We start from the raw sequence: 57671 nt of genomic DNA, 5'->3' as shown, positions 1-57671 counted from the left end.
AGATCCATCCTGTTGGATGTGCGCGACGTTATCCCTGAAGGAGGCGCACCGAACGACGAAGGGTGGGATCGCCAAGCCCTCGAAAAGATTCTGGAAGCAGACACCTGTCTCGAAGTGGCCGAGCACCACGATGAGAATGACAATGCGACTTACAACTTCGAGTTCGGCGGCCACATTGTCCAGATCGAATACGCTTACCGTGCCTCCGTGCCTCCGGCCGGCCGGTACATCTTAAGGTCGGATGATTTGAACACCGCCCTCGTGGCCAAGGATGGCAACGAAGACAACGATGGCCCCGATGCCGGTGTCGAGATCGGCGCCTTCGGGCGACGGCTGTCTCCTCCCTGACCCGGCTGATCAATGCCGACCAAGCATTCCAGATCGTCACGAGCAAGGAAGAAGTCGTCTATTCGCATGGACACTTCTACAGGCCGGACCTCGACGAGTCGCTCCTCAATGTGCTTGAGGGCGATGAATCCGTACGCGTCGCAATCAGCGAGAAGGGCGATACGCGAGTTACGGACGCCGACAAATGGAGTTCGCAGACCCTATTTGGTTTGGTCGAAGCATGGGCCGGGGGAACCGCGGGAGGCATTCTGGCAAGTGAGCTGGCGGCTTGCGATACGCTCGTCTGCGACGACAGCAAGGTCGAGACTGCGGACTTTTACGCTATCAATGATGTGGCCCGTCGGATTCTCGTGATCCACGCCAAGGCCGACAACACAAAAAACCCAACGGCGTCGGCGCGCAAGCTTCAGGAGGTCGCGCGTCAGGCCCAGTCCAGTCTCGGCCTTGCTGGTTCCTCGCGCCATGCTCTGCCCTTGCCCGATGAGTGGAACCAGAGCTGGAAGGTCGTCATGAAAGACACCGAGGAAAAAATCGAGATCACCCGATCTCGGCTTTGGAAGTCTCCGACGCCTGACGTGAAAGCGGCTCATACCCGGCTTCAAGACGCACTTGCCGATCCCTTGTACCGAACAGAAATCGTCGTCTTGTCGGCTGGCCTCCTTGGTCGCGGCGAAGCGGTTAAGAGTTCCGCCCGTAGGGACGTGGGAGACCTCCAGTTCCTCTACTATCTCGCGAGCTTGCGTTCGACGTTCGACCGAGCCGGCGTCCGCCTGCGAATTGTCTGCAATCCTTGAGTTGTCTCACTACATTGCAGTTGATCCAGCGTGTTATTCACGATGCGGACGCTTCGGTGTGTTCTTTCATGCGTCGCTCGGGGGTCTGTCCACAAGGCGGAATGATCAAAGGGGGTTATGTTGAACAGGCTCGGAAAAAACATCGTCGTCTGCTGTGATGGGACGGGAAACCAGATCGAGCGCAACCTCTCAAATGTGCTGAAGCTGTTCCGTATCCTGAAGAAGAACGAGGAGCAGCGCGTCTACTACGACGCTGGCATAGGCACGATCGGCGCCAGCGACGCCTGGACTCGCTGGCGACAAAACACCAAATCTGTGTTTGAGCTTTCGACGGGATATGGACTCGACGCTGAAATTGCCGACGCTTACGAATTTATCTGCAGACATTATTCGGAAGGGGACGCAATTTTCCTCTTTGGTTTTAGCCGCGGCGCCTACACAGCGCGAGCCGTTGCAGGCCTGATCCACATGATCGGCCTGCTGCAGCCGGATCAGCTCAACATCGTTCGATATGCTGTAAGCTCCTATAAGCAGGCCGGCGCCGAGAACGACCTAAGCGTCGCCTGGCACTTCTCCAAAGTCTCTGGAGCCCGAGACGCTCGTATCAAATTTCTTGGTACCTGGGATACGGTTGCGTCGGTCATTGTGCCGCGAAGAGACCGACTTCTGCCGCAGCTCCAGACACTGCCGCATACAAGGACCAACCCGAGCGTCGAGGTCTTTCGCCACGCGATTGCGATCGATGAGCATCGTCGCATGTTCAGGCTGAACCGGTGGGTCGAACCGCAGCCGTTTGTCGAAAATCCTTTTGACAAAACCGCGCCGGTAAAAGAGCAAGATATCAGGCAAGTCTGGTTCGCCGGGTGTCATTCGGATGTCGGTGGGGGCTATCCTGAAGAGGACAGCGCGATCTCTAAGTTTCCGCTCGACTGGATGATTGATGAAGCTACGGCGTTTGGATTGCAGATCAATTCTCGGATGCGGGAGCGCCTCGTCTTTGGAACTGGGGAGGGCGAGGGGAAGATGAATTTCGTTGCCCCGAATCCACTTGGGACCGTGCACGATTCCGTGACGTGGGGCTGGAAGCCGCTCGAGTGGATTCCAAAATCGGTCAAATGGCGTGAATGGAAGCGAAAATCGACCCTCGGTTTCTACCTGCCGCAGGCCGAGCCTCGCATGATTGAGCGGCACGGGCCGCAGCCGTTTGTTCATCAGTCGGTTCTGGATCGGAAGGCGACCATCTCGGCATATAAGCCTGAGAATTTTCCAATGGCATTCGACGTGGAGCCTTATGGCGCCCTCATGAAAGATCACCTGGTTAAAAAATCTACCTAGCAAACTTAGACACGGGGGTGGATCAGCCAGGTTCTGAAAGACGGTCGAGAAAACTTTTCTTGTAGGCGCGGTTCGTTCGTGTTGATTGTGACATGCCGTTGGGGATGTATTGGTGAGCTGATAACGATGCATTTGCGGCGGCTCAGTGTACAATCGGGCAGCAAGGTAAGTCGCGGTGGTTCGGATAATCTGATTCGCAAAAGCTAAGACCGGATAGCCGTGATATCTCCAAATTCACGATAGCAAGGCCAGTTCGCGGTCATCCGAGGGGGATGCAGATGGCGAAAAAGAGCAGTCCCGTTAAGAACGGTGAAAAGGCTGTGGCGGTGGCCCTGTCACCTGCTGAGATGCGAGACGTCTACGCTTCTCGGCGGTTTCTAGATGGGGCGACGCAGAAGAAGCTTGGCCTCAAGATCCGCTTCGACACATATTACAAGGATCCTCTTGTCGCGAAGCAGAATCCAGGTCTGGAAATCGACGGCGATTTTTATGTGCCTTGGGAGCCGCGGATTGGCGATGGCCCTACCAGTGCGAGGTTCGCTATTGTCGACTACGACAGCACCACGAATACGTTGGAAGAACCGGCCAAATGGAGTGTCGGCGAGAAATTTTTTCTCGATCCTCAGGGGCGCAGAGTTGATAAAGCGCTGAAAGAGACGGCTCACTTCCGCCAGGTCAGTACCTGGGCAATCCTGCAAAGCACACTCGATTTCTTCGAGAGCCCAAGCGGCCTCGGCCGGCGCATCTCCTGGTCGTTCGAAGGCAATCGGCTTCTGGTCACGCCGAATGCCGGCTACGGCGCAAATGCCTATTATGACCGCCAGAGCAAGTCGCTGCAGTTCTACTATTTCGACGACGACACTGGTCAGCGCATTCACACCTGCTTGTCCAGCGACATCGTCAATCACGAGTTCGGTCATGCATTGCTGGATGGGATCCGCCCATACTACCTGGAGGCTGTTTCGCCGCAGACGGGTGCCTTTCACGAATTCCTTGGTGACCTGACCGCAATCTTGATGACACTGCGAAACAGTTCATTCCGCAAGGAGCTTGGACTCAAGACCAAGGGCCACTTGAAGACGAAATCCGGCGATGCACTCATCGCATCAGTCGCCACGGAGTTCGGCAACGCCGTGTCAGCGCAACCATACCTGCGTAGCGCTGCTAACGAGCATTTGCTGGGCGAATACAAGGGTGAGATCGAACCTCACGCACTCTCGGAGGTGATGACCGGAGCCATGTTCGACATCTTCGTTGCGTTGACCGAGCAATATCTCAAACGAGAGCGCAGCGACGGGGAGACACACACTCCAGCTCAATCGCTACAATATGCGGTCGCGCAGATGCAGATAATTGCCATCCAGGCGCTCGATCTTTTGCCGCCAGTCGAAGTTACATTCAACGACTATGCGCGCGCTGTCTTGCGCAACCTCGCGATCGCAGATCCAACCGATCCCAAAAATTATCGCAAGATGATCGCGGACATTTTCGTTCACCGCGAGATCATGACCGCAGCGGAGAGGACCGATCTGCTGGCGCGCGCGCCCTTGTACGATCGGATGCCAGGAACAATTACGCACGATCCGGAGCTCATCGCGAGTTCGCGCGCCGCAGCCTACCGATATCTCGATGACAACCGCGACAAGCTCTTCATTCCCGACCATGTCGACATTGTCGTCAATGAGGTCTTCACCTCCGAAAAGATGGTCGGTCCAGGTCTCTTCCAGCCCAAACAGATCATCCTTCAATATCTGTGGCGCGAGGATTTGGCATTAACGGGCACGCAATTTGGCTCCTTCAGCGGCAAGACGACCAGTCTCCTCTGCGGCGCGACGATGGTGTTCGACGTCAATGGTAGCCTGCTCTATTGGGTGCGCAAGCCGGGCAGTGAACCCTTTGCCACTGCAGGCGTGGCGATGGAGAAGATGAAATCACGCAAGAAACTCTTTGGCACCGAACAGGTAGCCTTAGCTGAACTCGAAGCTGGCAAGCAACGCAGGCAGGAGTATCTCGACGCACTTTCCAGACGCATCGATGAGGGGATGGTTGGTGAGGAACTCGCCGGCCCCGAAGGTCTTGTTGGAGGCCTTACACCGCCGCTGATCGCGCGCGAAGTTGACGGCTCGGTTCGGTTTGAGCTCTCGCCGCACTTTCATGTTCATGATGACGATGATTCCAGCCTGGGAGCGCTTAGATGGCAAATGAGCTCCTGATCCGCCTTTATGACGTCGGTTTGGGCGACTGCATCTATGTTCGCATCCCCGGCAAAACCGACAAGAAGGAAGATGCATTCCATATGCTGATCGACTGCGGCACCTGGAGCGAAGGGAAGCTTCTTGTCGCGGCGATGAAACAGCTCGAGAGCGAGTTGCCAGACGCACAGGATGGGAAAAAGCGGCTCGATCTTGTTGTTGTCACGCATGAGCACAAGGATCACATAGCGGGCTTCGATCCCAAGCTGTTCGAGAATATGAAGGTCGGCGCGGTTTGGATGAACTGCGCAATGAATCCGAAACATCCGCAGGCCGGAAAGACCCGTAAGATTAGAGGAGTCGCTGAGCAAGCCATGCGTGGGCTTGCCGCGTTCGGCCCCAGTCTGAGCCCTCGCGCAACCGAGCTCTTGTCGGTTTTCCAGATTGACAATAAAGGCGCCATGCAGACGTTGCGCAAAACGTTGCTCGATGGCGAAGAGCCGACCTACGTGCAAGCAGGCGAGACCAATGAAACGCATGGCATTGCACTCAATAAAGCGAAGATCAACATCCTGGGGCCGGAGGCTGATTTCGATCGTTTTTATCTCGGCGCAACCGCTCAGCGAACATTGAAGGGCGTGCTGGGAGCGGCCGCGTTCGATGCAGAAAAAGAGTTCGACGTTACAGCAAAAGCGCAAGAGCCGCCTTTGCCCCGCAATATCAGCCCGGCCTCTTTTCGCGCCCTTCGCGCTCGCATGCAGTCGAACGCTTTGGCATTCGCAGAACTGGACGGCACGCTGAAAAACAACTCCAGCGCAGTTTTGCTGATCGAATGGAACAAGAAGCGCCTGTTGTTTGTCGGCGATGCCGAATGGCACGGCGACTTCAAAGAAGGCAAGATGAATGGCTCGTGGAACGTCATGTGGAACGAGCGTCGCGATCTGCTCGGCAAGGCCGTGGACTTCCTCAAGGTCGGCCATCATGGCAGTGAAAACAGCACACCCTGGGACATGGGCAAAGGAAAGCCCAGTGAAGCGACTGCAATCCTGGATGCAATCCTGCCGGTACCCGCCGCTGGCCAGCAATCAAACGCAGTAGCGGTTGTGTCGACCGAGCGAGGGAAATATCGTACCATTCCGCGTGGCCTGTTGATGACGGAAATCGCGCGACGCGTTGGTGATACCCGGATTTACAAGCCAGATCTCAAAAATTTCAAGCCGAAAGATCCTCTGGATTTTGAAGCCTATGAGCGGGAATGGCTCGATAGAGCACAGCCCTTACGCACTGACTTCGAACGGATTAGGGAAGGAAAAGGCTTTATCGACGTGGTTTTGAGTTGACTGCCGGTCGGCATGCGGATGCGACTTTTATCGAGTCGACAATGTAGGGTATTTGCAGATGATGGGGGTTGCTCGACTGGTCCAGTTATTAACAAAATGCCGGTCCTTGGACGCCGCTTGCCCGCGGGGCCTCCACGCCGAAACGCTGGAATACATTTTGCCGAACATAAGCAAGAATTCCTTTTGGGCATTTCCACGAAGATGGCGACGCGCATTGGACGGTAGGGCTTGAACGGGGCTTACTAGATGGATGCGAACCAATTCCAAAAAGCATTACACGACCTTGCGTTCGATTTAGGCGCTGAGTCGCATCGCCTATTTTCCGAATCCTTTGCGGACGATTGGCCGGATGAGGAGTCAACCACTGGCGTTCTTTTTGGCGCTTTAGTCACTTCGGCTATGGCTCTCCCTCGAACAGGCCTCGCGAAAAGCAGGCACGGGATCGAGCTAAGGGCTCAGCTTACGAAAAAGCTTGATGAAGCAGAGCATGGAGCCGATGTCTTTATAAGATTTAGTTGCGATGAACCGCAGTGGCAGATCAGAACCACCACTGTCATACAGGCTAAGAAGCTTGAACCCATACGGTCGATGACTTCTGGTGATCACGCGCGACTTACGACACAGCTGGACAAAATGCTGGCCCATACAACAGAATCCTTCCTGCTCATTTATTCGGGCACCAATGGCATTCAAGTTGTGCCAGCGGTGGCTGTTCAATCATTGGGGACCAGAAGGCCATTCGATCTGGATATGATGAGCTGGCAATGGTTTCTATCGGCGATCTTCCGGGGTCGGTTAGGCGAACCCAACTCCGACAGGCTTCCCGGTAAGCCGAAGATCGAAGTCACCATTATCGCCGAGGCTGCAAGAGACGAGCCGATGTCCGGTGAGATGGCTGCTGGATACTACTAGGACAAAGCCGCAAGGTAACGTCGCGCAGGTAACTGATGAGTTCGATGTTCACGATCTGTGCGTTTTTAGTTGCATAAAAGGGCAGTGTGGAACGTCCTGCGCCGCCACGAATCTGCGATCATCCTGTGCCCACGATATAGAACGTTGTCACAAACCGACCGATTTGGCGGGCCAGCTGGCTAAGCGGAGTGTCAGTGGAACACGCTGTGGTCGAACGGCCCGATCATGTAGCCGATATCGATCTCGTCATGGGCCGGCGCCAGCTTCTGTCCTTGTGTGCGGATGTAGCGCAGATTCACGTCGACATAAGGATAGGCCCGGCGGAACCGCGATACTGCATCGGGCATCAGCTCTGTCGCGGCGAAAGCCATATAGCCGATACGAAGGACACCGGTGTTTCCATCGGCGATGCGCCTCGCCGATTCCACCGATTGCCCGTAATTCTGCAGCAGCCTGACGTTCTCCTCGTAGAAAGTCCGTCCTGCAGAGGTTAATGAAACCTCGCGAGTCGTTCGTTCGAATAGAGGAAACTTGACAATGTGCTCGAGTTTCTGGATGCGTCTGGTCAATGCCGACTGATCAATATTCAGCCGTTCGGCGCTACGCCGGAAATTCAATTCCTCCGCCACTACAATGAAGGAATGAACAAGTTCAAGGCCCGCCTCCTGATCCATCTCCACCCCCTCAGCGCAAATTCTACAACCTAGTCATTGATGCGTTTCGTGCAAGGATAGTTGGTAAATTACCAATTCAGTCCACGTTGGCTTTGCGTCATCCTTGTTCCAGATAACCGGACGTCTCGTGAAATTGCCGGTCATCGGAACGCATATACAAGCGCTGGTCGATGCCGGCATCGAAGATGAAATGTCATGAGCCAAGTAGACGACAAGGAACTCAACCGCATGCTTCAGCAAGCTTTCGACGCCTCGACGAAGCTTTATCAGGAGCGGGGTTTTCAGCGCCGCGTGGGGTTCGGTAAGCGTCCAGCCCTGATCAGCGTCGATCTGGCCAACGCCTGGACGCGTCCGGGCAATCCGTTCACCTGCGACCAGGAGGCGATGGACAACGAAATCATTCCGGGGATGCAGCGATTGCTCAAGGCTTGTCGTGCAAACGGCCATCCGGTGATCCATGTCACGACGGCCTACGAGATTGTCAATGACCATGGAAACGGGACCCTGTATTTTCACCAAAAGGGACCCCGGATTTTCTGGATGAAAGACACGCCGGTTAGCGCTCGATCAGGCGAGGCTGGTCAGGTTTGCACAGCCTGATCGGGCGCGGCTTATTGGCTTATCGGCTTTAGCTTTGAGATCGGCTTTTGAAACGCCAGGAATCGTTTCCAGTCTCGAGGATCTCGCAGTGGTGTGTGAGGCGATCGAGTAGCGCGGTGGTCATCTTGGCATCACCAAAGACGCTCGGCCATTCGCCAAAGGCCAGGTTGGTGGTTATGATGATCGAGGTACGCTCGTAGAGCTTCGAGATCAGGTGGAAGAGTAACTGCCCACCTGCTTGGGCTAATGGCAGGTATCCGAGTTCGTCCAGCGCAACGAAGTCGAGACGGGTGAGGTGATCGGCAATGCGGCCCTGCCGACCGGCACGGGTTTCGGTCTCAAGCCTGTTGACCAGGTCGACGACATTGAAGAAGCGGCCGCGCGCTCCATTGCGGATCAGCGCCCGGGCAATGGCGATGGCCAGATGCGATTTGCCGGTGCCTGTCCCTCCGACCAGCACGACATTGCGCTGATCGGAGATGAAAGCGCCACCGGCAAGGTCGCGGATCAGAGGTTCGTTGACCGGCGTGCCGGAGAAGTCGAATTCCTCGATGTCCTTGGCCAGCGGCAACTTGGCGACGGTGAGTTGGTATTTAATGGAGCGCGCCTGCTTCTCCGATATCTCGGCCTGCAACAGATCGCCGATGATCCTCGGCGAGACCGGTAACCTCTCTGGGGTTGACGACGGTTTGTTTGCACCGGGCGGTCCATCATCATCGTTTTTGTTCAAGGAGGCGACGGTGGCGGTGGAATGGACGATCACGATTGAGGGCAGGAACGAATTTGGCGACACGTGCCGGAAGGAGGTCCGCATCAACAAAAGCTGGGAGTGTCTGTTCGACGGCGAAATCGGGCTGTCGATCGACGACGGCAAGAAGATCATGGCGACGCTGCAGAGTGCGGTGGTGAGCCATGAAGCGGAGACCTATGCCCTCTTTCGCCGGGTTTGCCCGGATTGCCACATGTTCCGGCCGGTCAAAGACTATACGACGCGCCGGATCCGAACTGTCTTCGGCACAGTGGAGGTTCGCAATCCCCGCTGGATGCTGTGCCGGGATTGCTACCCTAGCATGGATGGCGCTTTCGCGCCGCTGAAGGAAATCTGTCCCGATCGAGCGACGCCGGAGATGATGGAACTGACGGCGCGGCTGGGGAGCATGATGCCCTATCGACAGGCGGCGAAGGTGTTGGCCGAATTCCTGCCCATTGAACCTACCGAGACGCACGCGACCGTGCGCAAGCGCACGATCAGGATCGGCAAGCGACTCAACGACCAGATCATGCGGGAAACTTGTCGAGCGAGGTCTCAAATGGATGACCGATGCCAGCTTGAGATGCAGCTTCCCGGCGATCGGCGCAAAGAGTTCGTTATCAGCATCGATACAGCGCATGTTCGCAGCGCCGAGCCCAATGCAGCGCGAAACTTCGAACTCGTCGTGGCCCGATGCGGTCGCGGGGGACGGGGCGAACCGGGTGGCCGCTATTTCGTCACCGGTAGGACCGAGCAGCATGCAATCCGCGATCGTGCTCTTCACGCTCTTGAGGAAGTCGGATATCGCGGCTTCGGCGATGTGACGGTGATCTCGGACGGTGCCGAAATCTTGAAGCGGCTGCCCCGCGCCATGCCGAAGCCGACGACCCACATCATCGACTGGTTCCACATTGCCATGAAGATCCAGCCGATGCAGCAGATCGCCAATCACATGGCGCAATCCCGCTTCGATCTCCCCGAAGCCCTTTCATCCATCGACAGGGAGGTCAAGGCCGTGAAGTCGCGCCTGTGGCATGGCCAAGTCGATCGCGCGATCCGCGACCTAGAGGGTCTCCTGACGAGATTGAAGCAGCCGCAGGGAGAAGGCGAATTCTCGATCGTACGGCTTCATAGCCTCGGCTTGCAACTCCTGACCTATATCCGTACGAACCGTAGGGCGATCGTCAACTATGGAAAGCGCTATCGGGCTGGCCTTCGTGTCGCTAGCACGCTCGCGGAGTCAGCCGTGAATTCGCTTGTCGGCAAGCGGATGGTCTAGAAGCAACAGATGCGCTGGTCTCTTCATGGCGCCCATATGCTTATGCAGGTCCGCACCGCCGAACTGAACGGTGATCTTCGTGACAGGTTGCGGGCGCCGTTCCGTCAGCCAGAGCCGAACGTGCCTCCATTATTCAAGCCCAAACCGCCCCTCCTGCGCGCAGCCTGACCCCAGAGAAGTTACCGGTCTCCTTTCGTACGCCTGCCGGCGCCCGAAACTCTTCACGTAAGCCGTCGTTCCGCTGACGAGCGCAACCCGTCGAAACGGACATCTATGTGAGCCACGAGCACCGCTGCTTAGGCCCATTTCTGGACTTTTGTTTCTCCGGCCAGCACCGCTGTGCAACATTCAGCATATACGCCGCTGGCTGCGAGTTAGGTATTGGGTTTTGGTGGATGCTGATTTGCGCGAAACCGTTCCACCGGAGATCAATTCTTCCGCAAGTCAGGTTCGCGGGAACCGAACTGCGCTGAAAAATCTTCGGGATCAGTTTTGGCTGGTCAGGGAAATGTATGTTTCTGAGATCGCGCGGGAGGCATTCTGGAGATCGGCAAGATATCTCGCGGTCACTTCCTGACGGGAAAGGATGGATCTGATCCAGATGATGTTGACGCATCCCAACACCGCGTTTTCCTCGAGAATGGGCACAGCGATGGCATCGAGCCCATCGTCATAGGACCTCCGCAGATTGACGGAACGTCCGCCCCAGCGAATGTCGCGATGGCCGAATGTCTTTTCCCGGACCTCCGCGAGGATCCGATCCAACTCTCCGCTCTTGAAAAGCAGCTGGTATTCGGGGCGAGACCGCAGCTTGGCGAGAATCTGCTTCCTTTCCTTTTCCGGACAGAAGGCAAGGTAGGCGCGCCCCGGCGCCGACAACAGGAAATCGATCTCAAAGCCCACCGACAATTTGTTGAAAAACAATGTCGTGTGCGGGCGGCTTGTCTCGACAAGCACCATCTTGAGACCGGAGCGAACCGACAGGTCGGATGGCCAGATGACTTTTTGCAAAGCTTCGTCAGTTCCGGAATGGCGGACTGAACAAGAAGATTGTGCGCAGCGCTGGTTGCATCTGCAGGACCGATCCCGGGACCCGCGACCCATTTTCCATCGGCGATTCTCTGCGAAGCCAGATGTTCGGACTGAAGGGTGACGAGGATCCGGCTGATGGTGGTCTTCGAAATGCCAAGCGATCTGTGCAATTCGTCCAGGGATCTTGCGCCCCCGCCTCCAGCGCGCGGAGCACCGATATCCCCCGTTTCAGCGCTCTGATTTCACCAACGGATTTGATAGCCATGACGATTATATGCATTTCGCGTGGCGAAATCCAAGCCTTTTCGTCCGTACAGAACAGGGTCCGGCTGCTATCTAGGCCGAGTAGGATTTCCAGGGAGGAATTCATGTCGAACCACCGTTTCGTGGCCGTCATAGGCACCTGCGACACCAAACATAACGAGCTCGCCTATGTTCGTGATTTGATCAGGACAGCAGGCGTGTGCGCGCAGCTCGTTGATGTCTCGCCGCGAGGATCGGACCATGGCGATGTTACCTCGGACGATGTGAAGGCGGCTCTCGAAGGCGCCGCCGAGCGGATTACGAGTGCAGAAACCCGCGGCGAGGCCGTCACCGGCATGTCTGACGCGCTGGTCTCCTGGACCAAGGCGAATGCCGATCAGATCAGCGGCATGATCGGCATCGGCGGATCGGGTAACACCGCGCTGATCGCCCCTGCCATGCGCACGCTTCCCATCGGCGTGCCGAAGGTTATGGTGTCGACTGTCGCTTCGGGCGATGTCGCGCCCTATGTCGGTCCCAACGATATCGCCATGATGTATTCCGTGGTCGATGTTGCGGGGCTGAACTCGATCTCGCGAAAGGTGCTCGGCAATGCGGCCGCCATGATTGCCGGCGCGGCGAAAACCGAAATCGAGACCGCAACCTCCGATAAACCGGCCCTCGGCCTGACCATGTTCGGCGTGACGACGCTCTGCGTCGAGCAGGTCGTCTCCAAGTTGGACAGCCGCTTCGAATGCTTCGTGTTCCACGCCACCGGCACCGGCGGCCAGACGATGGAAAAGCTCGCCGATAGCGGCACGCTCGCAGGCATGCTCGACATCACGACGACGGAGGTCGCTGACCTGCTGATGGGCGGGGTGATGAGCGCCGGCGAGGATCGAATGGGTGCCGCCATCCGGACCCGCATCCCCTATGTCGGTTCCTGCGGTGCGCTTGACATGGTCAATTTCGGCGGGAAGGCCACGGTTCCTGACCGCTACAAGGATCGCCAACTTCTGGTTCACAACGAACAGGTCACGCTTATGCGCACCACAGCCGAGGAAAACGTCCGTATGGGCGAGTGGATCGGTAAAAAGCTGAACCAGATGGAAGGCCCTGTGTGCTTCCTGATCCCCGAAAAAGGCGTTTCGATCATCGATGTCGAAGGGGCTCCCTTCCACGATCCGGACGCCGACAAGGCGCTGTTCGAGGCCCTCGAACGGACCGTCAAACAGACCGAAAATCGCAAGCTTGTCCGTTTGCCGAGTGCGATCAACGATCCGGAATTCGCCGATGCGCTTGTCGCCAACTTTATGGACATCGCGGAGGCCTGACCCATGGTGCGTTTCACCCGATCCGAACTGATGGCGAAATTCAGAAAGATGGTCGATGACGGCACTCCGATTATCGGCGGCGGGGCCGGAACCGGCCTTTCCGCGAAATGCGAAGAACAGGGCGGTATCGACCTGATCGTCATCTACAATTCCGGCCGCTACCGCATGGCCGGCCGCGGGTCGCTCTCCGGCCTGCTGGCCTATGGCAACGCCAACGAGATCGTTGTCGAGATGGCGCGCGAGGTGCTGCCCGTCGTCGAGCACACGCCGGTTCTGGCCGGCGTGAACGGCACCGATCCGTTCTGCATTTTCGATCGCTATCTCGACGAGCTGAAGGCACTGGGCTTTGCCGGCATCCAAAACTTTCCGACCGTCGGCCTCATCGATGGCGTCTTCCGGCAGAATCTGGAAGAGACCGGGATGTCCTACAGCCAGGAAGTCGATATCATTCGCATGGCCCATGAAAAGGACATGCTGACCACGCCCTACATTTTTTCAACGGAGGATGCGGTCGCCATGACTGAGGCCGGTGCGGATATCGTGGTAGTGCATCTCGGATTGACAACCGGCGGTTCGATTGGCGCGTCCACGGCCTTGAAACTGGAGGACAGCCCCGCGATCGTCGACGGATGGGCCGCGGCGGCGAAATCAATCCGCGACGACGTGATCGTTCTTGTCCATGGCGGGCCGGTTTCCATGCCCGATGACGCCAACTTTATTCTCAAGAACACGAAGCATTGCCACGGCTTTTATGGCGCCAGTTCGATGGAGCGCCTGCCGACCGAGATCGCGCTTACCGAGCAGACAAGGGAATTCAAGAAGATTTCCTGGTGAGTATAAACTTCAATTTAATGAGGGAGGAAAACATGAAGTTCAAGAGTCTTATTGGCGGGGCGATGCTTTTCGCTTCACTGTCCTCACAGGTTTGGGCCGAATATCCGGAAAAGCCGATCGAGATGATCCTGCCATGGCCGGCTTTGGCGACAAGCACGGACATAATCGCGCGTAAGGTAGCCGAGCAAATGGACCTCGGCCAGACGCTCAAGGTGGTCAACAAACCGGGTGGCGCCGCAGTTGTCGGCACCGCGGAATTGGTCCATTCTCGCCCTGACGGGTACACGATTGGCGGGCTGACGATCGGCCCGGCTGTAAGTCAAGTGGCTGCGGGAAACACGCCCTACGGTATCGATGATCTTCAGCCGATCGGTATGTTCGCTACGCTGCCTTTCCTCATTGCCGCGCGCGCCGATGCGCCGTTCGATGACATCAAGTCTTTGGCCGAATGGGCGAAATCCTCCGGCAAACAGCCAGTGCTCGCCCACTGGGGCAAGGCAACGGTTCCGACACTTTCCACCTACCGCATCGCCGAACAGGCCGGTTTTGTCTTCAACGAGGTTGCCTATTCGAAAGTGGATTCCAGTCAGCTTCTCAATAATGAAGCTGATCTCGCGATCGTTCCGCTCACCTCGGTGATCGGAGGCATCAAGGACGGCTCACTCAAGGGCATCGTTGCGCTCACCTCGGGACGCATGTCGGCGCTGCCAGAACTGCAGACCGTGCGTGAGCAGGGGATGGATTCTGATGTGGCGATCTGGACCGGACTGTTTGCCCCCAAGGGTACGCCTGACGATGTCATCCAGAAACTATTTTTGGCAATGAAGAAAGCCGTGGATTCCAAAGAGGTGCAGGATTTCTCGGCCGAGTCGGGCATATTGGTCTATGCGCTTGGCCCGGCAGAGACCGAGGCACAGATGATTTCGGAATACGAAGCGTTCCGCTCGGTCATGGGTAAACTCGGCCTGATCAAGCAGTAGGTCGGTTAAGGGGGCGTGCCGTGCGCGTAATCTCGATCGCTTTCATTCTGTGCATCGTCCTGATCGATGGCGCATTTCTGCTGTTTGTGCCGCTTCTGATCCCGTATTCGGGGTCAGATCCCTATTTCCGCCAGCCGAACTTCTTTCCGATACTAACGCTTGTGGCGCTGATCGGCATTGGCGGGGCGCTCGCGGCAAAGTATGTGCTCGGCGGAACACTACCGGTTGACGAGGAATTAGGCGGTTCTGTTCCACAGTTCAGGGTCCTTGTGCCGCTGGCGCTTGTATTCGTTGGTTACATTCTGTTGGTTCCCTGGATCGGGTATCTGCTTTCCACGCTGCTATTCGGATGTGCCGCGCTGCTGGCCGGCCAGCATTTGAACCGGAGATCGGCCTTGGCCCTCAGCTTGCTCGCGCTGGCAATCTTCCTGATCTTCGTCAAATATCTCGAAGTCTGGTTTCCCGAAGCACCGGTCTCGATTGAAAGGCTAATTCGATGACCCTGCTGGAATCCATTGTTACCGGGCTTTCAGCAATCGCTGACCCGTCGGTACTGCTGGTACTCGCAATCGGAGCCATGTCCGGCATCATTGTTGGCGCACTTCCGGGCGTGGGACCTGCCGTTGCTATCTCCGTCGTTCTGCCGGTGACTTTCTCTTTGTCGCCGCTAGCGGGCGTTTCACTCCTTCTCGGCATCTATTGCGGTTCCTGGTACGGCGGCGCCATTCCCGCGATCCTCATCAACACCCCGGGAACGCCTTCAGCCGCGATCACAACGTTCGATGGCGCGCCGATGGCAAGAAAGGGTCAGGCGCAACGGGCGCTCGCCCTCGCGTTCACCTCCTCTTTCACCGGCGGGATGATCAGTGCCGTGGTACTGGTGTTCATGACGCCGACCCTGGCAAAGCTTGCGACGAATTTCGGCGCGCCCGAATTCCTGATGGCACTGACATTCTCGTTGATCCTGGTGTGCCTCGCACTTCGTGAACGAATGCTCGAAGGCATATGCATGGTCGTTCTGGGACTTTTCGTTTCAACGATGGGAATCGAGCTCAATACGCTGACGGAGCGTTTCACCTTCGGCGTGACCGCTCTTTACAACGGCCTTCCGCTGGTGCCGATGGTTGTGGGGCTGTTCGGAATTGCCCAGGGGTTTGTGCTGATCGACCGGCATTTCGCCGACGCCGAGCAAGTGAAGGTCGAGGCCGGCAGAATTCGCCTTCGTCAGTACCTCGAAGCGTTTCGCTATTGGGTCACCATGCTCAAAAGCACGGCGATCGGAATCATAGTCGGCGCGCTTCCCGGCATCGGTGTGGAGACGTCCGGGCTTTTCTCCTACATAGAGGCGCGGCGATCGTCGAAGAATCCTTCTGAATTCGGAAAAGGCGCCCCGGAAGGAGTCGTCGCTTCTGAATCAGCCAACAACGCGGTAACAGGCGCTGCGCTGGTGCCGGTGCTGGCGCTTGGCATTCCCGGCGATGCGATCACCGCGCTGATGATGGGCGTCTTTCTGGTTCACAACATCTTCCCCGGTCCGCAACTGATCTCCGAACAGCCGGAACTGGTTAGCGGGATCTACATGTCGATGTTCGTGCTCAACATTATGATTTTCACGTTCCTTGTCCTGTTCACACGTCAGATAGCGCGGCTGGCGGAAATCCATGCAGTAGTGCTCGGTGGTTCCATCTTGATGCTGAGCTTCATTGGTGCCTATTCCGTCAGCAATTCCATGACCGACGTATGGATTGCGTTCGGCGCCGGCGTGTTCGGCTACTTCGCCCGTCGGCTGGGCTTCCCGATTATCGGGTTGATGCTCGGCATCATCCTTGGCCCGATGATTGAGGAACGCCTTCGCCAAACGATGAGCATTGGAAGGGGCAACATAGCGATTCTATTTGAGCGGCCGATCAGCCTTGGTATCCTGATCGCAATCGTGGTGATCATCGCCGTGTCGGTATTCGCTGCGAGAAAGAAAGCCAGTTAAGGATGGCTGACAGACCTTCCTTCATCCTCTTCATTACGGATCAGCAGCAGGCCAGAATGCTCGGCTGCGCAGGCGACCTTCTCGTGCGGACGCCAAGCATCGATGCGATCGCCGCCGATGGCGTGCGATTCGACCGGTTTTATGTGGCTATGCCCAGTTGCATGCCCAACCGCGCGAGCATCATGACCGGGTTATATCCTTCGGTGAACGGCGTACGCTTCAATGGGATTCCGCTGCCTCGAAGCAGCGTCACCTTCCCGGAACTTCTCCGCCAGGATGGCTACCGGACAGGACTAATGGGCAAAGGCCATCTGCAGCCGATCCTTGAGCCCTATTCAGATCGTCAAAGAGGAAAAGACGACTGGTGGCGACGCGAAGTAGAGAATCGGGGCTCAAACCTTGAGCCGCCTTATTACGGCTACGACCGGGTATCAATTGTCACCGGTCATGGCGATAGTTGTGGTGGTCACTACGAAGCGTGGTTGAGGCAGAATCTGCCCGATTACCTAGAGTATGTGGGCAAGGAAAACCAGTTGCCGCATAACTATTCGTGTCCGCAGGCCGTTCGCACGCGATTGCCGGAAGAACTTTACTCGACCACATACATCGCCGGTCGGGCAATTGCCTTTCTCGAAGAGTTGCATCGCGACGAACCGGACACGCCATTCATGCTGGTCGTGTCATTCCCCGATCCACATCATCCCTTCAATCCACCCGGGCGTTATTGGGACATGTACGATCCCGAACATGTGACACTGCCGGACAACTTCGGCGCACCAGATGACGGGCTGCCGCATTTGGCGGCCCTAAGGGCGGCGCGGGTCGCCAACAGCGACCGCCGCGACGGATATGGCGCAGTTTCGCTGGTCGAACGCGAGGCCCGGGAAGCGATAGCACTTACCTACGGCATGATAAGCATGATCGACGATGCCATCGGCCGGGTTTGCTCGAGGTTGTCGGAATTGGGGTTGGCGAAGAACACGGTCAAGGTTTTCACGTCGGACCATGGCGATCTGCTGGGCGATCATGGCCTCATGCTCAAGGGCCCCTTGCACTACCAGAGCCTGATTAGGGTGCCTTTCGTCATGTCCGATCCACGATCAGACTACCACGGCAAGGTCGAAACCGGTCTGTTTAGCAGCCTGGATATCGGTGTTTCGCTGCTTGCGCGCGCCGGCATCGAAAGTCAGCCGAATGCGCAGGGCGTGTCGATTTACGACGTGCTCCATGGAAGGCGCGAATCCCGCGACGCCCTGTTGATCGAAGATGAATACCAATCCCCTGTTCTGTGTTTCGACTCACCCCCGATCGTGCGGACATTGGTCACCAAAAAATGGCGAATGAGCGTGTTCAATAATGCCCGGTGGGGAGAACTCTACGATCTGGAGCACGATCCCGGAGAACAGGAAAATCTATGGGACAACCCTGGTATGAATGACGTCCGTTCGTCCCTTCTCAAGGAACTTGTCTCATCGATGATGCTCTCGGTGGACCGCAGGCAGCTGCCGGTGAGCATGGCCTGATTTTCCGCCGAAAGCTGAATCTACCGTTCCACCCTGGAATGAAACCGCTTATTCATCGCAAATACGCATGTTCAATTAACACCTCCTCAGGGAGCCAGAGCGATCGGGCGTTTATCTGCTGGAGCGAGCTTCCGTTGCAACCCTTTTCGACGAGGTCAATCCATTTAAGGAGTGTCTAGTAGTCCGCATCTGCTGTCTTAAACGACGCCGCGCGCAATGTCCGCTTTTGGAAGGCGGTCAACGCAATTTCGATGTCCAAGATGAGGGCGCAAAGCAGTCATTAGAATTACAGCTATTGAGGCACCAACGTTCATGCTTCGTGCTCTCAACGCCGCATAAAATGCAGTACGGCATTTCAGAATTGTGGAGCCTCTGTTGAGCAAAGATAATGGCACGGAGAATTTTTCAAACCACTGTCTCGCCGCCGTCTACCACCAGCACCTGGCCGGTCATGTAGGACGAACGGTCGGAGACGAGAAACAGGATCGGCTCGGCGATCTCCGAAACGTCGGCCCAGCGCCCCAGCGGCACCTTGCCCGCGATATAGGCTTCGATCGCGCTGCGTCCACCCATCTGGGCAATGAACGGCTCGTTGAAGGGGGTATCTACCCAGCCGGGGCACAGTGCGTTGACACGCACGCCATAGCCGGCGAAGTCGCCGGCCATCTGCCGCGTCATAGCGATGACGGCATGTTTGGTGGTGGTGTAGGCGATCATCTCACGGTCATAGAGTACGCCCGAACTGGATGAGGTGTTCAGAATCACGCCGCGGCCGACCTTGCGCATCAGCGGCATGACGAAACGCGCCGCCATGAAATGCGCCCGCACGTTGAGGTTCCACGAGCGGTCGAAACCCGAAACCTCAACCTGCTCCAGATCGCCCGCAACCTGGGCACCGGCGTGGTTGTGAAGGATGTCGATGCGGCCGTGGCGTGCGGCAACCGAAGCAATCCCGGTTTCCAGTGCGCCGTCGTCGGTGACGTCGAGCGTCAGCACCTCGGCGCTTCCACCCGCTTTGCGGATGCGTATGGCGGCCTGCTCGGCGCGATTCTCATCCATGTCGACAAGCACGACATGCGCGCCCTCGCGCGCCATGATGGCCGCACCGGCTTCGCCGATGCCCGAGCCGGCCCCGGTGACGATGGCGATGCGGTTTTTGAGAATTAGGGAGGGGTTCACGTCAGTTGGCCGCTTTCTTTTCACGCATGAGGAAGCGGGCAACGAGAATCATCACCAGTGAGGCTATCAGCACCATCGTGGCGACCGCGTTGATCTCCGGGGTAACGCCGCGACGAATCGAGGCGAAGATGTAAATGGGCAGGGTCGTGTTCGAACCGGCGACGAAAAAGGCGATGATGAAATCGTCGAAGGAAAAGGTGAAGGCGAGAAGAAACCCGGCCAGAACGGAAGGCTGGATCTGCGGCAGCACGATCTGGCGAAACGTCGTCAGCGGCGTTGCGTAGAGGTCGTTGGATGCTTCCACGATATCCCGGCCAAGGCTGGCTATGCGCGCCTTTACGATCATCGTCACCAGCGCCATGGTGAACAGGCCGTGGGCGGCAATGATGGAGCCGTAACCCAGACCGAGCTTCGGCGGCGTCTGGCCTGGCCAAAGGCTGGCCAGCGCCGGGTTGAGAACGGAAAACACCTGTACCAGCGCGACCAGCGTGGCAATGCCGATAACAACGCCGGGCACTACGATTGCAGCGGCAAACAGGCCGTCGAAGACAGCGCGCGTGCGGCCGCCAAGGCGCTCCATGCCGATGGCCGCCATGGTGCCGAAGACTGCAGCAAGGGCCGCGCTGGTGAAGGCGACAATGACGCTGGTTTGCAGAGCGTCCATCAGGAAGGTGTTGGACAGGGCCTTGCCGTACCATTTCGTCGAGAAGCCGACGAACTCGCTGGCGCTGCGGCCGGAGTTGAATGAAAACAGCACCACCAGCGCAATAGGCGCGTAGAGGAACAGGTAAACGGCGGAGACGAGAGTGCGCATCAGACCAGATCCACTTGTCTGGTGCCAGCAAAGCGCCAGGCGATGCGCATGGCAACCAGAAGCACGACCACCACGACGACGACCAGCGTGACGGCGATGGCCGAGCCGAAAGGCCAGTTGCGTGATTGCAGGAAGAGATCGACCAGCGCATTGCCGATGAAGAACACCTTACCGCCGCCGAGAAGCTGCGGGATGAGATATTCACCAAGCAAGAGGATGGTCACCAGCGCTACCCCGGTCATGACGCCCGGCAGGGAGAGCGGCAGGGTGATGCTGAAAAAGTGGATACCGGTTTCGCGCCGAGGTCGGCGGAGGCTTCCAGCAGCCTGCGGTCGAGTTTTTCGAGACTGACGAAAATCGGCAGGATCATTAGCGGCAGATAACCATAGACGATGCCGAGCAGCACGGCGCCCGGCGTATTGAGCAGGCGCACGTTCTCGATACCGAGCAGTTCCAGCACGTGCGGGATGCCGCGCGCGCCAAGCAGGTACATCCAGGCATAAGTGCGCACCAGCATGCTGGTCCAGAACGGCACGACCACCAGCGAGACGAGCAGCAGGCGGTGTTTCGGGTTCACTTTCACCGCCAGATAATAGGCGAGGGGATAGGCGATCAGCAGACATGCGACCGCGCCGATGGGGGCAAGCGTCAGCGTGTTGATGAAGGCGCTGGCGCGGGCGCCCAGATTGGCGAACTGTTCGAAGGTGAAGGCGGGTTTGTAGCCGCCTGCAGGGGCGCGCTCGCCCACTGAAAATACAAGAATGGCGATAAAAGGCAGGACAAGGAACACGAAAAGCCAAAGTGCCGCTGGTCCGACAAGGGCCACCGTCACCAATCGTCTTTTCGTTGTCGCGGCCAAAGCCATTCAGATTTCCATCATACGCATTTGCGTTGTAGCCTTTATATTCGCCATTCTCCGACCGGCTCGGTGCCTTCAGCCGCTATCACGCAAAGCGACCAAAGGCATCGAACTGGCAGTTGGCTGGATTACGCCGACTTGAAGCGAGCCATCAATTCGGCACGGGCCGGGTCGGTCAGCGTCACTGCAGCGCCGAATTCCAGCGGGGTCAGAGCCGCTTCGTCCGGATAGATGATCTTGTTGGAGGTGACTTCCTTCGGCAGCAGCGCGAGCACGCGGCTGTCGGTGGTAGGCGCGCCATTGGCAATGTGCTCCTTCACCGCGTTTTGCGGGTCCATCAGGTAGTTGAGCAGCGCATAACCGGCCGGCTTGTTGGGAGCCGATTTCGGGATGGCGTAGAAATCGGTCCAGATCTCGCCGCCGTCCTTGCCGAGGATGTAGGCGATTTCGGGCATGTCGGCGTGCAGTTGGGCACCGTCATTGGTCCAGCACATGGTCAGCCAGGCGTCAGTGGAGCGCATCGAAGGTTGGTAGTCGCTGTTGATGGCGAACAGATGCGGCTTGACCTTGATCAGCAGTTCCTCGGCCTTTGCCAGTTCGTCCGGCTTGATCGAGTTGAAGCTGTAGCCGAGCGACACCAGCGCGCTGCCGATGGTGGTAAGTTGATAGTCGTGCACCATGGCGCGGCCGTCGGCTTCCGTCTGGGCTACCTCGAAGAAGTCCTTCCAACTGGTCATTGGCGTCTTCAGCTTGCTGGTGTTGATAGCAAAGCCGGTGGTGCCCCAATTCTTTGGCAGCGCGTAGGTCTTGCCGTCGACCTGGCCTTCGTTGGTGAAGCGCGTGTTTTCCGTTGAGGGACTGAAATTCGGTATCTTGGTCAGATCGAGTTCATCGATCAGGCTGAGCTTGTGGTACGTGGAAATGGTGTAATTGGTCGGCACGAATAGCGACCAGCCGGTAGCACCGGCCTGAAGCTTGGCCAGCATTTCCTCGTTGGAGCCGAAGACGTTGACCTCGACGGCGACGCCGGTGGCTGCCTTGAAGTTCTCGAAGGTCGCCGGGTCGTGGTAATTCGGCCATGTGGCGATCGACATCTGCGTGCCGAGGTCCTCGGCGGCATAGGCCGGGGTCGACAGTGCGCCGGGGAAGCGGGCCAGCACGGCGGTGGCCAGCCCGAGGCCGGTGATGCCGAGGAAATGCCTGCGGCTTACCGAGCCGCGCTTCAGGCGCATGAATTCGTCCATGAAGCCTTCAGCAGAGATGGGGAGATTTTCCTTGTAGTCTTTGGTCATGATCGTGTTCCCTTGTTTTGTTATAACTCAGTCAATTGAACGTCGGAAAACGTGTGCGGCTGCCGGGTCGAAGACCAGCGCTACCTTCTCGCCCGGTTCGATGAGATCGCCTTCAGTCATGGTCTTGCGGTCGGCGGTCACCAGAAGGTCGCCCAGGCCTGCCACCTCGACCGAATATTCTGCGCTCGAGCCAAGGAAGATGCGATGGGTGACGACACCGCCAAGATCGCCAGTGTCAGCTGCCTTGCGCTCTAGCCGGATCGCCTCGGGCCGCAGCGCCATGATGACGGGACCCGGCGATATACCAGTTCTTGGCGGTATGCCGATAGCCGAACCGTCGCCCAGCCGCATCGTCTTGCCGTCCGCCTCTAGCGTGGCGTCGATGCGATTGGTCTTGCCGACGAAATCGGCGACGAACAATTCGCTTGGACGGTCGTAAATTTCCTGCGGGCGTCCGATCTGGCGGATGGAACCGGCGCTCATGACGCAGACGAAATCGCTCATCGACAGCGCTTCTTCCTGGTCGTGGGTGACGAGTACGAAGGTGATGCCGAGTTCGCGCTGCAGCGTCTGCAACTCGATCTGCATAGCAGAGCGCAACTTCTTGTCCAACGCCGCCAGCGGTTCATCGAGAAGCAGAACCGAGGGCTGGTTGACGATGGCGCGCGCCAGAGCCACGCGCTGCTGCTGGCCGCCCGACATTTCGTGGATGCGCCGCGTGCCGAAACCGCCAAGCCGGACCATTTCCAGCGCTTCGCCGGCGCGGCGTGAAACCTCGGCGGCGGGAATTTTCGGACGCATCTGCTTGAGACCGTAAGCGACGTTCTGCTCTACATTGAAGTGGGGAAACAGCGCGTATTGTTGAAACACCATGTTGACCGGTCGACGGTAGGCCGGCACCCCGTTCATCATGCGGCCATCGATCAGCACGTCGCCGCTTGTCGGTTGCTCGAAGCCGCCGATCATGCGCAGGCAGGTCGTCTTGCCACAGCCGGAGGGGCCGAGCAGCGCCATAAAGGCGCCCTTGGGAACATTGAGGTTGATGTCCGCCACCGCGGTCACGGCGCCGTAGGCCTTGGTTACCGATCGGAACTCGATGTCATGCGTCGAAGTCGATGCCACGTCCGTTCCCCGCGATGAACCTGAACTTGCAGTTTGTGTTTGCTCTGCCACCATTGTGGGTAGAAACCTAGTAGGAAAGCAAGCACAAGATATATACCCCAAGAGAGGTATTTTAAGCTGCCATTGCCCGTGGAAGGTGTATAGAGCAATGGCAGGGCACGGAGGAAATCGTTGCGTGAGCGTGGACGTGGAAGGTCTGTTTGCCGCATTCGGCGATCTTGTCGGCAAGCAGATGATGGACGACATGGAATTCGGCGAGATATTCCGGCGCATGATGCAGGCGCTGGTGCGCTTCGACCATATTGTCGTTTTCGCCTATAGCGGTGCGGAACGACCGATCGACCTCTACAGCACCTTCGACCGCAACGAGCATATCGTGTTCGTGGCGTTGTATCAGGCGGGGCCGTACCTGCTCGATCCCTTCTACCATAGGGCAAAGGAGCGGTGGGGCGGGGTGTTCCGCATGCGGGAACTGGCGCCGGACCGCTTCTTTTCGAGCGAGTATTACCGCACCTATTATGTGAAGACCGGCCTTGCCGAGGAGGTAGGCTTTTTTGTCACTACGGGCGACGGGACGACAGTTGTACTGTCGCTGATGCGCCGTGAGGACAGCGGCCCGTTTCCGGCCTCGGATTTTGCCCAGCTGTGCAAGGTCGAGCCGTTGGTGGCCGTCATGGTGCGGCAGTTCTGGGCGAAACTGGAAAATCGGTTTGAGAGTGTCGCTTCCGGCAAGCGGCGAGGGCGCAAAGCGACCGGCCTCGCACAGGTCACTGATGCCGTCTGGCGCGGCCTTAAATTGAGCGTGCGCGAGGCGGAGATCGTGGAACTGGTGTTGCAGGGCCACTCATCGGAATCGATCGGGCTGAAATTCGGCATCGCCACCGGCACAGTCAAGGTTCACCGCCGAAATGTTTACCGCAAGCTCGGTATTTCCTCGCAGACGCAGCTTCTGTCTATATATTTGAAAAGCTTGGCCTAACTTCACGATGCGCGGTGCCGGACGCGGTTCATCACGTAACCGGGTCGCCGCCTTGCAGAGGCATCCCGCACATGATGCAGATCGGGAACGAGCAGTATTACTACGACCCGATGCTGTACGGTACGAATGACCTTCAGGAACTGTCCAAGACCCATGACATCGTATCGCGTTCGAAGACCGTACTCTGGCACCGGGTGCTGCCGCATTGCCTGCCCCTGTATTTTCCCGAAGCTGACCGCTTTCACCGCAGTTCACGCAGCGACTGGTTCTTTGCCTTCCTTGAGCGCTACCCGTCGCCGCACTCCATCTCAGCTATGGGCAAGGAAGCCTTCATTGCGGATGTCTGAACCGCCGTTGGCCGCTGCGTCTCAAAAGAGCTTTTGCTGGCAGATATTTATGGGACCGCCAGAACGTCGGTGGGGTTGCCAGTCGATCCAGAGTCCGATGCCAGAAGGATATTCCGTCTGGTCCTTGGTGAAGGGCGCAACCTGATCGCTCAACGCGAGGAGATTGAGGACCGCACCGTTACGTTGCTCGAGGACAACACGGACTATCAGCTGCTGACGTCGATCCCCGGGATTGGGCCTATTAATGCGCTGACCATCTTGGCCGAAGCCGGTGACCTCCGCCGTTTCCAGCATCATTGTCAGTTTCTCAAGTTCTGCGGCATGGATCTTGCAACCACCAAGTCCGACACGTTCCGCGGGCAGACCAAGCTCTCAAAATACGGCAATGCCCGACTGCGCCGCACTCTCTGGATGGCAGGTCAGCGCGCCAACAGCTTCCGCGACAAGTTTGAGCGTTACATCTCCAAAGATCGCCACAACACCCATTTGCGCCGCAAGGCGTATGCCGCAATCGCTGCCAAGATGGCCCGCACCGTCCCCGCGGTCGTCAAAGGCGGTGTGTGAAATTTAATCGAACAGTAGCCCTAGCCTATGGAACATCATCCTGCTGATTCCGTTAAGTTTTCGGGTGCTGGAAGGGGGCACGGCCAATGCAATTTCTGTCCTTATGAAAATTCCAATTTGTGCTGTCAAATCAACATGATATAACTGTTCGGAGTGGAGTCCAGGTTAGCCGTAATTTTGCAGGTGAAAGTTATCCACCGTGATGCTTCGGTGATTTTGAAAGTACAATCGATGTCATACGTAATATGTTCGCGGGGCCATGCTCGGATGCTTATCAGCAATCAGCGACCGGATTCGATGGTTTCGGTTACATGATGATGGATTTGCCCGACGAAGAACCGCTCCAGGACCGATTCGGTTGCGGTTCGGCTGGCCAAGCGTTCTGGGCTTGCAAGGGCGGCGTCGAGCGTGGCCTGATCCGGGTAGGAGATTGCTAGGATCATAGCGTATTCCGGCGCGCCCGGATCATGTTCCACGGCAAAACTCAGACGGACGTCGATGGCGCCAGGGAAGGCGTTCCATGTAGGCAGGGCTGTCTTTATTATGGCGGCGCGAAAAGCATCGGATTGGCCTTCGTGAACACGGCCATCGAATAGGGCGTAGCGGGTGATCACTTGAGGATCTCCTGACCGGGTGTACTAAACGGGCCGCGTAGTGGATTGACCCTGCCGGAGTGGCAGGACGAGTGGTGCTGCGGTAGGACCTTGGTCATCGGCGCACATCTTGCAGGGCACTCACTATTGTCAGCCCATATGCTTATGCAGGTCCGCACCGCCGAACTGAACGGTGATCTTCGTGACAGGTTGCGGGCGCCGTTCCGTCAGCCAGAGCCGAACGTGCCTCCATTATTCAAGCCCAAACCGCCCCTCCTGCGCGCAGCCTGACCCCAGAGAAGTTACCGGTCTCGAGACCGATTGGGATCTGATGCCTCGTATCATCGCCGACGACTTTACGTTCGTCACCAACAATGCTCGCGATTTCAGGAATCTCTACGCCCGCGAAGAACTTCATGCCGGTCCGCTCATCATCGTTCCCCAGGTAGCGCCCGGTAGGCAGCGAGAACTGTTCGACGCGCTCCTAGATGAGCTCTACGCCCACGCCGCCATCGTCAATGAGGTCATCGAGATTGCACTCGACGACGGCGCGGCAGTCATCACCCGCTATGAGTTGCCGGCCGCCGAGGTCGACCAGGCGGAAGGATTGTTTTGATCGAAGCGGCACTGCCAGCAGCCAATGCACTGGATCCGGCCCAGCTTGTTCACATCGAAGCCGTGCATCGCGGCTTCCTTTTTCAACATCTGTACACAGTGCAGTGCCTGCTGTCGGCGTATAGTCACGATCGGACCTGCAAAGGTGCCGGACTGCATCACCTTAGCCTTACCAAACGCGATCCAGCAGGGTCAGCCAATTTTCGCCTATGATCTTTCGTATCTTACTTTCACCCCAGCCGGCGCGGCTCATGGCTGCGGTGAGATTGGGGAAATCCGCAATAGATTCCAGCCCGTCCGGAAAATCGACCTTCCAGATTTCGGTCAATTGCCGTCCAGTGCCTTTGTCGCGGTTAAGATATTCGAAGAACTTCGTACCATAGCCCATAGTGAAATCAGTGCCGAAGCCCACGCAGTCTTCGCCCACCAGATTGACGATGTAATCTATCGCCTCGACATAGTCATCGACCGAGGCATCATTGCCGCGCTTTAGGAAGGGCGGAAACATGGTGACGCCGACGAATCCATCGTGATCGGCGATCAGGCGAAGTTGGTCGTCGCTCTTGTTTCGCGGATGTGCCTTAAGACCACTGGGCAGGCAATGGCTGTAGGCCACGGGCTGTTTCGACGCGCAGATCACGTCCTCGGAAGTCTTGGGACCCACGTGGCTGAGGTCGCACAGTATGCCAACGCGGTTCATCTCGGCCACGATGTCATGTCCAAAGTCCGACAGCCCACTGTCGGTGGACTCGTAGCAGCCGCTGCCGACAAGGTTCTGGGTGTTATAGGTCATTTGCACGATACCGACGCCCTGCTGCTTGAAAAGCTCGACGAATTCCACGCGATCTTCGAAGGCTGAGGTGTTCTGAAATCCAAGTACAATTCCGGTTTTGCCATCCCGTTTGGCGCGGCGGATGTCCTCGACAGACACAGCCTTCGTAATTATGTCGCCGTGATCCGCGAACATACGGTTCCACTTGCCGATTGCCAGCATCGTGTCGCGGAAGTTTTCCCAAACCGAGCAGGTGCAGTTGGCCGCTGTCAGGCCGCCCGCGCGCATCGCCTTGAATACACTTTCGTCCCAGTTCGAGATAATCAAACCGTCAAATACGATGAGATCGTCGTGCAGATCTTGTTTTGTCATTGGTCACACCCGTGAAGTTCAGAGATAGATATTCTTGATGATGGCATCATGGTCACCCTCCATCGCCTTGACGTCTCCACCGTCCACTACCTGGCCATCGCGCAGCACGATGAACCGATCGGCGGCTCGGAAAGCCAATTTGAGGTTCTGTTCGACCATTAGCATGGTCACGCCTTCCATCTTGAGCCCGTCCATGAGCAGCGCAATCTCTTCGCAGAATTCAGGCGATAGACCGCCCGACGGTTCGTCTAGCAGCAAGAGGCGCGGCTGTGACATCAGCGCACGGCCAATCGCGACCATCTGTTGTTCGCCGCCCGACAGGGTACGCGTGGCCTGCCTTCGCCGTTCAGCTAGGCGGGGAAAGCGGCCATAGACCTGCTCCAGCGTCTTTGGCGCGTCTTTTGCTCCGCGCCGCATCGCGCCCAGTCTCAGATTGTCCTCGACTGTGAGATCCGGAAACAAATCGCGCTTCTGGCTGACTTGCGCTACGCCATGTGCAAAAACCTGGTGCGGAGCCAGCCCTGCCAGTTCCTGATCTCCCAACAGAACCGAGCCCGACGCTGGCTGCACGAATCCGCAGATTGCGTTCAGAGACGTGGACTTACCGGAACCGTTGGCCCCCAGAAGGGTCAGGCATTCGCCTGCCTGCACTTCGAAGCTGGCGGCACGCAAGATGAGTTTTTTCCCATAGGCGACATGCAGATCGCGGATCGTCATTAAGGTGTCAGGCATGTCCAAGATAGGCCTCCAGAACTGCGCGGTCCTCACGAATTTCCTGCGGGGTGCCTTCGGCGATGCGTTGGCCAGCGGCCATCACAAGTATGCGGTCAGCGCCCGCCATCACAAGTTCGACGGCATGTTCAATGAGCAGTATGCCCACACCTTTTTCGCCTGCCAGCCGGTGGATGATCCGCATCATCTGGTCTCGCGCGAGTGGCGATAGGCCGACGGCAGGTTCATCCAAAAGCAGGACCGGTGGCTCGGAGGCGACGGTGCGGATGATCTCAACGATCCTCTGCTGTCCGCCCGACAGGTCGCCGGCGCGGGTGTCAGCCATCTTTTCCATCTGCATCAGCGAGAGCAGATCGCGCGCACGGGCGATCATCCCCCGTTCCGAATCAAGTGCAGATTTGCGCCCCAGGAGCACATCGAGAAAATTGCCTCCTGTCTGCGCATGCAATCCGGTCAGAACATTTTCGAGTACGGTAAGCGCAGGAAACAGTCCGCCGTTCTGAAACGTGCGGCGAATACCTTGGCGCGCGATTTCATGCGATGTCTCCCCGGCAATATCGCGTCCCTTCAGGCGGATCTGACCTGCCGCTGGTCTGACATATCCCGAGATCGCGTTGAAAAGCGTCGTCTTGCCAGCTCCGTTAGGGCCAATCACAGCCAGTATCTGCCCCGAGGCCAGGCCGAGCGATACGTCTTTCAGGGCATCCAGCCCCGCAAAACGCACGCTCAGACCTTGAACGTCTAGTAAATCGCTCATGCGTTCACTCTCTGTAATATCGTTCGACGAAGATCGGCGAGACACGGCGCAAAAGGCTAGCCAATCCCTGCGGCAGTACCAGCAGCACCACGATCACGATCAGCCCAAAGAAAAGCTCTTCCATGCCCGGAAAGCTTCGCAGGTATTCCGGCAGCACGGTCAGAGCGATCGCCCCCAGAATGGATCCCAGAACCGAACCGAGCCCGCCTACCAACACCATCGCGAAACTCACGATCAGATGCAGCATTCCGAAGCTTTCCGGAAAAATATATGCGGTGTGCAGGGCAAAGAGCGACCCCGCGCAACCTACAACGAAGCCCGACCACATGAATGCGATGACAATGATCCGTGAGGTTGGAATGCCCAACGATGCGGTGACCACCTCGTTCTCACGTATTGCCACGATCGACCGGCCGATATGTGATCGCAACAGGTTTAGCGTGGCCTTGACCAGCAGCACTGTGATGAAGAGGAAAACGTAGAATTTCACCCGGTCGTCGATCAGCGAATAGCCAAAGATGTTCTGCGCGGGCAGACTTAGTCCGTCGGTACCGCCGCTTACGGATTTGGCATGAACATAGAGCCAGCGCATCAACTCGCCAAACGCCAGAGTGATGATGGCGAGATAATAAAGTCGGATACCACGCAGCGCGGCGGCGGAGGCAAGGAACCCTCCGATCGCACCCGCTACACCGGCCATCGGGATCGTCGCGATCCAAGGCAGACCCAGCGAGGTCGTGGCGATGGCTGAAGTGTAGGCGCCAATGCCGAAGAACGCAGTGTTGGCAAAGGCAAGCTGTCCTAGGTTTCCGATCACGAAATTGAAGCCCAAGGCGATCAGCGCGTAGATCAGGATGCTGTTGACAATAAATTGCACATAGAGATTTGCGACCAGCGGTACCGCAAGCAGCAGTGCAGGGAAAGCCCAGAAAAAGACGATCCGGAAACGCAGTTGTGCGGGATTGGGCATCATTGGATCAAACCTTCACCACGGTCTTGTGCCCGAACAGACCATGCGGGCGCATCATGAGGACGATGATGATGACCACATAGGCGGTGATATCGATCAATGCCGTGTCGACATATGCACCAGCATATTGCTCGGATACTCCCAGCAGAAGTGCGCCGATCACCGCGCCATGCAGTGATCCGAAGCCCCCAGCGTCATCGCTGCGAACCCCTTGATAAGAAAATTCACCCCTAAATCCGGGTGCAGCAGAGAAACGGGCGCTATCAGAATGCCGCCGACGGCGCCCAAGGCCGCACCGACACCCCAAGTCATGTCGTTGAAACGGTCCACGTTGATCCCGATCAGCTGCGCGCCGCGCTGCGATTGATAAACGGCCTGGACCATCTTGCCGATATCCGTCAGTGCCAGCACCGCAAAGAAGACCGCGAGCAGGGCCGCAGTGGTGCTGATGATGAACACGGCATCACCCGTGATGATGAGATTGCCCAGGAATATTGGTTGCATGTCGAAGACGCTGGGCATCGGCAGCACCTCCCGCCCCCAGACGATGCGCGCGATGCCGCGCAGAACATAGCCTGCCGCAATGCACATCAGAGCGAAGCCTATATGGGGTCCGCCTCGAATCGGGCGGATCAAACCTCGGCTGAAACACAGTCCAAGCAGAAACAGCGCTATCACAGCCAGCACAGCCGCCGGCAGAAACGCCACTCCCAGTATCACTGTCAGGACGTACGACACGAACGCCCCGGCCATCACAAAATCACCATGGCCGAAATTGACGATGGTGGTCGAGCGGTAAACTACCGTCATTGAGAGGGCTACAAGGGCATAGATTGCACCCTGCGATATTCCACTGATTGTGAGTTGAAGAAACATTCCTGGACCTTTCCGGAAGTGGAGGTAGGGAACGGCACGCGCCCCTTGCCTCAGTCTTGCGGTCAGTACCGCTCGCCCCAGGAACGCAGTACGGTCGGCTGGCCATCTACAAAGCCTGCGACGGCAGAGCCCTTGACGCCTTGGTGATCCTCAGGCGTCCAAGTGATCGGCTCGGACAGGATGCCCGTGTCAAGATTGTTGATCTTGTCAAGTTCGGCGATCAGCTTGGAACGGGTCAGCTCGGGGCCTGCGTTCTTCAGGGCCTCGACGACCGCAATGGCCGACCCGATGGAGGCGAAACTAAACGTGCTGAGCTGTTCGTCCGGGTAATATTTCTTGATCATCTCACCCCACGGCTTGAGTTTGGGACCACCTAGGCTATCGACGTAGGAATGGATGACGAAGTAGTTCTTGACCGTATCGAAATCGCCCACGTGCTTCAGTGTGTTTTCCAAGTCGGTGCCAGCCGTGCCCATGACCGGGATGTCGCTCATGCCATATTTCTTGAGATCCCTTAGGAAGATCGCGGTTTCGGCCTCGTAGATGGCCGCGATAATAAAATCAGGCTTGGCTTCGCGCAGCTTCAGGATCTGGGCCGTCGCATCGGTCTGGCCCCGCTCCATTGTCAGTTCCAGAACTGGCTCGACACCATTTTCCTTGAGATATTCGCGCGCTGGGTCGGAATAGCTGTGCGCCCAGTCGTTCGAATGCTCGATGATCGCCACTCGCTTCGTGTCCGGTCGTGAAAGGACGAACTGTGCCATCGAGCGCCCATTGGCCGAACCTGTGGGCAGCCCGTGAAAGATGTTCGCCGCTAGAGGGGATGATATAGAATCGCTGGCCGCGTGAGCAATGACCCACGGCAAACCGGCCTGTTCGACGACCGGACGAATGGCAAGTGCTACGCCGCTACATGAGTTTCCATGCAGCATAAAGACCTCATCCTGATAGATCAGCTTTTTCGCACCCGCGAGCCCCTTGGCGGGGTCGCAGGCTGTGTCCTCCTGAATTGCAATCAGCTTGCGGCCATGCACGCCACCCTCGTCGTTGATTTTGTCGTAATAGGCCATCATGCCGATCTCGGCCTTGCTGTAGGACGCGGCGTTACCGGAGAAAGGGGCCATCACCCCAATCTTGATCGAATCCGTGGTCAGACCAGTTGTCTCGCCTGCGATGACGGGCAGGGTGGTCAGCAGCAACAATGCCGTGGCCTTTAAGGTCAGTTTCATCTCATACTCCCCTTGTTTAATTGTCCGGCCGTGCCTCACAATTGGGCATTGTCGGCTTGCTCTTCCTCAACAAACATGCTGGCCTGATTTTATGGTGCTTGATCTAGGCCTTTTACTAATTTTTTAATTTCGTATGGGTTGGATCTTGCCTTTCAGAAGGTTTCCGAGCGTGATTATCATCACCCCGAAATATGCGCTGTCTGGACGCAATACGGCCTGGACAGCCATGCCGCGAAAAATATTCATCGCCACGTTGAATAGAACGGCGGGATCTGCCTCGCTGCCTTGGCAGGGCTCGAAAGTGCGGTTCCAGATCAATTCGAATCGCTTGTGCAGGTCCAGAATCAATGGCCGCAGATGCCGCTGCAATTCGACATCGCCGCGCGCGGCGACGATGATCTCGAGGGAGGAATAGAACCAGTTTCCCGTCAGCATCTGTTTCCAGATGTTTTCGAGAAACTGGTCAAACGTCAGGTCGCCCTTGCATAATTGTCTGGCAAGACGGTCCAGATCGTCCGAGAACCCGTTGAACATGTCGTCAGTTGCCGCGACGATCAGGTCAATCTTGCCAGGATAGTGATGCGTCTGCGCTCCGCGTGACACACCCGCCCGTTTTGCGATTGCCAATGTGGTCGTGCTGGCATAGCCCACCTCCATCAGCGATGCGATAGTCGCCTCATGCAACAGCTTGCGCGTGCGTGCGCTACGCTCATCCTGTGTACGGCGGGTACTATTTGATATTTCCAACATACCGACCAATCTGTTTGTAAATATTATGCATGTCAAGAATATTCTCAAAGGATGATCACGAAGAAGAAGTTGCATACATGGACCGAGGCCGAGAGCCGCGCTGCGAGATTTCGCAAATTTTGAACGCGCCACCTATTAGGTTATGGCGCGCTGAACTGACCGCACAAATTGGCGTTTCCATATTGATGGACTTGCGCGGGCCGTGATTCTAACCCCGCCCCTGAAAACGCGCCAGGATCAGTTCGCCATCGAAAACGCCGAGATGGACGTCAACCACGCCTCGAACAAGCTACGTTTCGACGCTTTTATGGAAGCAACCGATCACGTGCTCGGTTGCTTCCTGTTGCGCGACTCCGCAGATAAATGTGGCAATTGGGTGCTTTACCAACGAATAGACACAGTAGAAATCGAATGCGATGCGAGCGTTGCGAACTGGTCATTGACGTCGTGTGACGATCTACGAACCAAAGCTCGTCTGCTACTCTAACTGTCCTCGAAGTCGCCGAACAGATCCTGCAGCCGGGTCAGCATTTCGACCCGCTGATGAACCTTATCGCCCAGAACGACGATGATGTTGGAAAGCAGGAGGTCGAGAACCGCAAGGATTGTCGCTGAACCGTCCCAAAGTGGGCCGTGTGGGCCTGGAATGACCAAGGCAATGTCCGACGCTTCCTTGACCCAAGGGCAAAATTCATCGGTCAGCAATATTACTTTGACACCGGAATTTTTCGCCTCAAGCGCTAGGGGGAGGGCTTTGGTGGCGAAACGGCGTGCCTCAATTAGAAAAAGCACCCGGCCCTCCACCGCCTGATCCAGCACTTCGGAGTACGTGCCGTTCAGCCCATCCACAAATAATACATGCGGGCGCGCATAAGAAAGCTGTGCAGCCATATATTCGGCAGTACCACGGATATTCTGATAGGCAGCGACATAAACCTCGCTCGCATCGATAAGCGTTTCCACACAGCTTTGCCATTCCGGCGCGGTCGTCATTTCATAGACATGCCGCAAATTGTCGATCTGCTGATTGATGAGCTTGGCGAGCAATTTACCTTCGCGAATATCAGCCTGAAGGCGGTCAACCTTGCCTTTGACCTGCCATGCTGGATTAGAGCGCGCATGCCGCAATTCCTGCTTGAGCGGCTCAAGCCCGTCAAAGCCTACTCTACGAAGGAACCTGCCAACGGTCATCGGACTGACACCGATCTTGGCGGCAATCGAACGGGCCGTCTCGAACGGAAGCTCGGCGATATGCCTTTCCAGATACTGGGCCAGGAGTTTGTCGGATTTCGACCGCCGCAAGTCGTCGCCGCTCAGCCGCTCCAGAATCGATTTCGACACATATGCCTCCAACCAGGGTTCGCCACCCCAACTTCTCAGGGTGGCGTGAATGATGCGTTCTATTGGGCCGTCTTTATCTTGGTCCACAGACGATCATACTGGCGGATGTCTTTCCCTAAATCCTGGAATATCTGCAGACGCTTCATCGTCTCGGCCGGCGGATTGATCTCCTCGCTGTTCTTGATGTTGTCGGGTGTCAGAGCGCGAGCCTTCATATTGGTGGTGCCGTTCGTCTGCTGCGCCATATTGAGAGCCGGAACCTCAGGTTGCGTGTAGAACTGCATGAACTTGATGGCGTTTGCCTTGTTCGGCGCAGTTTTTAGCACGCAGATATCCTCTTGGTACATCGTCGCGCCTTCCTCGGGAATCACATAGCCGAGATCCTTGGGATTGCCGAAAACGTCGATCATCGCGCCGATGAAATAGTGTGCTGCGGCGACATCGCCTGACGCCACCAAAGGCCGAGAATCGTAGGTGAATGCAGCAACCTGTGGCTTCATCGCGATGATCGTGTCCGCCGCTTGCTGCAATTCATCGGAATCCGTAGAATTGACGCTGTGACCGTTCATAATGAGGCCGACGCCCATGACCTCCCGCACGTCGTCGAGCAAGGTGAATTTAAGATTCTTTGCCTTGGCCGTCTCAATCAGATCGCGCCAGCCGGTGATGTCTTTGCCTAGCACAGTCCGGTTGTACAAGATACCGACAGTGCCCCATGCATAAGGCAGGCAAAATTCGCCCTTGGGATCACTCTTGGCGCGCAAGGCCGCTGGGTCAATATTCTTGAATCCTTCGTACTGGTTGATATTAGTTTTCTCGAGCAGGCCCAGCTTGGCCATGATGTCCTGCATATGCACGGAAGGAAAGACGATGTCGTAGCCGATCGCTCCACCCTGAATCTTGGCAAGCATCTCTTCGTTGGACGAATAAGTTGACAGATTGACCTTGATGTTCGTCTCGGCCTCGAATTTTTTCAACACCTCCGGGTTGATGTATTCACCCCAGTTGTAAATGTTCAATTCCTCGGCTGCGGTAGCGGCCCCCGAAAGCATAAACATCGCCCCGGCACAGACGGCGCCGCGCAAGACCCGCCGCAACAATATTCGAATATGCATGATTTGTCCTCCTCCCGAGGCTGGGCACGACCGTGCGCAGCATTTGATATTTCCCATTTTCGGAAGCAGCAGTCGATTTCGACCGTTGACTTCCATCACAAAAAGATATCAAAATCTCAAAACAACGCAACAGTTACTTAAATAACAAAAATTAATGGGAACTGCGTATGCATGGTTCAATCGTCGAACTGGTCGATGCGAGGAAACGTTTCGCCTCTCCCGAGGGTGGCGAGATAAAAGCGATCGATACCATCGATCTGAGCGTCCGCCGCAATGAATTCCTGACCCTGCTCGGCCCCTCAGGCTGCGGCAAGACCACACTATTACAGGCGATTGGCGGTTTCGTGCGTCTCGACGCAGGAACCATTCTGATTGATGGCGAAGACATGACGAATGTCCCGCCGCATCAGCGGCCGGTCAACACGGTGTTTCAGAACTACGCACTTTTTCCGCATATGACCGTCGGAAAAAATGTCGGATACGCTTTGGAGGTCGCCGGAATTACAGCCAAAGAGCGGCGCGAAAGGACCGGCGCGGCGCTCGCCATGGTCGGCCTCGGCGGGCTTGAAAAGCGCTATCCACGCCAGCTTTCGGGCGGTCAGCAACAGCGCGTCGCTCTCGCCCGCGCCATCGTCGGACGGCCGAAATTGCTGCTTCTGGACGAGCCCTTGTCTGCGCTCGATCGCGGCTTGCGCCATTCCATGCAGATCGAACTTAAGACGCTTCAGGACGAACTCGGCATTTCCTTCGTCTTTGTCACGCATGATCAGGAAGAGGCGCTCACCATGTCGGATCGCATCGCGGTTCTGAAGCGTGGCCGCATCCAGCAGATAGCCTCTCCGCGCGACATCTACGATCGGCCGGAAAATGCCTTTGTGGCCGGGTTCGTCGGCGCAAACAACATGTTCGAGGGCCGTGCCGAAGGCGATGGCATGGTGCTCGAAGACGGTAGTTTCCTGTCCCTTTCTGGCTCGGCGGCCGGATACAACGGCAACACCATTGCCATCATAAGGCCCGAACAGTTCTCGTTGGCGCAGGAAAATGACAGCCGCCCGCGAATCGATGTCACGATCGATCAGATCATCTTTGTTGGCGCATCGTTTGAGGTTTATACGCGTACCGCCAGCGGTCGCGTTTTGACGGTATCAGTTCCCGCGACGATGCGCGATGCGATTGCCAAGGTTGACAACGAGCGCCGTGCCCAACTTGCCTATGACCCTGCCCATGTTCATCTCATGAGTAGGAATGATGAGGAAGCAGACGCATGAACAACCGGGTGCGCGACCGCTTTCAACTTGGGCTGCTGCTCGGCCCTGCCTCGCTTTTCCTGGCGATCTTCTTTCTTATCCCGCTCGCCATCATGGTAGTCACCAGCTTCCTTGCCCCTGGTCTGTATGGAGGTGTGGAGTGGACGTTTTATCCCGACAATTTTAGCCGCATCCTCGGCTTCGCCAACCCCGCCTTCGAGGTGTTCGATCCAGTCTATCTGGAGATTTTCTTTCGTTCGCTGGAAATAGCGACGCTGACGGTGGTAGTGACGTTGCTGGTCTGTTACCCGGCGGCGTTTTGCATCAGCCTGCTGTCGGGTCGGTGGAAAAGTTTCTGCCTTTTCCTCATCGCGCTGCCCTTCTTCACCAGTCTGGTCGTCCGTCTTTTCGTATGGTTGCTGATCCTGCGCCAGACAGGACCTATCAACGGCATCCTCATGGCGCTTGGCGTCATCGACCGGCCCCTGGATCTCATCTATACGCCAGGCGCGATCATCCTCGGCATGGTCTATATCTTCGTGCCGTTCATGTTCATGCCAGTTTACGCCAGTGTCGAAAAGCTGGACTGGTCGCTGGTGCGTGCTTCGCAGGATCTTGGCGCAGGGCCAATGCGTACGTTCATGCGCGTGATCCTGCCGTTGACGGCGCCGGGAATCATCGGTGGCTCTATCATTGTGTTCATCCCGGCGCTCGGTAATTTCATTGTCCCTGCGATCCTTGGCGGCGCTAGGGTGATGATGCTGGGCAACCTGATCGAGCAGCAATTTCTGTCAGCGCGCAACTGGCCGTTCGGGTCAGCACTGGCCATGATGGTCATGAGCGTCATGCTGGTGGTGTTGATGGGCTATGTTTTCCTTGCCGAACGACGCGGCAACATCACGCCCGACCGGTAAGGGGAGCCAACATGAGCAATCTTGTATCATTTCTCCGAAACTGTCTTACCGCATACACGGCAATCTTCTTTGCCTTTATCTATCTGCCACTGGCGCTGATTGCCGTTTATTCGTTCAATTCGAACCCGGTGAACATGATGACCTGGTCCGGGTTCACCACCGACTGGTACTGGAAGGTGCTGGGCTTCAAGACGACCGTTTCGGAGGCTTCGCTCTATATCGAATCGACCGACCAGTTACTTGCGGCACTCCGCAACAGTCTGCTGATTGCGGGCAGTACCACGAGTATGGCCACTGTGCTGGGGACCGCAATCGCACTGGCCCTGCACCGCTACAATTTCTATGGCGCACGCTTCTACCGGGCGCTGATGTTCATGCCTATGTTAATCCCTGATATCGTGCTTGGCATCGCGCTTCTCATCTTTTTTGTAAATGCAGGTATTCACCTCGGCATCATCACGATTATCATCGGCCAGTGCACGTTCCTGATTTCCTATGTTTTCATCGTGGTATCAAGTCGTCTTGCCGGTATGGACCGCAGCCTCGAACATGCATCCGCTGACCTCGGCGCCAACGAATGGACGACCTTTCGAAAGATAGTGCTGCCGCAACTGATCCCCGGTGTTGTTGGCGGCGCGCTGCTGGCCTTCATCATTTCGATGGATGACCTGGTCATCACCTACTTTATTGCAGGCGTCGACGTAAGCACGCTTCCGATATTCATCTTCTCCATGCTGCGACGAGGAATAAAGCCGGAAATCAACGCTATCGCAGTGATGATGCTGACTTTCTCGTTCGTCGTGGCCTCAATCGGCCTTTACCTTCGCTCACGTCAGAAATGGTCATGAACAACACGAACAAGCCTTCCAGGAAATTGCGCGCGCGCGAATTGGGCCTGCCATTCACCGGCACGACCGGGCAACACAACGCGATCACCGATGTTCCCGGTATCGCCGTCGGGCTGCGCACTCTGAGCGAGGACGCGCCGCGGCCGGGCCGCGCAATACCCGTGCGCAGCGGTGTCACCGCAATCGTGCCGCATCCGCGCTCGGATGTGCCCGTGCCGGTGTTCGCCGGTGTTCACAGGCTCAACGGCAACGGCGAGATGACCGGAACGCACTGGATCGAGGACGGCGGCTATTTTCTTGGGCCGGTGACGATCACCAATACGCATAGTATCGGCATGGCGCATCATGCGACGATCAAATGGATGCTCGAGCGCTACCACTCGACCTATCAAGCAGAAGAACGGCGCTGGATCATGCCTGTGGTGGCAGAAACCTTCGATGGTATCCTGAATGATATAAACGGAATGGCGATTACAGAAGCCGATGTGCGCGCCGCTCTTGATGCGGCTTCTACAGGATCGGTTGCAGAAGGTAACACCGGTGGTGGCAACGGCATGATCGCTTATGGCTTTAAGGGCGGAACGGGCACGGCATCGCGGCGCGTGACACTCGGCGGACTGGCCTATACAGTCGGGGTGCTTGTTCAGGCCAATCACGGCCAGCGCGAATGGCTGACGGTGTGTGGTGTGCCGGTAGGTCGCTATATGGCTGACGATACGCCACCAAGCCGGATGGCCGAGCGGGGTTCGATCATCGCGGTGGTTGCCACGGATATCCCGATGGCGCCACACCAACTCAAACGGGTTGCGCGCCGCTGCACAATCGGCATAGGCCGCAACGGATCGCCCGGTGGGAATAATTCGGGAGACATTTTCCTCGCATTCTCGACCGCAAATCCTTTTCCGCTCGCTTCTTCCGGCGCGCTTCGTACCATAAATATGCTGGATGATGATCTTTTCGACGCCGTCTATATGGCGGTCGTCGATTGCGTCGAGGAGGCGGTGGTCAACGCGATGCTGGCAGCCGACGACAGCGGCGGTACACAGTACGACCGCTTCAAGATCGAGGCCATTTCTGCTGACAATCTCCTCCGGATTATGAGCCGCCTGTCCGACTTGCCGACTGTGGGGTGAAATCTCCTAATGGTTCGAGACGATCAAGAATGAGCTGATACGGCATCTAAGAACATTCATGAGCGGAACTCACCATCTTGAATTGTGCCTCGAGTTCAGCATCCGTTCCCGATAGGCGTTTAGCATCGCCGTTATCGAACTCCGGCCTATTCAACAGTCCCCCGGTCTTGTGCGGTTCCAGGGCGAGAATTTCCCGGCCGCGAGTCCAACCGTGATTTTCGTGCAGCCGAGTCCGCATGACGCTGACTATCTGGTGGAATGTGGGAGTGGCCAAATGAAACCCTTGCTGATCCGTCGCGGCAAGAATTTCTAACCCCAGTTCTCTTAGATCCTCAAATAGCCCACCTCGCGGGAATGCGGAACGTAGGAAATCGCGTGGATCGCTACGCATTTGCAGAGGCATGAACCTGAGTTTAGAGACAAACTAATCAATGCTGCAAGAAATCGTAATTTTCGCCCATCCTCCCTCCGTTTAGAAAATTCGACAATGCCCTTCGCGGGCGCAAAATGTCGTTATATCAACGAAGGGATCGCTGAATGCCCGTGGAAAAGATTGATACGCTGGTTGTCGGGGGAGGTCAGGCCGGCATCGCCGTTAGCGAACATCTGGGCAATGCTGGTGTCCCGCACATCGTGCTGGAAAAGAACCGTACTGCGGAAGCGTGGCGCACCGGTCGCTGGGATGCACTGGTGGCAAATGGGCCTGCTTGGCACGATCGCTTCCCTAATCTTGAATTCGAGGGCAATGATCCCGACGAATTCGTCTCCAAGGACCGTCTTGCGCAATATTTGGTAGACTACGCCGCGATGATTAACGCGCCAATCCGGGAAGGTGTCGAAGTGATCGAGGCGACCCGGTTCCCCAGCTATGGCGGTTTTCTGGTCAAGACCAGCAAGGGCGACATCGAGACGCGCCGCATCGTGGCCGCAACTGGCGCATTTCAACATCCAGTGTTCCCTCCCATCGTGCCCGAAACCGAAGGTGTGCAGCAGATGCACTCGTTCCATTACAAGAACCCGGATCAACTCCCCAAGGGGGCAGTGATGGTCGTGGGCGCTGGGTCCTCGGGAGCGCAGATCGCCGATGAACTCAACCAGGCCGGTCGCAGGGTTTTCCTGTCTGTCGGCCCGCACGACCGGCCGCCGCGGCGCTACAGGGGTCGTGACTTCGTCTGGTGGCTAGGGGTTCTCGGCCTTTGGGATCTGGCCGCGCCCGCGCCTGGTACCGAACATGTGACCATTTCGGTCAGCGGCGCCTATGGCGGTCGCACCATGGATTTCCGTCGGCTGGCTGGCGAGGGTGTGATCTTGACGGGCTTGACCAGAGCCTATGAGAACGGTGTTCTCAGCTTTGCCGATGATCTTCAGGTCAATGTGGCGGCGGGTGACGCGAACTATAACGAATTACTTGATATGGCCGACGCCTATGTGACCCGCACCGGCCTTGATCTGCCCGAAGAGCCCGAAGCGCGCGATGTCGTCCCAGATCCTGATTGTCTGGCCAATCCACTGAAGGGGATCAATCTGGTTGAAGAAGGTGTGACCTCTATCATCTGGGCGACCGGGTTCCGTCAGGATTTCAAATGGCTCAAGGTCGATTCGTTTGATGCGAAAGGCGCGCCGATTCACCAGCGCGGCCTGTCGGTCGAGCCGGATGTGTATTTCCTGGGCTTGCCGTGGCAGTCGCGGCGCGGGTCATCCTTCTTGTGGGGCGTCTGGCATGACGCGAAACACATCGCCGATCAGATTGAGATCCAGCGGTGGTATCAGCGTTATGATGGCTCGGCAGCCATTGTTTCGACCGCCGCAGAATGAGCCGAGGAGTAACGACGATGGCGCATACCCGCATTCGCAAATTCAACACCAAAGACAGCTATCCTGAGCAGAACCTCAGCAACGATCTGTGCCAGGCGGTTGTCACCCAGGGCGGCAAGATCGTCTGGCTTCGCGGCCAGTGCCCGCAAAGCCTTGATGATGCCAAGAACATCGACAGCCACGATCCGGTCGAACAGACCCACAAGGTGATGCAGAACATCCGCCAGCTGATCGAAGAGGCCGGTGGCAAGATGGAACATCTGGTCAAGGTCGTCGTCTACATCACTGACGTGCGCCACCGCGAGGCGGTGTATCGCACCATGGGTGAATATATCAAAGGCGTGCATCCGGTCTCGACCGGCCTTGTGGTGCAGGCGCTGGCACGGCCTGAGTGGCTGGTCGAGATCGACGGCACCGCCGTCATTCCGGAGTGAGGCCATGACGTTTTCACTGGTCGTCCGCTGCGCGGAAACCGGCATGTTCGGGGTGGCTATATCCTCCTCTTCGCCAGCGGTTGCCGCGCGATGTTCCTACGCTCGCGCCGGGGTCGGTGCCGTGACCTCGCAGAACGTCACCGATCCAACGCTGGGCCCATTGGCGCTGGACCTGATGCAGCAGGGCAAGACGGCCGCAGATGCGATCGCCGAGGTGCAGAAACGCGGCAAGTTTATCGAATACCGTCAGGTGCTGGCGGTCGACGCGACCGGCGCGACGGCGATCCATTCCGGGCCGAACTCGCTGGGTGTTTTTACACAGGCGCAGGGCCACAATGTCGCCTCTGGCGGCAACATGCTGGCCAATGATGGTGTGCCGCAGGCTATCGTCGATGGGTTTCTTGCGGCCTCTGGTCACTTGGGGGATCGACTGATTGCCGCGATGCGCGCCGGGCTGGCGGCAGGCGGTGAGGCCGGGCCGGTGCATTCGGCGGGAATGATGATCGTTGACAAGGTCGCCTGGCCGGCGGCCGATCTGCGCTGTGACTGGACCGAAGAGTGCCCGATCGAAGCTATCGCCGGGGCCTGGGATGTCTACAAACCGCAACTCGACGCCTACATTCAGCGTGCTCTCGACCCGCGTGAGGCACCGTCCTATGGCGTGCCGGGCGACCAATAGCACAGGAAGGAATACCCATGCTGGATCACTTCCATCAGGATTGGCATTCAAAGGCCGCATCGCTGCGGTTCCGCAATCAGGCATTTATTGATGGACAATTCACCGATGCGGTGTCGGGGCGGGCCTTCGACAGCATCAACCCCGCCACCGGTGCGGTGCTGACAAGCGTGGCCGAATGTGACGCTGCTGATGTGGACCTTGCCGTTGACGCCGGGCGGCGCGCATTCGAGGACGGGCGCTGGTCGCGCATGGCGCCGGGAGATCGCAAAGCGGTGCTGCTCAAGCTGGCCGACCTGATCCGTGCCAATCTTGAGGAAATGGCGCTTCTGGATTCACTCGACATGGGCAAGACTATCACTGATGCGACTACAGTGGATGCGCCCGGATCGGCGCATTTCTTTCAATGGTACGCCGAGGCGATCGACAAGCTATATGATGAAGTCGCGCCAACTGGTCCCGGCGATCTGGCGCTGGTGCGCCGCGTGCCGCTCGGTGTCGTCGGGGCGGTCGTGCCGTGGAATTTTCCTCTCGACATGGCGACATGGAAAGCCGCGGCGGCGCTTGCGGCGGGCAACTCGGTTGTTCTGAAACCGGCTGAACAATCGCCGCTGTCTGCACTGCGCTTGGCCGAACTGGCTTCCGAGGCCGGCGTTCCCGACGGTGTGTTCAATGTGGTTCCCGGATACGGCGCGACAGCGGGCAAGGCGCTGGGGTTGCACATGGATGTCGATTGCCTTGCCTTTACCGGTTCGACCGCGATCGGCAAGATGTTCATGCAGTATTCCGGCCTGTCGAACCTGAAACAGATTTGGCCTGAGACAGGGGCAAAAGCCCTAACATCGTCTTTGCCGATTGCGGTGATCTGGACGCTGCCGCCGATATGGCCGCGTTCGGCATCTTCTTCAATCAGGGCGAGGTCTGCTCGGCCAACTCACGGCTGTATGTCGAGCGGTCGGTCACAGACGCATTTGTCGATAAACTGGTCGAACGCGCCGCCGCAATGCAACCGGGCGATCCGCTAGACCCGGCTTCGAAGATGGGTGCCATAGTCGATGAAAAACAGACTCAGGGCATTATGGGGTTCGTCGAGGCAGGAAAGAAAACCGCCGATCTTGTCGCGGGCGGTGAACGAGTTCAGATCGACGGCAAGGGCTGCTTTGTGCAACCGACGATCTTCTCGGATGTGAGCCACGACGATCCGCTTGCCCGGGACGAGATTTTCGGCCCTGTCCTGTCGGTTATCCCGTTCGATAGCGAGGCTCAAGCCATCACCATGGCAAATGACTCGATTTATGGGCTGGCAGCCTCGGTTTGGACGGAGAACCTTTCGCGCGCCTGCCGTGTGTCCGACCAGCTGAATGTCGGCACCGTTTCGGTGAACACGGTCGATGCGCTCTCCGCACAGACGCCATTTGGGGGGATGAAGCAATCGGGCTTTGGCCGCGATCTGTCGCTTCATTCGCTGGACAAATACACTGCTCTCAAGACCACCTGGATCAAATACAAAGCCTGATACTCTGGCGCAGGGCTGTCGTAAGGCAGATCCAACGCCTGTCAAGGAGACGAAAATGCGCGAGCCCCGCTATGATATTCTGTTCGAACCGATGCAGATCGGCCCTGTCACCGCTAAGAACCGTTTCTATCAGGTACCGCATTGCAATGGTGGTGGCTATCGTGATCCGTCTGCTGCGGCCGAGATGCGTGGCGTTAAGGCGCAGGGCGGCTGGGGCGTGATCTTCACTGAACAATGCGAGATGCACCACACATCGGAAATTACACCGTTCATCGAGCTGCGGTTGTGGGAGGACAGGGACATACCGCAGCTGCGCCGGATGTCGGAGAAGATGAAGGAACATGGCGCGCTGGCCGGTATCCAGTTGGCCTATTCCGGTATCAACGGCCCGAACCTTTACACCAAGGAGGTGCCTCTTGCCCCTTCGGCTTTGCCGATTCGCACCTTCACCAATGACCCGGTGCAGGCCCGCGCACTGTCAAAAAGCGAGATCGGCGACCTACGGCGCTGGTTCGTGAATGCCGCCAAGCGGTCAAAAGAGGCCGGGTTCGACCTGATCTGTCTTTACGGCGCGCATGGTTTCGGCATTTTCCAGCATTTCCTGAGCCGCGCCACAAACCAGCGCAGCGACGAATACGGCGGCAGCCTCGAAAACCGCTCGCGATTCGTCAACGAAGTGGTTACCGACATGCGCGCCGCGGTCGGCGACACCATGGGGATCACGCTGCGCGTCAGCCTGGATGAAACCATCGGCGAGCTGGGATTTTCCAACGCCGAGGTGCGTGACTTTATCGAGATGAACAAAGATCTGCCCGACCTGTGGGATCTGGCCCAGGGAACATGGGAGGATTGCTCCGGCCCCTCGCGTTTCAAAGACGAGGCCGCGCAGGAACATTTGGTGCGCGGCATTCACGAGTTGACGGGTAAGCCCATCGTCGGCGTCGGCCGTTTCACCTCGCCCGATGTCATGGCAAAGATGGTGCGCAGCGGCACGCTCGACTTCATCGGCTGTGCACGGCCGTCGATTGCCGACCCGTTCCTGCCCAAGAAGATTGAAGAAGGTCGGATCGAGGACATTCGCGAATGTATCGGCTGCAACATCTGTATCACCGGCGACATGACCCAGTCGATCAGCCGTTGCACCCAGAACCCGACATTTATGGAAGAATGGCGCAAGGGCTGGCACCCTGAACACATGAACGCCAAAGGCGACAGTCAAAATGTGCTGATCATCGGAGCCGGCCCAGCCGGATTGGAAGCAGCGCGCGCGCTTTCGGTGCGCGGGTATGACGTGGCGGTCGCAGAGGCCGGGACGGTTTTGGGCGGGCGCGTTGCTCGCGAAAGACTCCTGCCGGGTTTGTCCGCGTGGGGCCGCGTGGTGGACTATCGCGAATATCAGATCAGCCAGAAACCCAATGTCGAAACATATTTCGACAGCCGCTTGACTGCCGACGACATCATGGAATTCGGCTTTCAGAATGTGGCTATTGCCACAGGTGCGACCTGGCGGAGTGATGGTGTCGCGCGCCAGCATGTTGTGCCGATGCCGATTGCTGACGGCGCGAAGGTGTTCACGCCAGACGACCTGATGGACGGCACTATCCCTAGCGGTAATGTCGTGATCTTCGATGACGATCATTATTACATGGGCGGTGTCCTGGCCGAACTGTTGGTGAAACAGGGCGCGAAGGTGACGCTGATCACCCCTTCGGCCTTCGTATCGGACTGGACCAACAACACGCTGGAACAGGCGACGATCCATGCCAGGCTGGACGAGTTGGGCGTCGATATCGTCCTGAATCGCGGTGTGGTCGAAATTGGCAAGGATCATGTGGTGTCAAATTGCGTCTATACCGGCAAGACCCGGACCTATGAGACGGATGCAGTGGTTATGGTGGCATCGCGCTGCGGCAACGATCAGCTTTATCACGAACTTGTTGCGCGGCAGGACGATTGGGCCGACGCCGGTATCCGGTCGATCAAGCTGTTTGGCGATGCCGAGGCTGCCGGACCGATCGCCTGGGCCACCTATGCGGGTCATCGGTATGCGCGTGAGTTAGATACCGCACCGCTGGGCGATGCGTTGCCGTTCCGCCGTGAAATCACCGAACTGGCCGCGGAATGAACGGAGCTACACCCCACGCCAACACACTGGACATTCTCGACCGTCTGATCGGGTTTGACACGGTCAGCACCGAGTCAAATCTGGCGCTGATAGACTATGCCGAGGAGCTGCTGGTGAAGGCGGGTTTTCAAACCTACCGCATTCCGGATCCCGAATTGCCCAAGACCGGGCTTGTCGCTAGGATCGGCGGCAAAGGTCCGGGGGCGTGCTGCTGTCGGCGCACAGCGACGTGGTGCCGGTCGAAGGTCAGCCTTGGACTCGACCGCCTTTTGAACTGACGCGAGAAGGTGATAGGCTGTACGGGCGCGGCACAACTGACATGAAGGGCTTTCTTGCCTCGATGCTGTCGCTGGCGGCAAGGACGTGCGATACGCCGCCGGATCAACCGCTCATGTTGGCGATTTCTTATGACGAGGAGGTCGGGTGTCAGGGCATCCGCAAGATGTTGCCCGGCTTCGAACGCCTTGGATGGCGCCCAGATCTCTGTATCGTCGGGGAACCCACATCAATGCATCCGGTGACCGGGCATAAAGGCAAGGCGGCCTTCCATGCCATTTGCCGTGGCACTGCTGGCCATTCGGCGCTGGCACCCCGTTATGTCAACGCGCTGCATCTAGCCAGCGAGGTGCTCGCGAGTTTGCGCCGGCTCCAGGACGAATTCGCTTCGTCGAACGTGCAGGACGCTGGCTATGATATTCCGTATTCCACTGTTCATGCCGGGCGGATGTACGGTGGTACTGCCCTCAACATTGTTCCCGACAGGGCCGAGATTGAGTTCGAACTACGCCACCTTGCTACCGACAGTCTGGAAGAGTTCCAGAAGCAACTGACCCATGAGGTCGAGGCGCTTGCCGCACCTTGGCGTGCACGCGACCCCGCAACAGGCATCGAGATCGCGCTGACCAATACTTATCCCGGTCTCGACGTCGAACCTGATGATCCGGCCGTAGGGCTGGTGGCAAAGCTTTGCGGGTCGGATGCGAGGCTGAAGGTGGCTTTCGGAACCGAGGCGGGCTTTTTGCGCAACTCGGGATTCCAACAGTTGTCTGCGGGCCGGGCGACATGGAAGGGCAGGGGCACAAGCCGGATGAATATCTGGAAGCCGGGCAACTGGCCGCCTGCGACCGGATGATGGATCGAGTTCTGGCCGGTCTCGACTGAAGGCCTGAGGTTCAGCGCGCGCCGAGAAGCCTCTCGGTTCGGGTTCCAATCCACTCCTGCGCGTGGCCCAGGAACGCCTTGTGCAACTGCGTGTGGTCCGATTCTGAGCCCATCAGAATCCCCAGATTCATCGGCCGTTGATCGCCGGTCAGCGGAATGAACCGCAGCGGTTTGCCATCCGGGGCGAGGTCGTTCAGCGGGCGGAGGTTCACGATCGAATAGCCAAATCCATTCGCCACAAGGCCGCGCATCACGGCCATGTCGCGTGTGCGCTCGGTGATGTTCGCGTGCAACCCTGCGCTGGTGAAAAACGACAGGAAGTAGTCCGTGCTGTGCGGAAGATCGAGCAGCACCATCGAGAAGGGAGCCAATTCCTCGACCGAGACTGCGGACAGATGGGCCAGCGGATGGGTTTCGCTCAGTGCCACGATCGGTGGCAGTTCGAGGATCGGAAAGAAGGTAAGGTCGCGCGGCAGGTCCAGGTCGTAGGTCAGGGCAAGATCGATCTTGGCTTGGCGCAATAGGCCGAACAACTCGGACTGGTCAGCCTCGATCTGGCTGATGCGGACGTCGCTGTACTGCTCCACGAAACTGCGCCGCAGGCCGGGAAGCAACATCTGGGCGAAGGTGCTCAGGCAGCCGATTGATAGAGGGCCGCGAACCGAGCCCGAAAGATCGCCAGCCAGATCGCGCAGCACCGCAGCCTGACGCAAGACGATCTGTGCTTGATCCAGCAGTTTTCGCCCCGCAAGTGTCGGTGCTAGGCCCTGCGCGTGGTGGCGTACGAAAAGCTTGATGCCCAGTTCGGCCTCGAGCTGCGACACCCCTGCCGAGATTGACGGCGACGACACGTTCACCTGCTGCGAGGCGGCCGCAATGCTGCCAGTCTCACCGACGGCGACGAAATATTCCAGTTGCCGCAGCGAGTAACGAAGTGGCATCTCTCCCCCCAGTTTCGGTATTGCCACGTATCCGCCGCAATGCTTGCGTGTGGACGGCAGACCGCCTGCCGGGCATCTGGGCTCATCATTGGCCGAAACCCGTTACTACGGCAAGTTTTTCTCGATAATAACAATCTCGGCCAATGGCCGGCTGCGCTCCGGCAAGTCCGGCGCATACCAATCCCCGTATGTCCCAGCACCCGGTATTGCGCGTCCTTCGCCAAGGATCTTGTTCGCGAGCCCAGCCGCATCCCGAACCAGAGCCAGCGGTCCTTCCCAATCGAATTGGTGATAGACCGATGCCAGATGTGCGTGCGGCGGCGATTGGCCAAAGAGCTGGAAGGCCAGTCTATGGCCTGCATAGTCGGAACTCACCAGATCACGGACAAAGGCCATCAACTTCCGGCGGTCCTCGGCGCCACAGTCTTCGTTCAGGGTATAGTATTTCTTGAGCCAGCCGGCGGTTTCGGGTGCCTCAAAAGCGGCGGCGCTCGGTGTGAGTGACAATTGCCCACCGCAAAGCTCACGTGCCACGTTCATCATTTCGTGCAGTTGCGAGACCGCCAGCACGCGGCCCGCGTAAAGCAGGGATTGATTCGGCATCATCAATCCCGCGGGCGATTTCTGACCCAGAGCGATGGCCGCGGTTAGGTGAGCATGAATCCCTTCGCGCCAGACAGCCAGCTTGACTAGCTTGTCGCGTGCACCTTGTTCTTTGTCGAGCCCCGTCTGGCGGCAGTTCAGCATCGCCGCGCCGATCAGCATGTCGCCGAAGATCAGGATACGCTGAACGAAGACAAAGGCCGAATAGCGGTGCAGCGTAGCACGGATCAGCGTCGCCGCCCGCGGTTGGCGATTGAACAGGACGTTTTCCCAAGGGATCAGCACGTCGTCGAAAACGACCAGCGCCTCGATCTCATCGAACCTGTTCGACAGGGGATAGTCGCGTTCGGTGCCCGGTCGGGTAAAGCCGGATCGGCAGATGAATCTCAGTCCTGGTGCGTTCAGATCGCTGACGAACCCGACTGCGTAGTCCTCGGGCAGTGCATCGCCCCAGTTTGCGAGGTTCGGCTTGGTATAGGCCAGGTCAGCATAGGGAGCGCCGGTCTCGAACTTGGCGCCGCGCACGATGATCCCGGAGTCGGTTTCGCGCACAACGCGGAGCAGCATGTCTGGATCCTGTTGCGACGGCGGGCGCGACCGGTCGCCTTTCGGATCGGTGTTGGCCGAGATCCGGAACAGATCGTCCTGACGCGAGGCCACGATATGGGCGTCGATGTTGCGTGCATATTGCGGATCCATATCCACCAGTGCATCCCGGCAGTCATAAAGCGACCAGAATTCGCTGATTGTCTCGTCACCGGTGCACGTCGCGATTCCGCCGACCTGTGCGAGAATGCGAGCGGTCGCGCGCCTCTTGGCCCACCAGTCCGTTTGCGAGAAGGGCAGAGCCCCCGCGACTGTGCAGGTCTGGCCATTAACGGTTTTGGTCAGAATATCGCAGTGGTCCGGATCGTGCTGCATGTCGTAGATTTGCGCGCGCAGATTGACCAGTGGCGAGAAAGTTGGGTGCGCGGTTACGTCTTCGATCCGTTCGCCGTCCACGTAGATGTCCCGTTTGGTTCGAATCGCATCGCGATAGTCCTGGCCTGTGCGGATCATGCCCATCACTCCGTAACCAGCGCGTCTTCGTTGGCGGTTGTCATGCTGACATGACGTGTGAGCAGATCGAAAGAAGGTGTTTGCTTTACACTGCTTCGGCCATGCCTAAGCAGAAGTATCTGATCGCGCGTCCACGATGTTCGCAAGCCCGTCCCGCAATCCCGTCGGTCTGCTGGTTAGTTCGGGTGCATTCCCATAAAACAATAGAAGAAAACACGGAAGCGGTAACGGAGCCGTGGAAAGAGACCCTAAGCTGTCATGTTTAGCTTCATCCTAATCAGCGGTTACGGAACTACTCATTTATCGGGGGTCGTCGCTCTGCTTTTAATTCCCCGATTGACGCAACCACAAGACCACCCGCCAACATTCTCGGCTCGTCGGGTCAGTATGAGGATAGCCAGATGAGCCAACAGAACGCTGTCGAAGTGACCCACGTTTCAAAAAGATTTGGGTCGTATCAGGCGCTGAGTTCGGTCAGTTTCCATATTCGGGAGAATGAATTCTTCACGATGCTTGGCCCATCGGGATGTGGCAAAACCACTCTGTTGCGTATGATGGCGGGTTTTGAGATGCCCGATACTGGCAACATCTTGCTGCATGACCGCGATATCGTGAACACCCCCCGCACAGGCGTCGGGTGAATACGGTGTTTCAGAACTATGCATTGTTTCCCCACATGACGCTTGAGCAGAACGTCGCCTTCGGTCTGGAAAACCTCGGGCAGGACAAGGCCCGCATCAAGGCCCGGGTGGGCGAGATGCTGGAGCGCGTCCACATGAGCGCTATGGCCAAGCGCAAACCCACGCAACTTTCGGGTGGGCAACGTCAGCGCGTGGCGCTGGCCCGTGCGCTGGCGCCCGAGCCCAAGGTGTTGTTGTTGGACGAACCACTTTCGGCTTTGGATTTGAAATTGCGTCAAGCTATGCGTGATGAGCTCCGCAGCCTTCAGCGCGACACCGGAATCACCTTTGTATTTGTCACCCATGACCAGGAAGAGGCCCTGGAAATGTCCGACCGCATCGCGGTTCTTGGCAGCGGCGAGGTGCAGCAGATAGGAACGCCCTCGCAGATATATGAAGAACCCTGCAACCGCTTTGTCGCGGATTTCGTGGGTGAAACGAACTTTCTGGATATCGAGGTGTTGGAGGCGCACGATCATACGGCCACCGTTCGCACACCTTTCGACCAAGTCATCACCGTTCCCTCACCAAGCGGAATAACAGCAGGCAAGGCAACCCTGTCGATCCGTCCGGAGAAGCTGAACCTTGGCGATCAGGTCCAGGGTATCGATTTTAAGGCCCAAGTCGTCAATAAACACTATCTTGGAGGATATACGCATTACCTGCTGTCGGCCAATGGTACCAATATCCGTGCCTCGCGGCGCAATGCGTCCCGTGAAGGCGATACAATCGATGTCGGAAGCACGGTGCATGTAGGTTTTGTCGAAAATTCGGCGCGGGTGCTGGCGGCATGATCGAGGCGACCCATCCCGCCACCGATGCCGGTGTCGGTGCCGCAGCGGGCACACCAACACGCCGAGGTTCGGTCAATCTCGCCTATCTCGGGTTGCTGCCGTCGTGGCTGCTGATGGGTGTCGCGTTGCTGTTCCCGATACTGATCGTGGTCGCAGTGTCGGTGGCTCTGCGGGGTGCATATGGCGGATTCGAGTGGGGCTTCGATCTGTCTGGTTACAAACAGATCCTGTTCAACGAGGGTTGGACCGGAGAAATGGAATTCACCCCGCAATATGTGATCATCATCTTGCGCACCTTGGGTCTTGCCGCCGTAACCACGTTCTTGTGCCTCATCCTTGCGGTGCCGGTCGCCTATTTCATCGCCGGCCAACCCACCCGGCGAAAGGCAATACTGGTCTATCTGGTCACCCTGCCGTTCTGGATGTCGATGATCCTTCGCATTTATGCCTGGATGATCATCCTGGGCAAGGACGGCCCGTTGCCGCGGTTTCTGGAAGTCTTCGGCGCCTCGCCCGGTCTGAGCCTGATGTATAACGATGGCGCGACGCTGGCTGCGATGGTCTATACCTATATTCCGCTGATGGTGCTGCCGGTTTTCGCCTCGATCGAGAAACTCGACGGCACGCTGATCGAGGCTGCGCATGACCTTTACGGCAACCGCTGGACTGCACTGCGCCGGGTGATCCTGCCGCTGACTGCGCCGGGTATCGCCTCCGGTGCCATCCTCGTCTTCGTTCCGGCGCTGGGTGCGGTGCTAGAGCCGATCCTGATGGGCGGTGGCAAGCAGATGATGATGGGATCACTGATCCAACTGCAATTCGGTGGTGGCCGCAACTGGCCGTTCGGTTCTGCCATCGCTGTGACACTGCTGGTCTTCGTGATGATCGTCCTGATCTTTCTGGCCCAACGGACCGCCCGAAAGGAGAGCACGGCATGAGCAAGCATCGCGACGTCAAGCATTACCCTGGCCTTGGCGCGCTGAGTGTGGCCTTTTTTGTCTACCTATATGCGCCTCTGGCTGTGGTGATCCTCTATTCCTTCAATGCCAACCGGATCACCAGTGTCTGGACCGAGTTCTCGTTCAAATGGTATGGATCAGCGTTGAATAATGACGCACTTATGGGGGCTCTGAAGACATCTCTGATCGTCGCGGCGATTGCCACTGTGATATCAACTGCCATCGCCCTCATGGCGGCTCTGGCAGTCATCCGCGGCAAAAACGTCCGATTCCGCAAGTTGTCGGAAACCATCGTTAACCTGCCCCTGCTCTTGCCCGAGATCGTGCTGGCTGTCGCAACGTTGATCCTGTTTTCGCTGATCGGCCTTCAAAATGGTTTGCTCAAGCTGGTCATCGCGCATTCGGCCTTTTGTACGCCGTTCGCCTTCTTGCCGATACGGGCACGGCTTCAGGGCATGTCGATGGATTTCGAGGAGGCTGCGAGCGATCTCTATGCGCCGCGTTGGACGGTGTTCCGCCGAGTGACGCTGCCGCTGATTTTTCCAGGATTGTTTTCGGGCGCGATGCTGGCGTTCCTGATCTCGATGGACGACTTCATTACATCGAACATGCTCAGTTCGGGTGGAACGACGACCTTGCCGGTCTACATCTTCTCGCTGATCCGAGCGGGCACGTCACCCGAACTAAACGCCATAGCAACGTTGCTCATTCTTGCATCACTCGTGTTGGCAACCATCGCGTTGACTGTCGCCGCGCGTGGCGTTCGAGAAGAAAACTGAAAACTGAAAAACGATGTTCAACAGGAGGAAACCATGAACAAATTTCTTACCGCAACTGCCATCGTGCTTTGTCTGGGAACCAGTGCACAGGCCGAGGGAAGTCTGAACCTCTACGTCTGGTCGGAGTCGATCGCGCCGGACCTGATCGAGAAGTTTACGAAGGAATACGACGTGAATGTCAACGTGGATGGCTATACCTCGAATGAGGATCTGCTGACCAAGCTACAGGCGGGCGCTTCTGGCTATGATGTCGCCTTGCCGTCACAGCACTTTTTGCGGATCATGATCGACGAGGGTCTGATTGAGAACTACGGTGCCAACAAGCTGAAAGCCTATGATCAGATTCAGGAGCGCTGGCGCAACCAGTGGTGGGACCCGACTCAGGAATATTCGATCCCCAATTCCTACGGTACCGCGGGCTTTGTGGTGAACACTAAGGAATACGCCGGGCCGACAGACAGCCTGAAAGATTTCTTTGAGCCAGATGAGCAACTGAAGGGCAAGATCGCCATGCTCTCCTACCCGGACGAGATCATTGGCACCGCGCAGCTCTATCTCGGCATTCCGTTCTGCACCGAAGACCCGACCGAGATGAAAAAGGTGCTCGACTTGCTAGTGGCGCAAAAGCCATATGTAGCTGTCTATTCGTCAGACAACATCGAAGGCCGGTTGGGTTCGGGTGAAGTTGCGACACATTTCTGGTGGGATGGCGAGACCGTGCGCGCGATTGCCACTGGTGCGCCGTTGAAATATGCGATGCCCAAGGAAGGGTTGGTCGGCTGGATCGACAGTTGGGTCATCCCCAAGGGTGCGCCGAACCGCGAGAACGCGATCAAATTCATCGAGTTCATGGCTGAGCCGGAAAACGCGACCATCGAGATGAACTATTACGCGCATTCCTCGCCGCTGACCGTGATTGACGCAAAAAAGAAATACACTGAGGAAAAGGCCCCCGCGCTATACCCGACGGTACCGGTGGAAATGTCACGCACCTGTTCACCCAAGGCGCAGGACCTCGTTACCAAGGTCTGGACGCAACTGTTGCAGTAAGCGTTTGAAGCGGGGGTCATCATCACGGCCCCCGCACTATGGAGAATTTCATGCCCGCTGATCTGGTCATCCTGAACGCGCGGACCCGCCCGCGTTTTGCCACCGCCGGCACCACGGCGGTGGTCGTGACCGGTGGCCGCATCCTTGTCCTCGGCGACGATGCAACCATTCGTACCCATGTCGGCCCCGAAACCCGCGTCATTGATGCGGGCGGGCGCGAACTGATGCCCGGCTTTGTCGAAAGCCACCTGCATTTGTTTATGGGGGGCACGTCATTGTCGATGCTCAATCTGGGTAACACGTTCGGGTTTGATGCGACCCGCACTGCTTTTCACAAATTCCTGCGAGACAACCCCGGTGACGACCTGCAGTCGGGCTTTGCCGCCAATTACACCATTTTTGGTAAGGATCGCCGTCCCGACAGGCATGACCTGGACAAGATTTGTTCCGACCGCCCGATCTGCCTGGTGGCGGTCGATCTGCATTGCGCCTGGGCGAATACCCGTGCGCTGGAACTGGCCGGAATCCTGCACGGTGCCGATGTTGGTGCTGGTTCGACGGTGGTGATGGGCGAAGACGGGCGCGCCACCGGCGAATTGCGCGAATTCGCAGCCATGCATCGGATCAAGATGATCTCGAAGCTTAAGGGGCGCGACGGGCTGAACTATGCCGGTATGGACGATATCCCCGAAGAAGACCGAGCCCATGACCGCAATCTGATTGCGCAGGCCGGCGCCTATTGTGCGCAGCACGGCATCACCCATGCCGTCAACATGGATGGCAATCCCTATCAGGCAGGCCTGATGCGCGATCTGGTGCAGACCGGGGACATGCCGGTGCGGGTCAGCCTTCCGCTTAAACTGGTTGAGAGTGACGGCCCCAAAGGGGTAGCGCGGATCGACATGTTCGGTGAAGAAGTGCCCGGCTGGCTGCATTTTGGCCGGATCAAGCTCTTCCTGGACGGGGTCTATGACACGTGGACCGCATTGACCGTCACCGATTATCCGGACCGCCCCGGTTTCCGCTCCGAACCGCTGATCGCCCCGGAGGTTTTCAACGCAATCTGTATCGAAGCAGATCAGCGCAGCTTGCAGGTGGCTACCCATGCGGTCGGCGACGGTGCCGTGCGCGCTGCCATCAACGGCTATGAGGCCGCCGCAAAGGCTAACGGTACACGAGATGCGCGTCACCGGATCGAGCATATCGACACGATCATGCCAGCAGATCTCGACCGGCTGAAACCCTTGGGCATCGTCGCCTCGATGCAGCCAGTCCATCCGCCGGGTTCTGCCGGTCTGCCGCTTGAGCCGACCACCACCATCATGGGGCGCACCCGCTGGAATACGGCGTTTCCTTGGAGCATGATCCGTGAACGTGATATACCGCTGGCGTTCGGCACCGACTGGCCGGTTTCGCCGCTCTCGCCGCTCCATGCCATCCACTGCGCATTGACGCGCCAGCCCTGGGCCGATGACGCACCGGATCAGCGGATCAGCCTGGACGACTGCCTTTCGGCCTACACGACAGGCGGTGCCTATGCGGATTTCTGCGATGATCGTCGCGGTGCGCTGAAGCCTGGTTTCGACGCCGACTTCGTCCTGATCGACGGACGGCTGGAGGATTTGGCCGAGACCGCCGAGGCTGCTTCGATTGTCTTGACCATCTGTAACGGGCGCGTCACATATGAGGACACCGATGCCAACTTTTGACAATATCGTCGTCGGAGCGGGATCTGCAGGATGCGTGGTGGCGAACCGGCTCTCTGGCAATCCCACCAAGCGCGTGTTGGTGATCGAGGCGGGCGGATCAGAGCGCGACCTGCGCGTAAAAGTGCCCGCAGGGATTCTTGCGATGTATGGTCGGCCACGCTTTGACTATGGATTTGTCGGCACGCCGCAGCCGGAGATGAACAATCGCCGCATTCCGGTGAATCGTGGTCGGATGCTGGGCGGTTCATCTTCCCTCAATTCCATGCTCTATATCCGTGGTGCTGCGCAGGATTACGACCAATGGCGTGACCTAGGCTGTGAGGGCTGGGGGTGGGACGATGTACTGCCGATCTTTAAAGATATCGAACGCAATCGTAACAGGCAGGATCCGACCTATCATGGCACGAACGGCGAACTGAATGTTGCGCGCCCGACTGATCCCAACCCTGTCTGTGAAGATTTCATCGCTGCAGGCGAAACCCTTCAACTGCCCCACAACACCGATTTCAATGGACCGTCCCAGTTGGGGTTGGGCGTCTATGATGTCACCCAGAAGGATGGGATCCGCTTTTCGGCCTACAATGCCTTTCTTCAGCCGGTCCGGAATCGGACCAACTTGACCATATGGACAGATACACAGTTGAAGCAGTTGATCCTGTCCGAAGGCCGCGTGATCGGGATTGAGGTGGTGCGCAATGGTGAGACGCAGCAGGTCGGATGCACTAACGAGGTTGTCCTTAGCGGCGGCACGATTGGTACCCCGATGGCGCTGATGGCCTCAGGCATCGGCCCGGCAGACATGCTGAAGAAGGCGGGCATCGACGTGGCGCTCGATCTGCCTGGCGTCGGCCGGAACCTGCGCGATCACGTCGATGGGATGATCACTGTGCGCAGCCGATCGACGCGGACCCTTGGGTTTTCGTTCGGAAACTGGCAGCGCCTGCTTGCGTCTCCTTTTGCCTTTGCCATGCGGCGCCAGGGTGAGCTATCGACCAACTACGTTGTCGCGGGCGGCTTCGCCAAGACGCCTCTGGCCGGCGATCTGCCGGATGTCCAGTTTCATTTCGTGCCAGGTTACCGTAGCCATCGGGGTAGGCTGGTCGAATGGGGGCATGGCTATGCTGTGCATACCTGCGTGCTACGCCCGAAATCTATGGGCGAGATTCGCATCGCGCGCGAAAATGGCGCGCTCGTCCCTGAAATCGACCACCGCTTGTTTTCCGATGAACAAGATATCCAGGTGCTGGTCGAGGGTATCAAGCTCGCCCGGCGGATATTCGCGGCCGAACCGATGGCCGGGCTTGATGGGCATGAGATGCTGCCGGGCCCCGATGTGCAGAGCGACGAGGAAATCGCGGCCTACCTGCGTGCCGAGGCGTTGACGGTTTATCACCCCGTGGGCACCGCGAAGATGGGCCGCGACCGCGTGGCTGTGGTCGATCCTGTTTCGATGAAGGTGCACGGGCTGCAAAACCTGCGCGTCGCTGATGCCTCCATCATGCCCACGCTCATAGGTGGAAACACCAATACGCCTTCAATGTTGATCGGCGAGAAATGTGCGCGAGCGATGAAATGACTCGAAAAAGACACTTCCTTCCGGGCGGCGGCGGAGATGTGTGGACGCCGGTCGCGACGGAACTTCGGGTAGATCGTTCGTCGGCTGGACTTGCCTGGTTTGGTGGAGAGCTTCTGTTTGTGATTTCTAGGATATGGCTGTAAAATTGCGTCGAACATGGACCCTGCGCGAACAGGCTCTATCATATTGATATAACAGAACAAATTGGTCGTTTCGTAA

The 57671-nt window shown here is 57.7% G+C and carries 49 protein-coding genes and 7 pseudogenes (1 of these 56 cut by a window edge); 35 read left to right on the top strand and 21 right to left on the bottom strand.

Annotation, left to right across the window (positions count from 1 at the left end):
* From AC0L7S_RS20690 to AC0L7S_RS20665, 6 genes are all read left to right on the top strand, one after another.
* Positions 1-348 carry the end of a DEAD/DEAH box helicase gene (locus AC0L7S_RS20690; protein ID WP_473474596.1) on the top strand. 2472 nt of this gene lie to the left of the window's left edge, so 348 of the gene's 2820 nt are visible here — the last part of the coding sequence; its start codon lies beyond the left edge, outside the window; the stop codon is at positions 346-348.
* Positions 349-458: 110 nt separating this feature from the next.
* Entirely contained in the window at positions 459-1142 is a 684-nt protein-coding gene (locus AC0L7S_RS20685; protein WP_473474595.1) for a hypothetical protein, read from the top strand.
* A gap of 117 nt (positions 1143-1259) precedes the next feature.
* The gene (locus AC0L7S_RS20680) at positions 1260-2477 is read left to right on the top strand and encodes a T6SS phospholipase effector Tle1-like catalytic domain-containing protein (RefSeq protein ID WP_473474594.1); all 1218 of its coding nucleotides are present in this window, start codon (positions 1260-1262) and stop codon (positions 2475-2477) included.
* Positions 2478-2755: 278 nt separating this feature from the next.
* The gene (locus AC0L7S_RS20675; RefSeq protein WP_473474593.1) at positions 2756-4690 is read left to right on the top strand and encodes a gluzincin family metallopeptidase; all 1935 of its coding nucleotides are present in this window, start codon (positions 2756-2758) and stop codon (positions 4688-4690) included.
* Positions 4672-6009 carry a ComEC/Rec2 family competence protein gene (locus tag AC0L7S_RS20670; RefSeq protein ID WP_473474592.1) on the top strand — a complete coding sequence of 446 codons (1338 nt, stop codon included), beginning with the start codon at positions 4672-4674 and terminating at the stop codon, positions 6007-6009. The genes AC0L7S_RS20675 and AC0L7S_RS20670 overlap by 19 nt, the downstream gene beginning before the upstream one ends.
* 246 nt (positions 6010-6255) lie before the next feature.
* On the top strand, positions 6256-6921 hold the full coding sequence (locus tag AC0L7S_RS20665) for a hypothetical protein (protein ID WP_473474591.1): 666 nt from the start codon (positions 6256-6258) through the stop codon (positions 6919-6921).
* A gap of 191 nt (positions 6922-7112) precedes the next feature.
* Here the strand turns inward: AC0L7S_RS20665 and AC0L7S_RS20660 are convergent, their stop codons facing one another.
* Entirely contained in the window at positions 7113-7595 is a 483-nt protein-coding gene (locus AC0L7S_RS20660) for a LysR family transcriptional regulator (protein ID WP_473474590.1), read from the bottom strand.
* 195 nt (positions 7596-7790) lie between these two features.
* Here AC0L7S_RS20660 and AC0L7S_RS20655 point away from each other — a divergent pair.
* Positions 7791-8079 (top strand): annotated as a pseudogene (locus AC0L7S_RS20655) (N-carbamoylsarcosine amidase); the annotation flags it as partial.
* 144 nt (positions 8080-8223) lie between these two features.
* Here AC0L7S_RS20655 and istB read toward each other — a convergent pair.
* Positions 8224-8847 (bottom strand): annotated as a pseudogene (istB, locus tag AC0L7S_RS20650) (IS21-like element helper ATPase IstB); the annotation flags it as partial.
* 94 nt (positions 8848-8941) lie between these two features.
* On the opposite strand from istB, the pseudogene AC0L7S_RS20645 reads away from it, so the two are divergent.
* Positions 8942-10393 (top strand): annotated as a pseudogene (locus AC0L7S_RS20645) (ISKra4 family transposase).
* 318 nt (positions 10394-10711) lie between these two features.
* Here the strand turns inward: AC0L7S_RS20645 and AC0L7S_RS20640 are convergent.
* Positions 10712-11236, bottom strand: coding sequence for an IclR family transcriptional regulator domain-containing protein (locus AC0L7S_RS20640; RefSeq protein WP_473474589.1), 525 nt, complete (start codon positions 11234-11236; stop codon positions 10712-10714).
* A 389-nt stretch (positions 11237-11625) separates the two neighbouring features.
* On the opposite strand from AC0L7S_RS20640, the gene AC0L7S_RS20635 reads away from it, so the two are divergent.
* Genes AC0L7S_RS20635 through AC0L7S_RS20610 form a run of 6 tightly spaced genes read left to right on the top strand, consistent with a single transcriptional unit; the run spans position 11626 to position 18155 of the window.
* Positions 11626-12834, top strand: a complete 1209-nt coding sequence (locus AC0L7S_RS20635) for a Tm-1-like ATP-binding domain-containing protein (protein ID WP_473474588.1) — start codon at positions 11626-11628, stop codon at positions 12832-12834.
* 3 nt (positions 12835-12837) lie between these two features.
* On the top strand, positions 12838-13668 hold the full coding sequence (locus AC0L7S_RS20630; protein WP_473474587.1) for a phosphoenolpyruvate hydrolase family protein: 831 nt from the start codon (positions 12838-12840) through the stop codon (positions 13666-13668).
* Positions 13669-13700: 32 nt separating this feature from the next.
* On the top strand, positions 13701-14648 hold the full coding sequence (locus tag AC0L7S_RS20625; protein WP_473474586.1) for a tripartite tricarboxylate transporter substrate binding protein: 948 nt from the start codon (positions 13701-13703) through the stop codon (positions 14646-14648).
* A gap of 20 nt (positions 14649-14668) precedes the next feature.
* Positions 14669-15148: a tripartite tricarboxylate transporter TctB family protein gene (locus tag AC0L7S_RS20620; RefSeq protein WP_473474585.1), complete on the top strand. Its 480-nt coding sequence runs from the start codon at positions 14669-14671 to the stop codon at positions 15146-15148.
* Positions 15145-16632, top strand: coding sequence for a tripartite tricarboxylate transporter permease (locus AC0L7S_RS20615; protein WP_473474584.1), 1488 nt, complete (start codon positions 15145-15147; stop codon positions 16630-16632). The genes AC0L7S_RS20620 and AC0L7S_RS20615 overlap by 4 nt, the downstream gene beginning before the upstream one ends.
* 2 nt (positions 16633-16634) lie before the next feature.
* Positions 16635-18155, top strand: a complete 1521-nt coding sequence (locus AC0L7S_RS20610) for a sulfatase family protein (RefSeq protein WP_473474583.1) — start codon at positions 16635-16637, stop codon at positions 18153-18155.
* A 405-nt stretch (positions 18156-18560) separates the two neighbouring features.
* Here the strand turns inward: AC0L7S_RS20610 and AC0L7S_RS20605 are convergent, their stop codons facing one another.
* The 5 genes and pseudogenes from AC0L7S_RS20605 to AC0L7S_RS20585 all read right to left on the bottom strand — a co-directional run bounded on the left by AC0L7S_RS20605 (position 18561) and on the right by AC0L7S_RS20585 (position 23475).
* Complete coding sequence (locus AC0L7S_RS20605) at positions 18561-19334, bottom strand: SDR family NAD(P)-dependent oxidoreductase (RefSeq protein WP_473474582.1); 774 nt, start codon at positions 19332-19334, stop codon at positions 18561-18563.
* A 1-nt stretch (position 19335) separates the two neighbouring features.
* Positions 19336-20148: an ABC transporter permease gene (locus tag AC0L7S_RS20600; protein ID WP_473474581.1), complete on the bottom strand. Its 813-nt coding sequence runs from the start codon at positions 20146-20148 to the stop codon at positions 19336-19338.
* Positions 20148-21013, bottom strand: a pseudogene (locus tag AC0L7S_RS20595) (ABC transporter permease). The gene AC0L7S_RS20600 and the pseudogene AC0L7S_RS20595 overlap by 1 nt, the downstream one beginning before the upstream one ends.
* 122 nt (positions 21014-21135) lie before the next feature.
* The gene (locus tag AC0L7S_RS20590; RefSeq protein ID WP_473474580.1) at positions 21136-22299 is read right to left on the bottom strand and encodes a polyamine ABC transporter substrate-binding protein; all 1164 of its coding nucleotides are present in this window, start codon (positions 22297-22299) and stop codon (positions 21136-21138) included.
* A gap of 27 nt (positions 22300-22326) precedes the next feature.
* Positions 22327-23475 carry an ABC transporter ATP-binding protein gene (locus AC0L7S_RS20585; protein WP_473474579.1) on the bottom strand — a complete coding sequence of 383 codons (1149 nt, stop codon included), beginning with the start codon at positions 23473-23475 and terminating at the stop codon, positions 22327-22329.
* Positions 23476-23596: 121 nt separating this feature from the next.
* Here AC0L7S_RS20585 and AC0L7S_RS20580 point away from each other — a divergent pair, with 121 nt between their 5' ends.
* Together AC0L7S_RS20580 and AC0L7S_RS20575 are read left to right on the top strand one after the other, a co-directional pair.
* Complete coding sequence (locus AC0L7S_RS20580; RefSeq protein WP_473474578.1) at positions 23597-24400, top strand: helix-turn-helix domain-containing protein; 804 nt, start codon at positions 23597-23599, stop codon at positions 24398-24400.
* Positions 24401-24462: 62 nt separating this feature from the next.
* Positions 24463-25311, top strand: a pseudogene (locus AC0L7S_RS20575) (transposase); the annotation flags it as partial.
* A gap of 281 nt (positions 25312-25592) precedes the next feature.
* On the opposite strand, the gene AC0L7S_RS20570 reads toward AC0L7S_RS20575, so the two are convergent.
* Complete coding sequence (locus tag AC0L7S_RS20570) at positions 25593-25925, bottom strand: hypothetical protein (RefSeq protein ID WP_473474577.1); 333 nt, start codon at positions 25923-25925, stop codon at positions 25593-25595.
* Between the two features lie 310 nt (positions 25926-26235).
* Between AC0L7S_RS20570 and AC0L7S_RS20565 the strand changes: the two genes are divergently transcribed.
* Entirely contained in the window at positions 26236-26520 is a 285-nt protein-coding gene (locus tag AC0L7S_RS20565) for a hypothetical protein (RefSeq protein ID WP_473474576.1), read from the top strand.
* Between the two features lie 168 nt (positions 26521-26688).
* On the opposite strand, the gene AC0L7S_RS20560 is transcribed toward AC0L7S_RS20565, so the two are convergent.
* From AC0L7S_RS20560 to AC0L7S_RS20515, 10 genes are all read right to left on the bottom strand, one after another.
* Positions 26689-27663, bottom strand: a complete 975-nt coding sequence (locus AC0L7S_RS20560) for a dipeptidase (protein ID WP_473474575.1) — start codon at positions 27661-27663, stop codon at positions 26689-26691.
* A gap of 18 nt (positions 27664-27681) precedes the next feature.
* Complete coding sequence (locus AC0L7S_RS20555) at positions 27682-28395, bottom strand: ABC transporter ATP-binding protein (protein ID WP_473474574.1); 714 nt, start codon at positions 28393-28395, stop codon at positions 27682-27684.
* On the bottom strand, positions 28388-29152 hold the full coding sequence (locus AC0L7S_RS20550; protein ID WP_473474573.1) for an ABC transporter ATP-binding protein: 765 nt from the start codon (positions 29150-29152) through the stop codon (positions 28388-28390). Before AC0L7S_RS20550 ends, AC0L7S_RS20555 begins: the two co-directional genes overlap by 8 nt.
* Positions 29153-29156: 4 nt before the next feature.
* On the bottom strand, positions 29157-30125 hold the full coding sequence (locus tag AC0L7S_RS20545) for a branched-chain amino acid ABC transporter permease (protein WP_473474572.1): 969 nt from the start codon (positions 30123-30125) through the stop codon (positions 29157-29159).
* A 4-nt stretch (positions 30126-30129) separates the two neighbouring features.
* Positions 30130-30285 carry a hypothetical protein gene (locus AC0L7S_RS20540; RefSeq protein WP_473474571.1) on the bottom strand — a complete coding sequence of 52 codons (156 nt, stop codon included), beginning with the start codon at positions 30283-30285 and terminating at the stop codon, positions 30130-30132.
* Positions 30282-30998: a branched-chain amino acid ABC transporter permease gene (locus AC0L7S_RS20535; RefSeq protein ID WP_473474570.1), complete on the bottom strand. Its 717-nt coding sequence runs from the start codon at positions 30996-30998 to the stop codon at positions 30282-30284. The genes AC0L7S_RS20540 and AC0L7S_RS20535 overlap by 4 nt, the downstream gene beginning before the upstream one ends.
* 62 nt (positions 30999-31060) lie before the next feature.
* Entirely contained in the window at positions 31061-32200 is a 1140-nt protein-coding gene (locus AC0L7S_RS20530) for an ABC transporter substrate-binding protein (protein ID WP_473474569.1), read from the bottom strand.
* A 150-nt stretch (positions 32201-32350) separates the two neighbouring features.
* Positions 32351-32977, bottom strand: a complete 627-nt coding sequence (locus AC0L7S_RS20525; RefSeq protein WP_473474568.1) for a TetR/AcrR family transcriptional regulator — start codon at positions 32975-32977, stop codon at positions 32351-32353.
* Positions 32978-33460: 483 nt separating this feature from the next.
* On the bottom strand, positions 33461-34318 hold the full coding sequence (locus tag AC0L7S_RS20520) for a MurR/RpiR family transcriptional regulator (RefSeq protein WP_473474567.1): 858 nt from the start codon (positions 34316-34318) through the stop codon (positions 33461-33463).
* A 59-nt stretch (positions 34319-34377) separates the two neighbouring features.
* Positions 34378-35376, bottom strand: a complete 999-nt coding sequence (locus AC0L7S_RS20515; RefSeq protein ID WP_473474635.1) for a polyamine ABC transporter substrate-binding protein — start codon at positions 35374-35376, stop codon at positions 34378-34380.
* Between the two features lie 224 nt (positions 35377-35600).
* Here AC0L7S_RS20515 and AC0L7S_RS20510 point away from each other — a divergent pair, with 224 nt between their 5' ends.
* From AC0L7S_RS20510 to AC0L7S_RS20460, 11 genes and pseudogenes are all read left to right on the top strand, one after another.
* The gene (locus AC0L7S_RS20510; RefSeq protein WP_473474566.1) at positions 35601-36701 is read left to right on the top strand and encodes an ABC transporter ATP-binding protein; all 1101 of its coding nucleotides are present in this window, start codon (positions 35601-35603) and stop codon (positions 36699-36701) included.
* A complete protein-coding gene (locus AC0L7S_RS20505; RefSeq protein ID WP_473474565.1) occupies positions 36698-37594 on the top strand; it encodes an ABC transporter permease in 897 nt (298 codons plus the stop codon). The genes AC0L7S_RS20510 and AC0L7S_RS20505 overlap by 4 nt, the downstream gene beginning before the upstream one ends.
* Before the next feature lie 11 nt (positions 37595-37605).
* Complete coding sequence (locus AC0L7S_RS20500; protein ID WP_473474564.1) at positions 37606-38442, top strand: ABC transporter permease; 837 nt, start codon at positions 37606-37608, stop codon at positions 38440-38442.
* The gene (locus AC0L7S_RS20495) at positions 38439-39575 is read left to right on the top strand and encodes a DmpA family aminopeptidase (protein WP_473474563.1); all 1137 of its coding nucleotides are present in this window, start codon (positions 38439-38441) and stop codon (positions 39573-39575) included. Before AC0L7S_RS20500 ends, AC0L7S_RS20495 begins: the two co-directional genes overlap by 4 nt.
* Before the next feature lie 537 nt (positions 39576-40112).
* A complete protein-coding gene (locus AC0L7S_RS20490) occupies positions 40113-41390 on the top strand; it encodes a flavin-containing monooxygenase (RefSeq protein ID WP_473474562.1) in 1278 nt (425 codons plus the stop codon).
* Between the two features lie 17 nt (positions 41391-41407).
* Positions 41408-41824, top strand: coding sequence for a RidA family protein (locus tag AC0L7S_RS20485; protein WP_473474561.1), 417 nt, complete (start codon positions 41408-41410; stop codon positions 41822-41824).
* 4 nt (positions 41825-41828) lie between these two features.
* Positions 41829-42503: a DUF1028 domain-containing protein gene (locus AC0L7S_RS20480; protein WP_473474560.1), complete on the top strand. Its 675-nt coding sequence runs from the start codon at positions 41829-41831 to the stop codon at positions 42501-42503.
* 17 nt (positions 42504-42520) lie between these two features.
* Positions 42521-44016: pseudogene (locus tag AC0L7S_RS20475) on the top strand (aldehyde dehydrogenase).
* 55 nt (positions 44017-44071) lie between these two features.
* A complete protein-coding gene (locus AC0L7S_RS20470; protein WP_473474559.1) occupies positions 44072-46141 on the top strand; it encodes an oxidoreductase in 2070 nt (689 codons plus the stop codon).
* Positions 46138-46419, top strand: coding sequence for a hypothetical protein (locus AC0L7S_RS20465; RefSeq protein ID WP_473474558.1), 282 nt, complete (start codon positions 46138-46140; stop codon positions 46417-46419). The genes AC0L7S_RS20470 and AC0L7S_RS20465 overlap by 4 nt, the downstream gene beginning before the upstream one ends.
* Positions 46347-47273 carry a M20/M25/M40 family metallo-hydrolase gene (locus tag AC0L7S_RS20460; protein ID WP_473474557.1) on the top strand — a complete coding sequence of 309 codons (927 nt, stop codon included), beginning with the start codon at positions 46347-46349 and terminating at the stop codon, positions 47271-47273. The genes AC0L7S_RS20465 and AC0L7S_RS20460 overlap by 73 nt, the downstream gene beginning before the upstream one ends.
* A gap of 40 nt (positions 47274-47313) precedes the next feature.
* On the opposite strand, the gene AC0L7S_RS20455 is transcribed toward AC0L7S_RS20460, so the two are convergent.
* Both AC0L7S_RS20455 and AC0L7S_RS20450 read right to left on the bottom strand, forming a co-directional pair.
* Positions 47314-48243 (bottom strand): LysR substrate-binding domain-containing protein, encoded by a 930-nt coding sequence (locus AC0L7S_RS20455; protein ID WP_473474556.1) that lies wholly within the window; start codon positions 48241-48243, stop codon positions 47314-47316.
* Positions 48244-48348: 105 nt separating this feature from the next.
* Positions 48349-49905: a 4-hydroxyphenylacetate 3-hydroxylase family protein gene (locus tag AC0L7S_RS20450; RefSeq protein WP_473474555.1), complete on the bottom strand. Its 1557-nt coding sequence runs from the start codon at positions 49903-49905 to the stop codon at positions 48349-48351.
* Between the two features lie 401 nt (positions 49906-50306).
* On the opposite strand from AC0L7S_RS20450, the pseudogene AC0L7S_RS20445 reads away from it, so the two are divergent.
* From AC0L7S_RS20445 to AC0L7S_RS20415, 7 genes and pseudogenes are all read left to right on the top strand, one after another.
* Positions 50307-50839 (top strand): annotated as a pseudogene (locus tag AC0L7S_RS20445) (ABC transporter ATP-binding protein); the annotation flags it as partial.
* On the top strand, positions 50828-51379 hold the full coding sequence (locus AC0L7S_RS20440; RefSeq protein WP_473474634.1) for an ABC transporter ATP-binding protein: 552 nt from the start codon (positions 50828-50830) through the stop codon (positions 51377-51379). The pseudogene AC0L7S_RS20445 and the gene AC0L7S_RS20440, both read left to right, overlap by 12 nt.
* Positions 51376-52317, top strand: a complete 942-nt coding sequence (locus tag AC0L7S_RS20435; RefSeq protein ID WP_473474554.1) for an ABC transporter permease — start codon at positions 51376-51378, stop codon at positions 52315-52317. The genes AC0L7S_RS20440 and AC0L7S_RS20435 overlap by 4 nt, the downstream gene beginning before the upstream one ends.
* Positions 52314-53117 carry an ABC transporter permease gene (locus AC0L7S_RS20430; protein WP_473474553.1) on the top strand — a complete coding sequence of 268 codons (804 nt, stop codon included), beginning with the start codon at positions 52314-52316 and terminating at the stop codon, positions 53115-53117. Before AC0L7S_RS20435 ends, AC0L7S_RS20430 begins: the two co-directional genes overlap by 4 nt.
* Before the next feature lie 33 nt (positions 53118-53150).
* Positions 53151-54167, top strand: coding sequence for an extracellular solute-binding protein (locus AC0L7S_RS20425; RefSeq protein ID WP_473474552.1), 1017 nt, complete (start codon positions 53151-53153; stop codon positions 54165-54167).
* Between the two features lie 50 nt (positions 54168-54217).
* On the top strand, positions 54218-55876 hold the full coding sequence (locus AC0L7S_RS20420) for an amidohydrolase (protein ID WP_473474551.1): 1659 nt from the start codon (positions 54218-54220) through the stop codon (positions 55874-55876).
* Entirely contained in the window at positions 55863-57452 is a 1590-nt protein-coding gene (locus tag AC0L7S_RS20415) for a GMC family oxidoreductase (RefSeq protein WP_473474550.1), read from the top strand. Before AC0L7S_RS20420 ends, AC0L7S_RS20415 begins: the two co-directional genes overlap by 14 nt.
* The last annotated feature ends 219 nt before the right edge of the window (positions 57453-57671 follow it).

The sequence above is a fragment of the Mesorhizobium sp. G2-6-1 genome (assembly GCF_055809095.1).
The sequence above is the reverse complement of the archived record's forward strand: the minus strand, read 5'-3'. Positions and strand labels throughout refer to the sequence as shown.

Coding starts and splice junctions, on each gene's coding strand:
- AC0L7S_RS20440 (WP_473474634.1), top strand. CDS start 50,828: ATGCGTGATGAGCTCCGCAGCCTTCAGCGCGACACCGGAATCACCTTT.
- AC0L7S_RS20680 (WP_473474594.1), top strand. CDS start 1,260: ATGTTGAACAGGCTCGGAAAAAACATCGTCGTCTGCTGTGATGGGACG.
- AC0L7S_RS20420 (WP_473474551.1), top strand. CDS start 54,218: ATGCCCGCTGATCTGGTCATCCTGAACGCGCGGACCCGCCCGCGTTTT.
- AC0L7S_RS20430 (WP_473474553.1), top strand. CDS start 52,314: ATGAGCAAGCATCGCGACGTCAAGCATTACCCTGGCCTTGGCGCGCTG.
- AC0L7S_RS20510 (WP_473474566.1), top strand. CDS start 35,601: ATGCATGGTTCAATCGTCGAACTGGTCGATGCGAGGAAACGTTTCGCC.
- AC0L7S_RS20590 (WP_473474580.1), bottom strand. CDS start 22,299: ATGACCAAAGACTACAAGGAAAATCTCCCCATCTCTGCTGAAGGCTTC.
- AC0L7S_RS20485 (WP_473474561.1), top strand. CDS start 41,408: ATGGCGCATACCCGCATTCGCAAATTCAACACCAAAGACAGCTATCCT.
- AC0L7S_RS20535 (WP_473474570.1), bottom strand. CDS start 30,998: ATGTTTCTTCAACTCACAATCAGTGGAATATCGCAGGGTGCAATCTAT.
- AC0L7S_RS20545 (WP_473474572.1), bottom strand. CDS start 30,125: ATGATGCCCAATCCCGCACAACTGCGTTTCCGGATCGTCTTTTTCTGG.
- AC0L7S_RS20490 (WP_473474562.1), top strand. CDS start 40,113: ATGCCCGTGGAAAAGATTGATACGCTGGTTGTCGGGGGAGGTCAGGCC.
- AC0L7S_RS20630 (WP_473474587.1), top strand. CDS start 12,838: ATGGTGCGTTTCACCCGATCCGAACTGATGGCGAAATTCAGAAAGATG.
- AC0L7S_RS20450 (WP_473474555.1), bottom strand. CDS start 49,905: ATGATCCGCACAGGCCAGGACTATCGCGATGCGATTCGAACCAAACGG.
- AC0L7S_RS20525 (WP_473474568.1), bottom strand. CDS start 32,977: ATGTTGGAAATATCAAATAGTACCCGCCGTACACAGGATGAGCGTAGC.
- AC0L7S_RS20495 (WP_473474563.1), top strand. CDS start 38,439: ATGAACAACACGAACAAGCCTTCCAGGAAATTGCGCGCGCGCGAATTG.
- AC0L7S_RS20480 (WP_473474560.1), top strand. CDS start 41,829: ATGACGTTTTCACTGGTCGTCCGCTGCGCGGAAACCGGCATGTTCGGG.
- AC0L7S_RS20665 (WP_473474591.1), top strand. CDS start 6,256: ATGGATGCGAACCAATTCCAAAAAGCATTACACGACCTTGCGTTCGAT.
- AC0L7S_RS20550 (WP_473474573.1), bottom strand. CDS start 29,152: ATGAGCGATTTACTAGACGTTCAAGGTCTGAGCGTGCGTTTTGCGGGG.
- AC0L7S_RS20585 (WP_473474579.1), bottom strand. CDS start 23,475: ATGGTGGCAGAGCAAACACAAACTGCAAGTTCAGGTTCATCGCGGGGA.
- AC0L7S_RS20560 (WP_473474575.1), bottom strand. CDS start 27,663: ATGACAAAACAAGATCTGCACGACGATCTCATCGTATTTGACGGTTTG.
- AC0L7S_RS20505 (WP_473474565.1), top strand. CDS start 36,698: ATGAACAACCGGGTGCGCGACCGCTTTCAACTTGGGCTGCTGCTCGGC.
- AC0L7S_RS20670 (WP_473474592.1), top strand. CDS start 4,672: ATGGCAAATGAGCTCCTGATCCGCCTTTATGACGTCGGTTTGGGCGAC.
- AC0L7S_RS20610 (WP_473474583.1), top strand. CDS start 16,635: ATGGCTGACAGACCTTCCTTCATCCTCTTCATTACGGATCAGCAGCAG.
- AC0L7S_RS20470 (WP_473474559.1), top strand. CDS start 44,072: ATGCGCGAGCCCCGCTATGATATTCTGTTCGAACCGATGCAGATCGGC.
- AC0L7S_RS20435 (WP_473474554.1), top strand. CDS start 51,376: ATGATCGAGGCGACCCATCCCGCCACCGATGCCGGTGTCGGTGCCGCA.
- AC0L7S_RS20425 (WP_473474552.1), top strand. CDS start 53,151: ATGAACAAATTTCTTACCGCAACTGCCATCGTGCTTTGTCTGGGAACC.
- AC0L7S_RS20615 (WP_473474584.1), top strand. CDS start 15,145: ATGACCCTGCTGGAATCCATTGTTACCGGGCTTTCAGCAATCGCTGAC.
- AC0L7S_RS20515 (WP_473474635.1), bottom strand. CDS start 35,376: ATGTTTATGCTTTCGGGGGCCGCTACCGCAGCCGAGGAATTGAACATT.
- AC0L7S_RS20455 (WP_473474556.1), bottom strand. CDS start 48,243: ATGCCACTTCGTTACTCGCTGCGGCAACTGGAATATTTCGTCGCCGTC.
- AC0L7S_RS20675 (WP_473474593.1), top strand. CDS start 2,756: ATGGCGAAAAAGAGCAGTCCCGTTAAGAACGGTGAAAAGGCTGTGGCG.
- AC0L7S_RS20465 (WP_473474558.1), top strand. CDS start 46,138: ATGAACGGAGCTACACCCCACGCCAACACACTGGACATTCTCGACCGT.
- AC0L7S_RS20500 (WP_473474564.1), top strand. CDS start 37,606: ATGAGCAATCTTGTATCATTTCTCCGAAACTGTCTTACCGCATACACG.
- AC0L7S_RS20635 (WP_473474588.1), top strand. CDS start 11,626: ATGTCGAACCACCGTTTCGTGGCCGTCATAGGCACCTGCGACACCAAA.
- AC0L7S_RS20415 (WP_473474550.1), top strand. CDS start 55,863: ATGCCAACTTTTGACAATATCGTCGTCGGAGCGGGATCTGCAGGATGC.
- AC0L7S_RS20600 (WP_473474581.1), bottom strand. CDS start 20,148: ATGCGCACTCTCGTCTCCGCCGTTTACCTGTTCCTCTACGCGCCTATT.
- AC0L7S_RS20660 (WP_473474590.1), bottom strand. CDS start 7,595: ATGGATCAGGAGGCGGGCCTTGAACTTGTTCATTCCTTCATTGTAGTG.
- AC0L7S_RS20565 (WP_473474576.1), top strand. CDS start 26,236: ATGCCTCGTATCATCGCCGACGACTTTACGTTCGTCACCAACAATGCT.
- AC0L7S_RS20555 (WP_473474574.1), bottom strand. CDS start 28,395: ATGCCTGACACCTTAATGACGATCCGCGATCTGCATGTCGCCTATGGG.
- AC0L7S_RS20625 (WP_473474586.1), top strand. CDS start 13,701: ATGAAGTTCAAGAGTCTTATTGGCGGGGCGATGCTTTTCGCTTCACTG.